The 57671-nt window shown below is 63.4% G+C and carries 46 protein-coding genes (2 of these 46 cut by a window edge); 39 read left to right on the plus strand and 7 right to left on the minus strand.

The genetic code is table 11. From position 1 onward, the window contains the following. The 14 genes from asnB (IVB46_RS22415) to IVB46_RS22480 all read left to right on the plus strand — a co-directional run. A protein-coding gene (gene asnB, locus IVB46_RS22415; protein ID WP_247308922.1) for an asparagine synthase (glutamine-hydrolyzing) crosses the window boundary here: on the plus strand, positions 1–1293 show its 3' portion. Its footprint begins 738 nt before the window's first position; only the last 1293 of its 2031 coding nucleotides appear in the window; its start codon lies off the left edge, out of view; its stop codon occupies positions 1291–1293. Further along, positions 1290–2852, plus strand: a complete 1563-nt coding sequence (locus IVB46_RS22420) for an AMP-binding protein (protein WP_247308921.1) — start codon at positions 1290–1292, stop codon at positions 2850–2852. The genes asnB (IVB46_RS22415) and IVB46_RS22420 overlap by 4 nt, the downstream gene beginning before the upstream one ends. Before the next feature lie 50 nt (positions 2853–2902). Further along, the gene (locus IVB46_RS22425) at positions 2903–3181 is read left to right on the plus strand and encodes an acyl carrier protein (RefSeq protein WP_014496395.1); all 279 of its coding nucleotides are present in this window, start codon (positions 2903–2905) and stop codon (positions 3179–3181) included. 341 nt (positions 3182–3522) lie between these two features. Continuing rightward, a complete protein-coding gene (locus IVB46_RS22430) occupies positions 3523–4239 on the plus strand; it encodes a sugar phosphate nucleotidyltransferase (protein WP_063986521.1) in 717 nt (238 codons plus the stop codon). A 45-nt stretch (positions 4240–4284) separates the two neighbouring features. Next, positions 4285–5424: a DegT/DnrJ/EryC1/StrS family aminotransferase gene (locus IVB46_RS22435; RefSeq protein ID WP_085401009.1), complete on the plus strand. Its 1140-nt coding sequence runs from the start codon at positions 4285–4287 to the stop codon at positions 5422–5424. Then, the gene (locus IVB46_RS22440; protein WP_247308918.1) at positions 5421–6158 is read left to right on the plus strand and encodes a sugar transferase; all 738 of its coding nucleotides are present in this window, start codon (positions 5421–5423) and stop codon (positions 6156–6158) included. Before IVB46_RS22435 ends, IVB46_RS22440 begins: the two co-directional genes overlap by 4 nt. 12 nt (positions 6159–6170) lie before the next feature. After that, the gene (locus IVB46_RS22445; RefSeq protein ID WP_247308916.1) at positions 6171–7211 is read left to right on the plus strand and encodes an NAD(P)-dependent oxidoreductase; all 1041 of its coding nucleotides are present in this window, start codon (positions 6171–6173) and stop codon (positions 7209–7211) included. A gap of 65 nt (positions 7212–7276) precedes the next feature. Continuing rightward, positions 7277–8548, plus strand: coding sequence for a polysaccharide biosynthesis/export family protein (locus IVB46_RS22450; RefSeq protein WP_247308914.1), 1272 nt, complete (start codon positions 7277–7279; stop codon positions 8546–8548). Between the two features lie 289 nt (positions 8549–8837). Further along, positions 8838–9500 (plus strand): helix-turn-helix transcriptional regulator, encoded by a 663-nt coding sequence (locus IVB46_RS22455; protein ID WP_144030703.1) that lies wholly within the window; start codon positions 8838–8840, stop codon positions 9498–9500. A 239-nt stretch (positions 9501–9739) separates the two neighbouring features. Beyond that, entirely contained in the window at positions 9740–10963 is a 1224-nt protein-coding gene (locus IVB46_RS22460; protein ID WP_247308912.1) for a glycosyltransferase, read from the plus strand. After that, positions 10960–12216 (plus strand): O-antigen ligase family protein, encoded by a 1257-nt coding sequence (locus IVB46_RS22465; protein ID WP_247308909.1) that lies wholly within the window; start codon positions 10960–10962, stop codon positions 12214–12216. The genes IVB46_RS22460 and IVB46_RS22465 overlap by 4 nt, the downstream gene beginning before the upstream one ends. A gap of 3 nt (positions 12217–12219) precedes the next feature. Continuing rightward, positions 12220–14208, plus strand: coding sequence for an asparagine synthase (glutamine-hydrolyzing) (asnB, locus tag IVB46_RS22470; RefSeq protein ID WP_247308907.1), 1989 nt, complete (start codon positions 12220–12222; stop codon positions 14206–14208). An 11-nt stretch (positions 14209–14219) separates the two neighbouring features. Further along, entirely contained in the window at positions 14220–16097 is a 1878-nt protein-coding gene (locus IVB46_RS22475) for a hypothetical protein (RefSeq protein WP_247308906.1), read from the plus strand. 138 nt (positions 16098–16235) lie between these two features. Beyond that, positions 16236–18968 (plus strand): non-ribosomal peptide synthetase, encoded by a 2733-nt coding sequence (locus IVB46_RS22480; protein ID WP_247308905.1) that lies wholly within the window; start codon positions 16236–16238, stop codon positions 18966–18968. A 128-nt stretch (positions 18969–19096) separates the two neighbouring features. On the opposite strand, the gene IVB46_RS22485 is transcribed toward IVB46_RS22480, so the two are convergent. Next, positions 19097–19633 (minus strand): DsrE family protein, encoded by a 537-nt coding sequence (locus tag IVB46_RS22485; RefSeq protein ID WP_085400996.1) that lies wholly within the window; start codon positions 19631–19633, stop codon positions 19097–19099. 213 nt (positions 19634–19846) lie between these two features. Between IVB46_RS22485 and IVB46_RS22490 the strand changes: the two genes are divergently transcribed. The 4 genes from IVB46_RS22490 to IVB46_RS22505 all read left to right on the plus strand — a co-directional run bounded on the left by IVB46_RS22490 (position 19847) and on the right by IVB46_RS22505 (position 24705). After that, on the plus strand, positions 19847–22270 hold the full coding sequence (locus tag IVB46_RS22490) for a hypothetical protein (RefSeq protein WP_247308904.1): 2424 nt from the start codon (positions 19847–19849) through the stop codon (positions 22268–22270). A gap of 47 nt (positions 22271–22317) precedes the next feature. Continuing rightward, the gene (locus IVB46_RS22495; protein ID WP_071915362.1) at positions 22318–23340 is read left to right on the plus strand and encodes a TAXI family TRAP transporter solute-binding subunit; all 1023 of its coding nucleotides are present in this window, start codon (positions 22318–22320) and stop codon (positions 23338–23340) included. A 119-nt stretch (positions 23341–23459) separates the two neighbouring features. After that, complete coding sequence (locus tag IVB46_RS22500) at positions 23460–23957, plus strand: hypothetical protein (RefSeq protein ID WP_247308899.1); 498 nt, start codon at positions 23460–23462, stop codon at positions 23955–23957. A 61-nt stretch (positions 23958–24018) separates the two neighbouring features. Then, positions 24019–24705, plus strand: coding sequence for a HemK/PrmC family methyltransferase (locus tag IVB46_RS22505; protein ID WP_071915364.1), 687 nt, complete (start codon positions 24019–24021; stop codon positions 24703–24705). 102 nt (positions 24706–24807) lie between these two features. Here IVB46_RS22505 and IVB46_RS22510 read toward each other — a convergent pair whose 3' ends face one another. From IVB46_RS22510 to IVB46_RS22520, 3 genes are all read right to left on the minus strand, one after another. Further along, positions 24808–26211, minus strand: coding sequence for an HlyD family type I secretion periplasmic adaptor subunit (locus IVB46_RS22510; RefSeq protein ID WP_247343506.1), 1404 nt, complete (start codon positions 26209–26211; stop codon positions 24808–24810). Positions 26212–26345: 134 nt separating this feature from the next. After that, entirely contained in the window at positions 26346–28187 is a 1842-nt protein-coding gene (locus IVB46_RS22515) for a type I secretion system permease/ATPase (RefSeq protein WP_247308897.1), read from the minus strand. A gap of 207 nt (positions 28188–28394) precedes the next feature. Continuing rightward, positions 28395–29765, minus strand: a complete 1371-nt coding sequence (locus IVB46_RS22520) for a calcium-binding protein (protein ID WP_175618100.1) — start codon at positions 29763–29765, stop codon at positions 28395–28397. Between the two features lie 1031 nt (positions 29766–30796). Between IVB46_RS22520 and IVB46_RS22525 the strand changes: the two genes are divergently transcribed. Beyond that, the gene (locus tag IVB46_RS22525; protein WP_063984337.1) at positions 30797–31348 is read left to right on the plus strand and encodes a hypothetical protein; all 552 of its coding nucleotides are present in this window, start codon (positions 30797–30799) and stop codon (positions 31346–31348) included. Between the two features lie 205 nt (positions 31349–31553). On the opposite strand, the gene IVB46_RS22530 is transcribed toward IVB46_RS22525, so the two are convergent. Then, entirely contained in the window at positions 31554–33827 is a 2274-nt protein-coding gene (locus IVB46_RS22530) for an MHYT domain-containing protein (protein ID WP_247343567.1), read from the minus strand. Positions 33828–34279: 452 nt separating this feature from the next. Here IVB46_RS22530 and IVB46_RS22535 point away from each other — a divergent pair, with 452 nt between their 5' ends. The 20 genes from IVB46_RS22535 (at position 34280) to IVB46_RS22630 (ending at position 56435) form a co-directional block, all read left to right on the plus strand. Then, on the plus strand, positions 34280–35530 hold the full coding sequence (locus IVB46_RS22535; protein ID WP_071915369.1) for an ABC transporter substrate-binding protein: 1251 nt from the start codon (positions 34280–34282) through the stop codon (positions 35528–35530). A gap of 136 nt (positions 35531–35666) precedes the next feature. Beyond that, positions 35667–36494 (plus strand): AraC family transcriptional regulator, encoded by an 828-nt coding sequence (locus IVB46_RS22540; protein ID WP_071915370.1) that lies wholly within the window; start codon positions 35667–35669, stop codon positions 36492–36494. A gap of 239 nt (positions 36495–36733) precedes the next feature. Next, the gene (locus tag IVB46_RS22545; protein ID WP_247308893.1) at positions 36734–37744 is read left to right on the plus strand and encodes a branched-chain amino acid ABC transporter permease; all 1011 of its coding nucleotides are present in this window, start codon (positions 36734–36736) and stop codon (positions 37742–37744) included. Between the two features lies 1 nt (position 37745). Beyond that, positions 37746–38855: a branched-chain amino acid ABC transporter permease gene (locus IVB46_RS22550; protein ID WP_247343509.1), complete on the plus strand. Its 1110-nt coding sequence runs from the start codon at positions 37746–37748 to the stop codon at positions 38853–38855. Continuing rightward, positions 38848–39630 (plus strand): ABC transporter ATP-binding protein, encoded by a 783-nt coding sequence (locus IVB46_RS22555; RefSeq protein WP_028147232.1) that lies wholly within the window; start codon positions 38848–38850, stop codon positions 39628–39630. Before IVB46_RS22550 ends, IVB46_RS22555 begins: the two co-directional genes overlap by 8 nt. Continuing rightward, complete coding sequence (locus tag IVB46_RS22560) at positions 39623–41839, plus strand: ABC transporter permease (RefSeq protein ID WP_247308891.1); 2217 nt, start codon at positions 39623–39625, stop codon at positions 41837–41839. The genes IVB46_RS22555 and IVB46_RS22560 overlap by 8 nt, the downstream gene beginning before the upstream one ends. A 3-nt stretch (positions 41840–41842) precedes the next feature. Then, positions 41843–42676: a phosphoenolpyruvate hydrolase family protein gene (locus IVB46_RS22565; protein ID WP_063984343.1), complete on the plus strand. Its 834-nt coding sequence runs from the start codon at positions 41843–41845 to the stop codon at positions 42674–42676. A 25-nt stretch (positions 42677–42701) separates the two neighbouring features. After that, entirely contained in the window at positions 42702–45614 is a 2913-nt protein-coding gene (locus IVB46_RS22570) for a flotillin domain-containing protein (protein WP_247308889.1), read from the plus strand. Between the two features lie 9 nt (positions 45615–45623). Then, positions 45624–46061 carry an SRPBCC family protein gene (locus IVB46_RS22575; protein ID WP_014496426.1) on the plus strand — a complete coding sequence of 146 codons (438 nt, stop codon included), beginning with the start codon at positions 45624–45626 and terminating at the stop codon, positions 46059–46061. Positions 46062–46066: 5 nt separating this feature from the next. Beyond that, positions 46067–46510: an SRPBCC family protein gene (locus IVB46_RS22580; protein ID WP_247308888.1), complete on the plus strand. Its 444-nt coding sequence runs from the start codon at positions 46067–46069 to the stop codon at positions 46508–46510. A 2-nt stretch (positions 46511–46512) separates the two neighbouring features. After that, the gene (locus IVB46_RS22585) at positions 46513–47331 is read left to right on the plus strand and encodes an FAD binding domain-containing protein (RefSeq protein ID WP_247308886.1); all 819 of its coding nucleotides are present in this window, start codon (positions 46513–46515) and stop codon (positions 47329–47331) included. Positions 47332–47337: 6 nt separating this feature from the next. After that, positions 47338–47814, plus strand: coding sequence for a (2Fe-2S)-binding protein (locus IVB46_RS22590; protein ID WP_247308884.1), 477 nt, complete (start codon positions 47338–47340; stop codon positions 47812–47814). Positions 47815–47825: 11 nt separating this feature from the next. After that, a complete protein-coding gene (locus IVB46_RS22595; RefSeq protein WP_247308881.1) occupies positions 47826–49418 on the plus strand; it encodes a molybdopterin cofactor-binding domain-containing protein in 1593 nt (530 codons plus the stop codon). Then, entirely contained in the window at positions 49418–50440 is a 1023-nt protein-coding gene (locus IVB46_RS22600; RefSeq protein ID WP_014496431.1) for a molybdopterin cofactor-binding domain-containing protein, read from the plus strand. The genes IVB46_RS22595 and IVB46_RS22600 overlap by 1 nt, the downstream gene beginning before the upstream one ends. An 8-nt stretch (positions 50441–50448) precedes the next feature. Further along, a complete protein-coding gene (locus IVB46_RS22605) occupies positions 50449–51330 on the plus strand; it encodes a MoxR family ATPase (RefSeq protein WP_247308879.1) in 882 nt (293 codons plus the stop codon). Beyond that, positions 51327–52448 carry a VWA domain-containing protein gene (locus IVB46_RS22610; RefSeq protein ID WP_247308877.1) on the plus strand — a complete coding sequence of 374 codons (1122 nt, stop codon included), beginning with the start codon at positions 51327–51329 and terminating at the stop codon, positions 52446–52448. The genes IVB46_RS22605 and IVB46_RS22610 overlap by 4 nt, the downstream gene beginning before the upstream one ends. Next, positions 52445–53329, plus strand: a complete 885-nt coding sequence (locus IVB46_RS22615; protein WP_247308874.1) for an amidohydrolase family protein — start codon at positions 52445–52447, stop codon at positions 53327–53329. Before IVB46_RS22610 ends, IVB46_RS22615 begins: the two co-directional genes overlap by 4 nt. 30 nt (positions 53330–53359) lie before the next feature. Further along, positions 53360–54208 carry an N-acyl homoserine lactonase family protein gene (locus IVB46_RS22620; protein ID WP_028147221.1) on the plus strand — a complete coding sequence of 283 codons (849 nt, stop codon included), beginning with the start codon at positions 53360–53362 and terminating at the stop codon, positions 54206–54208. A 22-nt stretch (positions 54209–54230) separates the two neighbouring features. After that, the gene (locus tag IVB46_RS22625; protein WP_247308872.1) at positions 54231–55805 is read left to right on the plus strand and encodes an isochorismatase family protein; all 1575 of its coding nucleotides are present in this window, start codon (positions 54231–54233) and stop codon (positions 55803–55805) included. 3 nt (positions 55806–55808) lie between these two features. Further along, positions 55809–56435 carry an NAD(P)H-dependent oxidoreductase gene (locus tag IVB46_RS22630; protein WP_039157148.1) on the plus strand — a complete coding sequence of 209 codons (627 nt, stop codon included), beginning with the start codon at positions 55809–55811 and terminating at the stop codon, positions 56433–56435. Positions 56436–56506: 71 nt separating this feature from the next. Here IVB46_RS22630 and IVB46_RS22635 read toward each other — a convergent pair whose 3' ends face one another. Then, positions 56507–57556, minus strand: a complete 1050-nt coding sequence (locus tag IVB46_RS22635; protein WP_247308871.1) for a LacI family DNA-binding transcriptional regulator — start codon at positions 57554–57556, stop codon at positions 56507–56509. Then, positions 57553–57671 carry the end of a ThuA domain-containing protein gene (locus tag IVB46_RS22640; protein WP_014496439.1) on the minus strand. 526 nt of this gene lie beyond the right edge of the window, so the window shows 119 of its 645 coding nt (coding positions 527–645); its start codon lies off the right edge, out of view — the gene reads right to left on this strand; its stop codon occupies positions 57553–57555. The genes IVB46_RS22635 and IVB46_RS22640 overlap by 4 nt, the downstream gene beginning before the upstream one ends.

Below are 57671 nucleotides of genomic sequence, written 5' to 3' on the forward strand. Positions count from 1 at the left end.
ATCGATGCTGTGCGTAGCGCATTGGAGGCGGCTACGGCGCTCCGAATGGTGCGGTCCGACGTCCCCGTGGGAAGCTATCTCTCCGGTGGTCTCGACAGTTCGCTTGTTGCGGCATTGGGAAGCCGGTTTGCAGGCAGGCGCTTCCAGACGTTTTCCGTGCGCTTTGCCGACGCTGAGTATGACGAGACCTCCTATCAACGCCTAATGGCACGCACGATTGCGAGCGAGCACCACGAGCTCATGGTCTCGCGGCAGGATATCGCCGAGGTATTTCCCAAGGTCATCTATCACACTGAGCGGCCAATCCTGCGGACCGCCCCTGCACCGCTGTTCCTGCTCTCGAAGCTCGTACGCGAGCGCGGCATCAAGGTCGTGCTGACCGGCGAAGGCGCAGATGAAATGTTCGCCGGCTATGATGTGTTTCGCGAAGGCAAGATCCGCCGTTTCTGGGGCCGCCAGCCGGCCTCAACGCGGCGCGCCGCCCTCCTGAGCCGGCTCTATCCCTACATCTCGCGATCGCCGGTCCACATGCAGGCCATCGCGCTGAAGTTCTTCGGACACGGCATTGCTGCCCCGGATGCGCCCGGCTTCGCTCATTCTCCGCGTTGGCGCAGCACGAGCGCGATCAAGCGCCTGTTCTCCGCAGACATGCGCGCTGCGACTTCGCAAGCCGACCCGGTGACCGAACTGCTCGATCGTCTGCCACCGGATTTTTCCCGCTGGACGCCGCTCGCACAAGATCAGTACCTCGAGACCAAGACGCTCCTGGCCGGCTACCTGCTCTCCTCGCAGGGAGACCGGATGCTGATGGCGCACTCGGTCGAGGGACGCTTTCCATTCCTTGACGACGACGTCGTCGAGCTCGCGAACTCCCTTCCCGACGCCTGCAAGCTTCGCATCCTCGACGAGAAGCACGTCCTTAAGCGTGTAACACAGTCGCAGGTTCCACCAGAGATCGTCACACGCAAGAAGCAGCCCTACCGGACCCCCAATGCGCTCTGCTTCGTCGACAGGGATGCCCCCCCTTATGTCGACGAAGCGCTCTCAGGCGCAAGCGTCCGCGCCGCCAACATCTTCGACCCGGTGGCGGTCGAACGGCTGCGCACCAAGTGCCAAGCCCATGCACTCGCCGGCAATGGCGACCTGTCCAACTTCGACAACATGGCGCTCGTCGGCGTCTTGTCCACTCAGCTCCTGTTCCAGCAATTCGTCGCGGACCGGCCGGAAGCACCGCACCGCCTCGAGCTCAGCGTGGACGTCGACCACCAGGACGTACCGGGAGTTTACGCATGATCAACGATCCCGTGCCGCTCCTGCACGATTACCTGATCAACTCGGCCCATCAAAACGGCGCGAAGGTCGCGCTCGTATGCGACGGTCATCGGGTCACCTACGACCAGCTCGAGGCGTGGTCGAATGCGGTCGCGCACCACCTGGTCGAGGCCGGCGTCGAGCGCGGCGATCGTGTGATGATCTTTGCCGACAACACCGTCGAGGCAGCCGTCAGTTTCTGGGCCGTCCTCAAGGCCAACGCGATCGTATGCCTCATCAACCCTCTCACGAAACCCGACAAGCTCGGCTATCTCCTCAATGACTGCCAGCCGACTGCGCTCATTACGCAAACGCGCCTTTACGCCACGTTCCGCGAACCTGCACGACATTGCCCGTCCTTGCGCCGCGTGATCGTGTCCGGCCCAATCGACGACGCCGATTTGAACGCACTGCCGCATGCCGTGCGATGGAGCACTGTAACGGCCACCGAGCACGCCGCAGCACCAACGCGCCGCTGCATCGATATCGATCTCGCCGCCATTGTCTACACCTCGGGCTCGACCGGCGAGCCCAAAGGGGTGATGCTGACGCACCGGAACATGATGACGGCGTGTACGTCGGTTTCGTCGTATCTGGACGTCCGTGACGATGAGGTCATCCTCAACGCTCTGCCACTCGCCTTCGACTACGGCCTGTATCAGATGATCATGGCCGTACGCGCCGGGGCGCGCCTTGTTCTCGAGCGCTCGTTTGCTTTCCCCGCCGAGACGCTCCGGCGTATTGCAGAAGAGAGAGTGACGGGTTTTCCCGGCGTGCCGACGATGTTCTCGACTCTGCTGCAGCTAGAGTCGTTGAAGAGTTACGATCTATCCAGCATTCGCTACGTGACAAGCACCGGTGCCGCACTGCCGGTCCGGCACCTGGCGCAGCTGAGACACACGTTCCCCGGCGCCCGCATCTACTCCATGTACGGTCTTACCGAATGCAAACGCTGCACCTACCTGCCGCCGGAGGATCTCGATCGGAAGCCGTCGAGCGTAGGAATTGCCATCCCGAATACCGAAATGTGGATCGTCGACGAGCGTGATCAACGGGTCGGCCCCGGCATCGCCGGCCAGCTGGTGATCCGCGGTGCGACCGTCATGAAGGGCTATTGGCGAAAGCCCGAAGCTACTGCGAAGAAACTCAAGCCCGGACCGCTTCCCGGCGAGCAGGTGCTTTACACCGGCGACTTCTGCCAGATGGACGCCGACGGATATCTGTACTTCGTCAGCCGGAGCGACGAGGTCATCAAATCTCGCGGCGAGAAGGTCGCGCCCAAGGAGGTGGAGAGCGCTTTGCTGGACATTCCCGGCATAAGGGAAGCGGCAGTCGTCGGCGTTCCCGATGATCTGCTCGGCCACGCGATCAAGGCATTCGTGGTCATCGACCAGGTGCGGCCGATCGACGCCAAGCAGATCCAGCGCGAATGTCACAAGCGCCTCGAGAGTTTCATGGTCCCCAAGTACGTCGTTATCGTGCCGGAACTGGCCCGCACGGATACGGGCAAGATCAACAAGAGAGAGCTCATCACGGGATAGCTTGTGGACGACCAATCGACGCACCCGCTTTCATATGGAGCACCAACGCAATGACACTGGTCTTGGCACCCGACCGCTGCAAGGAGCAGATCCGCGCCTTTCTGACATCGAATTTCTACATCAGCGACATCGCGGCGCTGAACGACGACGCTTCCCTGCTCGACCAGGGGATCATCGATTCGACCGGAGTGCTCGAGGTGGTCGGGTTCATCGAGACGACCTTCGGCATCGCCGTCGACGACAATGAGATCCTGCCCGAGAATCTCGATTCAATTCGGGGCATGGCACGCTACATCGCCAGCAAGGTTAACTTGGCCGCCGATACCTGACCGACCGGCGCGTCCGGCAAGCAGAGGAAACGAGCTGTCCTGTGACTCGATCGCAGCTTGGCGCCCCGGGGCTTCACCCGGCCGCCGAGTGCGGCGTTTTTTCGCCCTTCGCGAACCCTTCCGCATGAGCCCCTTGGTCAAGGCGAATCCCGTGTCTTCCGGAGAGGCACGCCTCGACTGCACGACTGCGTGGACTACCCGCCGGCATTCCTCTGCCGTCCGATTCCAACGCTCTCATGCAAACGAACGAAGACGCAGGCATGGTTTGCTCCTACCTTTTTCCGTGAGAAGCATATCTCGTTTTTTTTGATGCGTATTTTTTTGAGTACATGGAGGTTCAGATGAAAGCGGTAGTTCAGTGCGGCGGCAGAGGAACTCGACTTCGTCCACATACGTCCATTTTGCCAAAACCCCTCATGCCAATCGGCGCCCGTCCCGTCCTCGAGCTCGTTCTCAAATGGTTGAGACGGAACGGGATCGGAGAGGTCTTCGTCACCACCGGTTATCTGGGCCATCTGATCCGCAGCGTCTGTGGTGACGGCAGCCAGTGGAACATGCAGATCACGTATACGCAGGAGCTCGAGCCGCTCGGCACGATCGGCCCGCTGTCATTGCTGCGAGAACAGCTCAACGAGCCGTTCCTGGTCCTCAACGGTGACGTCCTGACAGACCTGAACCTGAACCAGCTGATCCACAATCACCGAAAATCCGACGCCAACATCACCATCGGAACCTCCGTTCGGAGCACGAAGATGGACTTCGGTGTGATTGATGAAATCGATGGACGCGTGACCGGATTTCGCGAGAAGCCGGAGCTGACGAACCTCGTCAGCATGGGAATCTACTGCATGAATCCGGTCGTCCTCGAGCGCATTCCGTCGGGCGTCCCCTTCGGATTCGACGACCTGATGTTCCAGATGCTCGAGGAAGAAGCCCGCGTCAACGTCTTCAAGCACACTGGCCTGTGGCTCGACATTGGCCGGGTCGAGGACTTCCTGAAAGCCCAGGACATTGCGTGGGACGAGCAATCGACTGCATTCGCAACTGCGGCTGCGTGACGCAGCGTCACCCTTCGCATGGGGAATGAACGGGAAGAGGAACACATGCTGTTGGTATCAGAACCGGCCCTGGGAATTGACGAAAAGGAAGCTCTTGTTGCCGCGATCGATAGCGGCTGGATCACCATGGGGGATCGCGTACGGGAGTTCGAGCAGACGTTTGCACGCATGCATGGCGCCGAGGACTCAATTGCAGTCGGATCATGCACGGCCGCACTTCACCTCATCCTGCATGCGCTCGGAGTCGGCCCCGGCGATGAAGTCCTCGTTCCATCTCTCACGTTCGTTGCCACGGCCAATGCCGTGCTCTACGTCGGAGCGCGGCCCGTGTTCGTCGATGTCCAATCCGGGGCAATTCCCCTGATGTCCGCGGCCGACGCGCTCCGCAAATGCACCTCGCGGACGAAAGCGGTGATCCTCATGCATTTTGGGGGCTACCTCGCTGATCGAGAGGAGTGGCAGGCCTTCGCTCGCAGCAAGGGTCTGCTCCTGATCGAAGACGCCGCGCATGCGCCCGGCGTCAAGGGGGTCGGCACGTTTGGCGATGCAGCCGCGTTCTCCTTCTACGGCAACAAGAACATGACGACTGCTGAAGGCGGCGCAATCATAACGCGTCACCGGATCTTGAACGACATGATCAAGCGCGCCAGGTCGCATGGCATGACCACCAACACGCGCCAGCGCCTCGTCAGCCGCAGCCCCGAATACGACGTGACGCTTCTTGGATTCAACTACCGCATGGACGAGTTGCGCGCCGCGGTCGGCCTGGTGCAGCTGCGTAAGTTGGCAGGTTGGAACGACGCCAGGCGGCATCTGTCGCTGCACTATCGGCGGCGGCTCGCCGAGCGTTGCCCTTCGGTCCTGGTGCCATTCAACGCGTCGTGGGTATCGGCCCACCATCTCATGCCGGTCGTTCTCCCCGCGGCAAGCGCGCGGCAACCCCTGATCGAGCAGCTCAGCAAGCGCGGCGTTCAGACGACCATTCACTATCCCCCGGTGCATCGGTTGACGTTCTACCAGGATCAGTATCCGGGCATCAGCCTACCCAACACTGAGGATTTTTGCGGACGTGAGCTCACCTTGCCGCTCCATCCCGCGATGACTCCCGCCGACGTCGATCACGTGGCAGACAGCCTCGCAGATGGACTTCGGGTAACCTGTCCCGCGGAGGTCGAACAGGCATGAGCGAAACGGTCAATGCGGGATGCGCTGGGCCGGCAGCTCCGGCCGTGCGTTTGCGGCGCGTCATCGATGTCCTCGGTGCCGGGACGGCCATATTCGTCTCGCTGCCGATCCTGTTGGTCATTGCGCTTGCAGTCTGGATCGAAGGCGGGCGACCGATACTGTATTCGCAACTCCGTCTCGGGCTGAACGGGGCGCCGTTCCGCATGTACAAGTTCCGGAAGTTCAGAGCCGATTGCGACGATCGCGGAAGTCCGCTCACGATGGTGAACGACAACCGCATGACGACGATCGGCGGGCTGCTGGCTGCATTCAAGCTGGATGAGCTACCGCAGCTCTGGAACATCCTGCGCGGTGACATGTCTTTCGTCGGCCCGCGACCCGAGACCCTCGTATTTGCCGACTGTTTCAGGAATGGTTTCGAAAAGATCCTGGAACACCGGCCAGGCCTCGTCGGACCGTGCCAGGTTCTCTTCCGGCATGAAAATGAGCTGTTCCCGCCGGACGGCAATGTGGCAGATTTCTATCGGGAGGTTCTGTTTCCCGCCAAGGCGAAGATCGACCTGGCATATTATTCCAATCGAACCATCACGTCCGATCTCCGGTGGATCGTTCAGGCCGGCTGGATCGCCGTGGGGGAGCCGCTTCTCAACCGCATGCGAGGACCCCGACCGGAGAGCCAGAGCGGCATAGCGCCAACTGGCGGGTCTGTCGGTGCGAACCTATTTCAAAAGTAGACGGGTGATCAAATGGCGACTGAAAAGCGAACTGTGCTTCTGGTAGGTGGTGCTGGTTACGTGGGCTCAGTGATCACGGGCCATCTTCTGAGAAAGGGTTGGCACGTCCGTTGCCTGGATCAGCTCATCTACAAGAACGAGAGCTGTGCCTGGCCTTATCTGAGCGTTCCGCAATACGAGTTCATGCAAGGCGATATTCGCGATCCCCGTTTCGCCAATCAAGCATTGAAGGGGGTGGATGACGTCGTTATCCTCGCCGGGCTCGTCGGCGATCCGATCACGAGCAAGTACCCCGATGAAAGTCACGCCATCAATCGCAATGGCGTCGCGTCCTTCATCGACGCGATGCAACACCATCCGGTCGATCGGCTGATCTTCGTGTCCACCTGCTCGAACTATGGGCTAGTGGAAGTAGACACGGCCGTCGACGAGAATTACCCGCTCGCACCACTCTCCCTTTACGCCAAGCACAAGGTGGAGATGGAGCAGAAGATCCTGGGTCTCAAGGGAAAGGCTGGATTCCATCCAACGGTTCTCCGCTTTGCGACGGCCTTTGGTCTTTCCTCGCGAATGCGCTTCGATCTCACGGTGAACGAATTTGTGCGTGAACTCCACCTGGGAAAAGAACTGCTGGTATTCGATCCCAAGACTTGGCGTCCTTACTGCCATGTTCGTGATTTTGCCCGCGCGATCGAGGAAGTGCTCCGCGCACCGACCAGCAAGGTCGCCTTCGAAGTCTTCAATGTGGGCTGCGAGGAAAACAACTTCACCAAGCTGATGGTCGTTGAGGAGATCATGCGGCACATTCCGCGATCGAAGGTGACCTATCAGGAGCGCGGCGCCGATCCCCGAAATTACCGCGTGAATTTCGACAAGATCCGTCGGGTATTGAATTTCACGCCCGAGATCAGCGTTCAGCAAGGGATCAGCGAAATCCTCGCTGCCTTGAGCCAGGGCTTGTTCGACCACGTCGAGGAGCAGAGGCACTTCTTCGGAAACTACGAGATCTTCCTTCCGACCGCCCTCATCCCGGATTTGAAGAGAGCCGGCTGAAGGATCCGATATCGGTGTCCCTAAATCGCGAGCGGCGAAGGCTCGGTTGCATCGGGAGTTCGTCCATGAAGTGCAAGAAGAAAAGCAGTCCATCTTCCACCCTCCTGCTGGGTTCATGCGCAGCGGTTCTGTTTTTCGCGACAAGCGGGCTATCCCTTGCCGCGCCATACAAGCTCGGACCGGGTGATACCATCGAGATTTCGATCGGTGGCCTCCCCGATCAACGCAACCGCACGCAGATCCAGATCGACGGCACCATCCCGCTTCCGGGCGGAGGGACGGTTGAAGTTGCCGGCCTGACCCCGGCGCAGATGCAGAACCGCATCGAGACGCTGCTGCAGGCACGGATACTGCGTCAACGCCTGACCGACGGACGCGACCAGGCATTCGTGGTCAAGCCCGGCGACGTCATAGCAAGCGTCGTGGAATATCGGCCGGTCTATGTTTCCGGCGATGTGCTCACGCCCGGACAGCAGACGTATCGGGCTTCAATGACCGTGCGCCAGGCCGTGGCAGTGGCCGGCGGCTTCAGCCTGTTGCGGTCGCGTGGCATGCAGCCCGGCGCCACCGACCCTGCGGATCTTGTGCGGGACTACCAGTCCCTCGCCACCGAATACACCAAGGAATACTTCCATATCGTCCGAACCGGCGCGGAGCTTGATGGCCGCGACACGTTCGACGCCACGCCTCCAAGCGACATTTCGCTGCCCGCGGGTGTGATCGGTTCGGTCGTTCAAGCCGAGAAGGACTCTCTGAAGACCTCACAAAGCGACTACCGCACGGAACAACGCTTCCTGGACGACGCCGTAAAGCAAACGGACGCGCAGTTCGCTACGCTCAAGAAGCAACAGGAAGGTGAAGAGAAGGGCGTGCAGGCCGACGAAGAGGAGCTCGAACGGGTCATGAAGGCGTTCGGCTCCGGATTGCTTGCAAGTCCTCGTGTCAGCGAAAGCCGGCGCGCGCTGTTGCTGTCCTCGACCCGACGCCTGCAGACCAGCGTCGAACTTATGCGGCTCCAGCGTCAGCGTGAGGACTTCCTGCGGCAAGCGGGACGTGTGACCAGCCAGCGCACGATCAATCTGCTCAGGGAGCAGAAAGACTCGAACGTTCGATTGGCGGACTTGCGCGTGAGAATGCAGGCGCTCAGTCAAAAACTGCAGCCCATCGGCGGCTCGGGTGCCATCCCCGTCAATTCAGGCGAGCTCAATCCCGACGTGGTCGTCGTGCGGCGGCTCGGTCAACAGTGGGACAGGATAACCGCATCCGTCGACTTCGACGTGGAGCCAGGCGATGTGATCGAAGTCACATTGCGCCCTGCGCCGGCCTTCTCGAACTGAGCACGAACAGAGGTACTCCCTTAAGAGTAAGCAGGGCGCTCCTTCCGGAGTAGCTTCCGCATACCTCCATGGCTGCTCCCGCGAGGCTTAAACCCGCCTTGCTACCCCTTCAACCCGCGTTGCTACCTCTTCGTTGATCACAACCGGGTCGATGCCCGGAAGATCGGCAACTTTCACCCCCTCCGACGGCCGCGGGGTTACCCCCCATTCAACGTTGCCAGGCGTGGCAGAAGTTGGGAATCTTTGTGGCACGTTCACTCCATCGGGTCAGCGCGGCCGGGGGAATAAAATGTTGAACTTAAGCCAAGCATTGCCAAGGTCTACCATTGCTCTACAGCGTCATTCTTCTGAATCGATATTCAATATTTCCAGTCCCGTTTCATCTGCTCACTCTGACGCCCAGAACCCCAAGCAGGACGGCTTGCGCGGGGTGCTCGCGCGGATCGGCTGCGGACAGGTCTTGCTCAGACGCGGCAAGGTTATCGAGCTCAGTCCGGCCGGCCGTGCAATATTGGAACGCGAAGCGCGCGTGGATGCGAGCCACGAAACGCTCTATGGCGCCGTCAAGCAACTGGTCCACCGCGCCGGCGCACAGTTTCCGGCAGGCTCGACTTCCTGGTTGGCAACATCCACCAAGGAAGGATTTACCGCGCTGATCAACCAGGTCGCGAATGCGTGGTCCGACGAGACCATCGCATTGATCCTGCTGGATCTCGACGCGCATCCGGAGCCTTCGCCGCGGACGCTGCAGCGATTGTTTGGATTCACCGCTGCCGAAACCCAGCTTGCTCTCGAGTTGGCGCGAGGCAACAACCTGATCGACATTGCTCGTTCGCGACGATTGAGTCGAACGACAGTACGCTCCCAGTTGGCTTCCCTGTTTGTCAAAACACAGACACGCCGGCAAGCAGACCTGATCGCGTTGTTGGGCCGCCTCGCCGTCCTGCCCTAGCGTGGACGCGGAATACGGTGTCGCGTTGTCTCGACTGGTCGGAGATCGACGTGCTTCGCGGCGCGTTCAGCAAACATGCACTCGCGCCGCGTCGTCTTTTCAGCCCTGTTCGAGCACGTCCGCCAACCGCTCACTTCCGCTGTCATGCGAATGAATGAAGACAGGCCGCGGCCACGTCCTAACCTGATCCTGTCAAACTTTCGCCGGGAAAACCGGGGGCCTCCGCAAAGATTAACATCTTGGCGGAATTGCTTAAAGGGCTGGAAGGAACCAACATGGCGCTGCACTTGCTTTGCGTAGGAGGCGAGGATCACGCTTTGCGTATCCCGTTCCTGGCGGCTCTGCAGAACCGCGGCCTGCGCGTGAGCGCGGCCGGCACTGGTGCAGCATCTGCATTCGCGAAGACCGGAATCCCGTATCATCAATATCAGTTCGACAGATTTGGCGTCGGCTTTGCCGATCGCGCGGCCATGGGTCAACTGGCGCGGCTCGTGAAGAGCGCTCGGCCCGACGTGATCCAGACGTTTGATACCAAGCCCAATCTGTTTGCGCCGCTGGCGCTTCGCGGCTCCGTACCGGTTGTGCGCACGATCAACGGAATGGGATGGGTATTCTCATCGACAGAACTGAGAGCCTTGGCCTTCCGCCCCGTCTATCTGGCGATGCAACGCCTGGCTGCTTGCTGGACCGCGGCGACGGTTTTCCAGAACAAGGCCGACAGCAGCTTCTTTCAACGACACCGCCTGCTCGGAAAGAGCTCATCTGTCATCATCGGAAGCTCGGGGATCGATGTCGGCGCTTTCGAAGCGGCGCAAGCGCGAACGGCCTCGCCTGCCGCGCTGCGCGCCGAACTCGGGCTCGGCGATGCCGAGATCGTCCTGACAGTGAGCCGATTAACCGTCCAAAAAGGAATCACAACGCTCCTCGAAGCGGCGAAGCTCGTGCATGAAGTCCGCCCGAACGTCCGCTTTCTGCTCGTCGGTCCGCGCGAAAGCGAGGGTCCATTCGCCGTAGGTCAGGAGCTGATCGAGGCGCACGCACCATATGTGATTGCGACCGGCGCCAGATCGGATATTCCCGCGCTTCTGGGTATCGCCGACCTCTTTGCCTTTCCGACTGAGTATCGTGAAGGCATTCCCCGTGTTCTTTTGGAAGCCGGATTGGCTGGCGTGCCAATCGTCGCCTCCCGCATGCCGGGGTGCGACGACGTGGTCCGCGAGGACTGGAACGGCAAACTTGTAGCGCCGCGCGACCCGCGCGCGCTCGCGGCCTCAATTCTCGACCTTCTTCAGGATTCCGCGCGTGCAAAGACGATGGGTCAACGCTCGATCAACGTGGTGCGCAAGGAGTTCGACCTCAACGTCGTCGCCGATCGCTATGCCGAGCTTTACACGCAGCTGCTTCCCCGCAGCTATTCCAGTGGCTGGCGGCCGGCGGCGCACAGCAGCAGTGAAATACAATGATCGGCAGTGCCCTTCTTGCGCTTGGCCTCGTGCTTGGGACAGCCTCGCAGCTGCGTCTTCCCAGCTTCCCCCTGGGCATCGGGGAAGCCTGCCTCGTCCTCTGGCTCGGTCTCGCATCCCTGCATCTCTTGGTCAGTTCAAGAATTTACAACCCCCAAGCCCTGCTCTGGCTCGTTGCATTCTGGGGCTGCTTTGTCTTGATTCAGAGTTTCGGGGGCTTCCTTGCATTGCTGCGCCCGGAGATCGTCGACCCAGAGCTCGTCGTGCACGACATCTTCGCATATCTCCTCGTGGCGGCCCTCACTTGCCTGGTGGCTGCAACGTTGAGACCCGAGGATACCCTACGCCAGTCGCTATGGTTCCTGATCGGATTCTGGATCGTCGCCGTGGCGGTGCAACTTGCATTGGGCTGGGGCTACCTCAGCATCGCGTCGGTCGATCCATGGTATTGGGACAGGTTTCGCGGGTGGTCGGAGAATCCAAACCAGCTCGCAATCTACTGTGCGGTTTTGACACCACTCTCGCTTCACATGGCTCTGACGGCCAAGCGGTTTGGCCGGATCGTCGCAGTGTTTAGCTGCATCGTAACATTCATCGTCGGCCGGCTGACGAAGAGCGATACCTTTCTTATCTCGATGTCGCTGTCGATACCGCTGCTCATTGCGCTGCGCTTGCGAAGCTGGCTGACATCCCCCGAACATCGATGGAGTTTGCGTTTCGCAGCTGCAGCGATCGTCGTTGTCGCCATAATTCCCCTTTCGCTCTCACTGCTCCCCTACGGGATGGCAACGGCGAATGATGTCGAGGGGCTGGCCGCCGGCATGATGAAGGATCGTGGCGGTGAGGCAACGAAGGCAACCGCCAATCTGCGGCTAAGTCTTTGGCAAGACGCCTTGCATGCCGGACTGGAGTCCGGGTCGCTTGGCCTTGGGCCCGGGCCACATCTAGAGAAGCCAAGCGGAATCACGGACAAGGGCGTAGCACTCCCGGTGGAAGCTCACAGCACCCTCCTGGACGTGTTCACCCAAGGTGGACTGCCTGGCGTGATCGCCATTGTCAGCCTGCTTGTCGGCACGTTTGCGCTCCTGCTTCGCGCACGGCTCGACGCCTTGGCTGTCCTGATCTTTGCACTCGCCGTCTTCAGCATCAGCCATTTCATTCTGCGGCACCCGACCGTGTGGTTTGCCGTCACGCTGGGCCTCATCCTGGGCTCGGATCCGCGCTCATTGGCGCAAGCGCGAGTTGGAAGTTAAGCAATGTGTGGAATTACAGGAATACTTCAGACGCCGCATGCTTCTCGATCCGCCGACCTGGCGGCGATCGGGCCGATGACGGCTCGCCTGCGCCACCGCGGTCCTGATGCGGACGGGTTCTGGAGCGATCGTGACGCCGGCGTTGCGTTCGGGCATCGCAGGCTATCCATCATCGATCTCTCCGATGCGGGCCGGCAGCCAATGCTTTCGAGCGACGGCCGCTTCGTCATTACGTTCAACGGCGAGATCTACAACTACAAGCCATTGCGGCAAGAGCTCGAGGGCGCAGGCAAGCGCTTCACCGGCAATAGTGATACGGAGGTCTTGCTGGCCCTGATCGAGAAATGGGGCCTGGAGAAGGCTCTCCAGCGCTGCAATGGTATGTTCGCAATCGGCCTGTGGGATCGCCGGAACCGCACGCTGCACCTGGCCCGCGATCGAATGGGGAAAAAGCCGCTCTACGTCGCGCGGACGTCGAATGCGGTCGTGTTCGCGTCTGAGTTGAAGGCCATCGCGGCATTCCCCGACTTTCACCAGGAGATCGACCCGGGCGCGGTTGCGGAGTTCCTAACCCGCGGATGGTTGCCGGAAGACCAGTGCATATGGCGAGGCGTCTTCAAGATTCCACCCGGGGGCGCCCTATCGATCCGTGCCGAGGACCTCTCGGTCTGCCGGGATGCCGCAGCTCTACAAGAACGCGCACGCTCCTGGTGGTCGTTGGCCGATGTCGCGCAAGCGGGCCGCGCAGCGCTCGCCACTGCGGATGACCAGCAGCTCGTCTCCCAGGCTTGCGATCTGCTCAAGGCCGCGGTCGCCGACCGAATGGTTGCCGACGTTCCGGTCGGGCTGTTCCTGTCGGGCGGAATAGACAGTTCGACCGTCGTGGCCCTGATGCAGGCCCAATCGGCGCGCCCGGTACGGACCTTCACGATTGGATTCGGTGAGCGCGCCTTTGATGAAACGGCTAATGCTGCGGCCGTGGCGCAGCACCTCGGCACCAGCCATACCGAGCTACGTCTCACCTCCGCGGACGCCAGAGCGGTCATCCCCGAACTTCCAACCATCTGGGACGAGCCGTTTGCCGATGAATCGCAGATCCCGACACTGCTTCTATCTCGACTTGCACGGCAGGACGTCACCGTTGCGCTTTCGGGCGACGGGGGTGACGAGTGCTTCGGAGGGTATTCCAGGCACGTACTTTCCGCCCGCTTAGCGCCTCTGCTGAACTCCAACCGATCGATCCGGACCATGGCCGCGGGCGGTGTGGCGCTGCTCGGGCGCGGCATGCGCGAAAGCGTCGTCGAAACACTTCGTCTTCCAGGTTGGTTGCAGCGGATGACGCACGGCGACCGGATCAACCGCCTGGCAGACCTTATTGGCAGCAACGACGTCGGCGAGATGTACCGTCGGTCGACGCGGCTCTCCGAACTGCAGTTGACGCGAACCCAGGCAGGCTCGGAGCCGGACTCGATCCCGCCGCTCAACGATCTGCTGTCTGATTTTATCGTTCGGGATATGCTTGGATATCTCCCGAGCGATATTCTCGTGAAGCTCGATCGCGCGAGCATGGCCACGAGCCTGGAGGCACGCTGCCCGCTTCTGGATCATCGCGTTGTCGAGTTCAGCTGGGCGCTGCCGAATTCGGCGAAGGTGCGTCATGGTCAGGGAAAATGGCTCCTGCGCCAGGTCCTTGGCCGCTACCTGCCGCGCCACCTCTTCGAGCGACCGAAACAGGGCTTTGACGTGCCGATCGGCTCCTGGCTGAAGGGACCTCTTCGTTCGTGGGCGTCGGACCTTCTTTCGGAGTCGCGTCTTCGCAACCAGCATCTCCTGGATGTTTCCCGCGTGCAGGAGTGCTGGCTTCAACATCTTAGCGGTCGCCGCGATTTCTCACGACCGCTGTGGGCTGTCTTGATGCTGCAGTCCTGGCTCGACTCAGCAGTTGCCTCCGGGCCTTCGCGAACAGCAGGCGTGATGGAACCGGCGCAGTAAAGGAGCAGGCGATGGAAGCGTTCACAAATAAACGGATTCTGCCGGTGACTGTCCTGACCCAGGGCCGGTCAAAGGGCGACGAGTCACCTCCCGATGACGCCATCGCGGCATTCAAGCATGTCTTCGAGAGCATCAGGCGATACAAGCTCTTCATCGTCAAAATGATCGGCGCGGGCGCGCTGCTCGCGGTGCTCGGTAGTATTTTCATGTCGCCCACCTATCTCGCAACGGCACAGCTTGTCGTGAGCGCTCGAAGCGGAGCGGCCGACAATGCCGGTGCATCCGGAAATTCCTCGCCGACTGGCGGTTCGGACGACCCGACGATCGATACGCACGTAACGGTCATGTCATCCGATGCGTATCTGCGGCGGCTCCTGCCGGCACTGAGGATGCTCGACAACCCGGCCAACGAGAACGGTTCGGTGCTCCGCACTGCCTTGTCAAAGATAAAGGGGTTCCTCTCCTTCCGGAAAGACCCGAGCGACGGCGCGGCGGTGGCAGCATTGAAAGGGCGCCTGAAGGTCAGCCAGGAGCGCCGGTCCAGAGTTATCAGCGTAATTGCCAGCGACCCCAATCCACAACGGGCCGCAGACGTCGCAAACCTGGTCACCCGATCCTACGCTGACGAGCTTGTCCGGCAAAAGCGGGCTGTGGAGCTCCAGGCTCTGGACGCCATCGCAGCACAATCGGCGAATGTTCAGCGCGAACTTTCGACGGCGAAGGCGGAATGGGACGCCAGTCACTCAGGTCAGATCTCGTCATCACCGGCAGCCGCACAGGCCGCCGCCGCGTTGGAGTGGAAAATAACCACGCTGGCGCAGCAATATGAAACACTGATACGAAAGCGGCAGGATCTCACCACGAAGGGCGTGGTCGCCGAGCCAGACGTGACCGTCATCGCGGATGCCTCACCACCCGACTTTCCGAGCTCGTTGAACCCGTTCCTCCTTGTTCCACCGATCACGATTATCTTCGCGCTCCTGGCATGTCTCGTCGCGATCATCCTGAAGCACTTCGATCGAAGTCTGCACACCGAGGCGGAAGCTGCAGAGGCATTGGACATCCCGTGCGTCGGGTTGATCCCCTCGATCCCGCCGGAGCTGAGCATCTCGCCGCAGCGGTTCGTAGAGCAATCGGCTGTCTCGCATAACAGGGCCGTTCGCTCGACCGTCGTATCCCTCATGGCCGCCGATCCGGTCTCGCCACAGACGCCGCATGTCATCCTGGTGACATCCAGCTTGCACGGTGAAGGCAAGAGCGCGATCGCCTGGAGTTTCGGCTTTTGTGCGGCGCAACTCGGACAGCGCGTTCTGTTCCTGGATTTCTCTCAATTGCCCCGGCGCGTCGGCGGTGAGGCTGCAGATCTGTTCAAGCTGTTGGCGCACGACGGAGCGGCCGCCAAGGCCGTCCAGCACATCCCGGAGCTCGGACTCGACTACATATCGTCGAGATTGTCCGAGGGCAGTCGCCTGGGGCCGTTGGCGGGTCCGAAAGTCGCCTCGCTGTTCGAGCACTTCAGGAACACCTACGATCTCGTCGTCATCAACGCACCATCGCTGGATGATGCGCCGGAAGTGCGCCTCCTCGCCTCCTGGGCGGATCACGTTCTGCTTGCCGTCCGCGCCGGAAGTACGAGCCGCGACGTCGTGCGAAGCACTTTGACCCGGTTTGCCGGGACGTCGGATCTCGATTCTCGTGTCAAGCTCTGGTGTGTCCTGACGCACGGAGTACCGTCCGAGCTCGCGCCCTCGGATCTGGAGCCGTCATCAACATCGACTTTGATGCATTACTATCGCCGCTTCAAAACAACGGCGGTACGGTGGACAAGCATCGAACCTGCAATCAATGTTTCCGACCACGCTGCATCTGGCCTGAGACCACGGCAATGATCCCGAGGCGGCCTGGGTTAATCACCCGGGTCTTTCGATATGGCAGCCAGCCGATCGACCAGACGGTGGCTGCGAAACCGGCATCCTTCGTTTGAAGTATGCGTACCCAGGCCTGATTAAGTACGTTGGGACAGCAAAATGACGGGTACGGTGATGCGGCTTCAGATATCTGGCGATCCGTCGGGTGATCCATGTGACGCCCTTGACGCGCACCTGCCCTCGACCGTTCAGCAAGCTCCAGCGACGCCGAGCTGGCTGAGCCCCGTGGGAGTCCCTCTCGATCTGAACGGTCCGGTCGATCGATCATTCGATCCCCTGGAAGCCGGCTTTGCGTGCGTCCCCGCCATCGAACACCTGATTGCGGTGACGGCGAAGTTCGCCGACAGGGTCGCAATCAGCGACGGCAATCATAGCTTCACCTACGCGCAGCTGTTGTCCCGCGTCTTGACCTTGGCCCAGGCGATCAGCGCGTTGATCCCGGAGCAGGAAGCCGTCGGATGGCTATTGCGCAGCTCGGCCTGGCAGCCGATCGCCATGCTGGCCTGCATGGCGGCCGGACGAGTCCTCGTCCCACTCAATCCCCGCGATCCAGTTCAGCGGCTCACGGCTATCGCCGCGGCCGCCCGGATTTCCGTGCTGATCGGGCAAGACGGCGACAGCTCCGCCGGGTGGATCCAACAGCACGGCCTGCGCTGGCTCGACGTCGCCGGCGCCAGCGACCCTTCCGCGGCAACTTCAACACTCCCCCAGGTTTCGGTCGATGCGCCTGCCGTAGTGCTCTATACTTCCGGCAGCACCGGAACTCCGAAGGGGGTCGTCAACAGCCAACGCAACCTGCTCCAGCGCGTCCAGCAATATGTGGACGCCTGCCACATAAGTGCGGCAGACGTCTTCATGCCTCTGAGCGGCCCCACCACGATCGCCGGTTGCCGGGAGATGCTGTCGGCTTTGTTGACGGGGGCAAAACTGCACATCGTCGACGTCGAGGCGCTCGGATTGCGCGGTGTTCTTCGCCAGATCACCACGCAACAGGTAACGATCACATACGTTGTACCAGCCCTGGTGCGTGCACTGATCAACGCAAGCCGGCCAGGCGATCTCGACTCGCTTCGCATGATCCGCATCGGCGGGGAGAAGGTCCTGTGGACCGATATCGCGCTCGTTCGGCGAGCGATACCACCGGGTTGCTTCATCCAGGTCAGCTATCTGTCGACGGAAACCACCGGCACTCAGTGGTTTCTTCCCAAGCAATGGCGAGAGGACGGCGTCAGCGTTCCTGTTGGCTACCTGCTTCCCGGCATATCGTACGCCGTGGTCGACGAAAATGGGAAGCCCGTCCCGCACGGTGAAGTCGGCGAACTGGTGATCAAGAGCAGGTACGTCATGCTCGGATACTGGGAAGACGGACGGCTTTCTCCGGCATCGCCCTCCCCGGATGACCCAAAGTCTCGCATCTATCAGACCGGCGACCTCGTCACCGTGGATACGCACGGACTGATGCGGATCGTTGGACGGAAGGGACGCCAGCTCAAGATCAATGGCCAGCGTGTCGAGCCGGCCGAGCTCGAGAGTGCGTTGCGCAAGCTCACCTATGTGAAGGACGCTGTCGCCGTCGTGACGGACGCGAACGAGCTGGTCCTGTTTGCATCACCGGCCGATCCACCAAAAGCGCACTTCCGGACCGACGTTCGCAACAGCATCCGGCAGGCTGTTCCTGCGGCTTTGCATCCGACCAGGCTGCACGAGATACTGGAGATTCCGCGCCTTCCAGGAGGTAAGATCGATCACGCCAAGCTGAAGCAGCTCGATCTCGAGAGCAAAACGACCTCGCCCGCGCCCGTGCCGACGATGCAAGGAATGGCCGAGGCCAACAGGATCGTGCAGCAGGTGTGGAGCAGCATCCTCGGCGTGCCGGAAGCTGCCGGACGCTGGGATGAGGCCGGCGGCGATTCCCTAAAGCTCCTGCGCTGCGTCATGGATATCGAAGACCTCATCGGCCGCGAAGTCAGCATGGAAGCGTTCACGGTCGATATGAGTGCTGAAGACATGATCCGGGCTATCGCGACGGTGGAGCCACCGGTGCGGCAGCGTCTAAACGACCAGATTCTCCCAGGTCTTGTCATACTGCCCGGCTCCATGGGCTATGGCCCGAGCATGGCCGCATTTGGCGCTCAGCTCGGCAAGGTGGCGCGGGTGATTCCGATTCGTTATCCAGATCTGAGCTGGAGCCTCGCGGGGCGCGATTCCGTGCAGGAGATGGCCGCGATGGCCGTCGAACAGATCAATGCAGCCCAACCACGCGGCGACGTCCGAATGATCGGCTATTCCCTGGGCGGCGGCGTCGCCTTCGAAGTCGCAAGCCGGTTGATCGAACAAGGTCGTGCCGTTAAATTCCTGGGCATCCTCGACACCAATGTCGGCCCTCGCAGAGCAAATCACCGAGAAGCCCTCTCTCGCACGCTACAGCGGATTCGATCCCATCGAGTGACGATCTACCGCATGTTCTGTCGCTCGGTGGCGAAGTTCGCCGCTCGCTTGGGCCAGGAGGCTCGATTCTGCAGGCTCATCGACACCATTACATGGCCTCGCCTGGCAAACACGCGCTTCATGCTCAAGCTCGAGCTCGAGGAGATTCTCCGGATGCGCGCGTTCGGACGCTGGGTCGAGAATGCCAAGCCTCGTCTAGCCATCAAGGGAACTGTCTTTGCCTGCCATCGGCCTGGCGTGACGCCGCGCCTCGGATGGGACTCCCTGTTTGAAGAACTGGACGTGATTCCGATCGCCGGCGGACATCTTGATCTGGTGGTCGAGCCCCACCTCTCGATCAATCGACCCGTCATCGAGCGCGCGATCGGGGCGTCCTGCTCCTGATCCACAACACAATGCTTTTTGAGGGGTCGGTCCTGCCCACCACAGGACAGCACGGGGAGATCACGCGGGTTCGGCTCAAACCTGGCTCGAACCCGCCGTCTCGCGCTTGGGAGTGCCGCGTACGATCATCAGGGCCGCAGGTAGCTCCAGCCTTGCTCCTGAAGCTCCATCAGGCGAACAACCCCGGATTTGGTGACCTTCGCTTGCGTGATGAGAGGCACTTCTTTGCCCTCATTCTTGGTCATGTTCTCTCGTGTATTTCCGCAGGCCGAGAACGTAAGCTCGGGCGTTGTCTCGCTCATCATTTTGATGCGCCCCTTCACAGGCGAGGTATCGTCTCGCAGCATGTGCAGTCCTGGCCCGTAAGCGACGACTTCGACTTCGACTTTTTGACTGAGGTCGCCGTAGTGCTGAACGACGTTGCTGACGTTGTTGAGAGCGAGATTCATGACGGCCGGATCGTTGACGTCGACATGGATGACAAGTCGATGCGGCGGCTGCTTCCGAGGTGTCGCAACACCCATCTTGGCATTTGCGTTCCTGGCGGTAGTGCCGGGATTCTTGGTGGAGAGGGTGGATTGCGCAGAACCGCGGGTTTCGATGCCGCTAATGAGAACCAGTCCGACAGCCGCCACGCCGGCAAAAACGGCAAATGATCTGCTCATGACTGTGCTTCCTGCGTGTGTGATGAAGCGTGCACGTCGCAAGCTATTTAAGCGCAACCGTGGGGGCAAGCAGCTTTGGCCAAAGCCCCGCCCGATCTACTTAATTCCCATTGTCGGCGCACTACTCCGTTTTGGCTACCGCAACTGCGACATCGACATCGCGTCGATGAAAGCGCCGTCATAAACGACATGCCATGATCGCTACCAAGCATCATGATCCCTACCAAGCTACCAAGCATCATGGTCCCTACCAAGCAGTTGGGCGTCGCAATGGGGGTACACGGATTCGACTTGCCGAAAGGAACAGCCGTCGCGCTGAGCAAAGCTGCGCGCCGGCCCAGGCACCGGCAATTTGCGTTCCGCGAACTCGGATTGTTCGACATCGCTGACGGCTCGCGCGCATGCGACAGAGCCGGCCGGCTCATGGTGGTTCTGATCACCTGCTTTCTGCCGGTTCTGACTGGAACTGCCGATGCCAAATCCCAGGACGACGGCGACCGGGGTGCCTCCTACATCACACCGGCGATGCTCGATCTGTGCAGATGTACGCGCGGACCAGAGCAGATCGACGGGATTAAACAAAGGCTGAAGCTCGTCCAACGCGCGGACGAGGCGCGACCCGCCGCGACACAGCCCGTTGGAAGCAGGCCCGCCGCGACCGGACCGCGCGGAGCGAGGACCGCGACCGAGCAGCCCCGCGCGGCTGCCGATGCCCCTGCGCAGGACATGACGTCTACGCCGCCCCCGGTGTCAAATGCGGCTCAAGCAGCTTCCGAGACGGAGCGGCTCAACCAGAACCTGTTGCTGGATCAGGAGCGGCAACGAGCGAACAAGCTTGCGCGCGAATTGGCTGCGGCTCGAGTGGAGCTCGACGCGGCGCGGCAGACCCAGACGCACACTGTCCGCGCCATGGAGATTGGTATTCAGCAAACGCAGGCGCTCGAACAGGAGCGGGAAAAGACCGATCATCTGTCACGTGAGATCTCCTTCCTGAAGGCGGAGCTCGACGTCGCAAGGGTTGCGGCTTCAAAGGCTATGCAGGCGCCCGAACCCGAACCGAAGCAGGAGCGTCCAGTCGACCGACGGAATGGGGCCAAACGCTTTGCCCTCCAGCTTGCCTCGCTTCGCTCGGAGCTTGAGGCTTCGCGCAGCGCAGCATCCGAAGCCACGAAGTCTGCCGCGGCGGAGGCCGCACAAAGGCAGGCTCTCGAGCGCGAACTAAAGCAGGAGCAGGACAAGACAGAAGCCCTGATCAGCGAACTCGGCCCCCTTCGGATCGCGGCCTCCGAGACCGCGAAGGTCGGCGCTGCAGATGTCGATCAACAGTTAACGCTGACGCGCGAGCTCGAGAAGCAGCGGGGCAGAGCTGAGAGCGCGGACCGTCAGCTGCAGTCCCTTCAGGCTGAACTCCGTGCAGCGCAAACCGCGAGCTCTGAGTTGGGTGCGGCCCGAGCTGCAGACGCCGAGCAAAAACTGGCACTGAAACGAGAGGTCGAGAAGCAGCGGGACAGAGCTGAGAACGCGGACCGCCAGCTGCAGCCCCTTCAGGCTGAACTCCGCGCAGCGAAAACCGCGAGCTCTGAGTTGGCTGCGGCCCGAGCTGCAGACGCCGAGCAAAAACTGGCACTGAAACGAGAGGTCGAGAAGCAGCGAGACAGAGCTGAGAACGCGGACCGCCAGCTGCAGCCCCTTCAGGCTGAACTCCGCACAGCGAAAACCGCGAGCTCTGAGTTGGCTGCGGCCCGAGCTGCAGACGCCGAGCAAAAACTGGCACTGAAACGAGAGGTCGAGAAGCAGCGCGACCGAGCTGAAAGCGCGGACCGCCAGCTGCAGCCCCTTCAGGCTGAACTCCGTACAGCGCAAACCGCGAGCTCCGAGTTGGCTGCGGCCCGAGCTGCAGACGCCGAGCAAAAACTGGCACTGAAACGCGAGGTCGAACAGCAGCGCGGTCGCGCGGACGCTCTCGCGCGCGAGGCGGCGTCGCTGAAGGATCAACGCGACCTGGCGCGGGCTGAAACGTCGGAGGCTGCACGAACCGCCGAGGCCACCGCAAAGGCCGCAGCCAAGCGCGAAAAGGAGCAACCGGGCAGCGGCGCAGCAACGCTCCCAACGTTCGCATCCGTCCGGGATCATCTGGCCGCATGGAATGCCTCCGCGGTTGTGGCGGCGCCATCGCGTGACCCCACCGGCCGCGCACCGAGCCAGGGCAGCCTCCGGCCCGCCGCTTCGCCTCCGCCCGCACAGTCAGCCTCCGCCCCGACGCCACCAAGCGCGCAGATCACAAAGGGGGCTGCCCTGCCCGGTGCCGACTCCAAGGCCATGGCTTCGGTGGAGCGACAGGCCGCCGCGAGCGGAGTACCGCGCCCGCTTGCGAACGAGGAGCGACTGCTCGCGCGCGCCAGCGCATTGTTGCGGCAGTCCGACATCAACGGTGCCCGCGGCTTGCTGGAATACGTGCTTGGACATGGCAGCGCGCAAGCAGCCTTTATGCTGGCCGAAACTTACGATCCTCACGTACTGCAATCTTGGGACGCTCGCGGCGTCGCCGGCGATTCCGCGAAGGCGCGCGAGCTGTATGAACGAGCCCAGGCCGGCGGCATTCGAGATGCAGAAGGACGGATCAAGGGGCTCAAATAGCTGCTGGAGCGAGCCCCGGAAGCCAGACCAGAGAATGGAGAAGCCCCATGTCATTGAGTAAGCTCGCGTTCACGGTCGCATTGGCACTGGTCGGCCTGCAGCTTGCTGCCAATGCCCAATCTCGCTCGCCGCGCGACCCGCCGGCGCCGACCGCGCCGCGGAATGCCGATACGGCCGCAAAGGAACGTATCAATGCATGGACGGTGGGACTCGCCGGAGGACTTATCGAGGGCGCACCGCTTCGGCTCGCCGCAGAGATCGCACGCGTCGCCAACGAGGAGGACAAGCTTCACGTCATTCCGATCGTGACGACCGGTGCGACCGAGAACGTCAATTCGCTGCTCTATCTCAAGGGCGTTGATGCCGCGATCATCAACATGGATGCCCTTGACGAGTACAAGGCGCAGGTTCCGTCGATCGAAAAGCGCATCGTCTATGTTCTCAACCTCTTTCCGGCCGAGCTGCACGTCTTCGTGCGTCCCGAGATCAAGTCGCTCGACGACCTCAAGGGAAAGAAGGTCAATTTCAACACCCAGGGTACGGCAGCCGCATATTCTGGTCCGCTGATCTTCAGCCGGCTGGGACTGAACGTCGAAAAGATGTTCATTCCCCACCAGGTCGCATTGCAGCAGATGAAGAGCGGCGAAATCGCAGCGGTCGTCTTCATCACATCAAAGCCGGTCGACGCCTTCTTGAAAGGACGTTGGGATGATGGCTTCAAGTTCCTGCCGATCGAATACGACCCCAGATTTGAAGACTATTATCTTCCGTCGTCCCTCGATTCAAAGGACTATCCAAACCTCGTGCCGGCGGGCAAGCGGGTCGCGACCATTGCCGTCCCGACGATTCTTGCGGCCTACAACTGGCAGCCGCAGACCGATCGCTATCGGCGCATGGTGCGCTTTGTTGACCACCTGTTCGGACGGCTCGACCGGCTGCAATCCGCTGGCTTCGATACAAAATGGAAGGACGTGAATCTCCGCGCCAGCGTCCCCACTCTGGCCCGGTTTGGTCCGGCGCAGGAATGGCTCGATCGTTCGCCCAGCGCGACAGTCGGACTATCGCGATGAAGCGAACCGGTACCCTTGCGGCCGTCTTTCTCGTGGGTACCGGTCATCTAAGCTGCGCGCAAGCCGGCGACACGCCGGATCGTTCGAGGGCATGTGCGCAGTTTCAGGGAATGGAGCACATGACATGCGTCGACGAGCAGATTGGGGAAGCACCTGATCAGTCCTTCCAAGCTCCGCCGCCAAGTCCGAACTGGATCTTGAGTGAAACGACATCACCGGTGGACCACAAGCCGCAGATCGCCGCCCGGACCACCGCACGAGCCGGCGCGAAGGATGGGCCCTCGTCGCTCGCCATTCATTGTCGCGCCAATCGGACCGAGGTGTTGCTTTCCGCGGCGAGTTCCTGGACCAAAACTCCAGGCACCGACATGAGGGTCGTATTCCAGATCAATGATCAACCGCCTGTCGATCAGCGCTGGAGGGTTGTTGATGGCGGACGAAGTCTCGCCTTTCCGGGCGACGCCGCCCGCTTCATGAGCTCCATGCCAGGGGTGGGCCGGCTTCTGACCAAAGTGTATGCTGGAACGGCTGTGCCCTACGAGGAAACATTTGAACTGACGGGTCTGGACGCCGTTCGCCGGCGATTTGCAAAGGTCTGCACCTGGCCGCCCAGCTGAATAGCCGCAAGTCGGACTGCACGGCTGACAGGGAAGACGTCACGCGAGAGGTGTGAATGCGATGAGCGAGACGATCAATGTAACCGAGGCTTACGAGCGTGGACGTACCCAATTCATGGGAATCGAACTGCAGGTTGCTCCCGGCGCGCTAGTGCCCCGGCCGGAGACGGAGTTGCTTGGCAGGACCGCGGTTGAAGCACTGCGCCGAGCACACCTCCCCTCGCCGCGGATCGTCGACATGTGCTGCGGCGCCGGCAATCTTGCATGCGCGATCGCGCTCAATATTCCCGACGCTCGCGTCTGGGCGAGCGATCTGACTGACGGATGTGTCGAGCTCGCGCGACGCAATGCCGCGAGCCAGGGCGCCGAGACCCGCATCACCGTGCTCCAGGGCGATCTGTTCGAAGCTCTCGCAGGCCTGCAACTCGAGCAAACCATCGATATGATCGTCTGCAACCCACCCTATATCTCGGAATCCCGGCTCAAAGGCGATCGCGCCTCTCTACTCATGAACGAGCCGCGCGAGGCATTCGCCGCCGGGCCCTACGGACTGAGCATCCATATGCGCGTTACAAAAGACGCACCTCGCTACTTGCGGCCGGGAGGACTGCTGTTGTTCGAGGTGGGCCGCGACCAGGATCGACAGGTGGCAACCCTGCTCGAACGCAACGACGCTTACGAGAATGTCAGCGTGGTCTTGGACGACGCGGGCGCCGGTCGCGTCGTCATGGCGTACGCGAAGGGATAGCCGGGTTCGAGCACTTCCTCCACAATGATCGTTGGCATTGCAGCGTAGCACCCTGAACCCAGCGGCCCTCGCACGGGCCGGCCAGCGACAGCCTACACGTTCTCAGCTCTCCCGCATCCCGCGCCGGATCGCGTCCGTGATCGGCTGGGTCAGATAAGCAAGAATTGTGCGTTCTCCGGTTGCGATCAGGACGTCGGCCATCATGCCCGGCTTGAGCTTCTCGCGGACTTTGTCGGGGAATTGCGTCACCTGGACCGAGACTTTCACCTCGTAATAGGGCTGATGGGTGACATCGTCGCGCGTGGCGTCGGCCGAGATCGAAAGAACCTCGCCGACAGCGATCGGGGTGGAGCGCGCCTTGAACGAGGGAAGCCGCACCTCGGTCGGAAGGCCGAGCTGGACGTGGTTGATATCAAGTGCCGACACCCTTGCGGCCACCACGAGAACATCGTTGTCCGGCACGATCTCCATCAGCACGTCGCCCGCCTTGATCACGGCACCGATCGTGTGAACCTTGAGGTTCACGAGCCGCCCCGATCGCGGTGCGCGCACTTCCATCCGGGCCAGGACATCGACCGCGACGCGCAGCTTCTCACGCGCATCGGCAAGCTGGGCGCGCGTATCGGCGAGCCTGCCGGTCGCTTCCTCCAGCACCTTCTGCCCGACCTGATCGATCTGGAGCCGCGACTCGTCGATGATGCGGCCATAGCGAGCGATATCCGCTTCAAATGCGCCGATCTTGCCCTCGAGTTCGGCTCTGGAGCGCTCCAGCGTGGCGACGCGTGCGAACGCAACGATGCCCTGATCAACGAGCGGCTTGAGCTTGGTGTATTCCTGACTGACACTGTCGAACTGCGCGCGCGCGCCCTTGTTCTGCGCGGTATTCCCCTGGATCTGCCGCTGCGCCTGCGCGATACGTTCCTCGAGGATCGAGATCTCGATCTTTCGCGCAGCGCGACGTTCATCGAAGCGCCGCTTCTGGTCGCCCATTGCGCGTATCGCGTTCGGATCGGACGTCTTCTGGAGCAGCTCGGTCGGAAACGTGATGCTGTCCTTGCCTTCGGCTTCCGCCTGCAGGCGCGCCTCCTCGGCAACCGCCGAGTACACCGCCGAGCGAGCGATCTCTTCCTTGGCCCGCTCCTGGGTCGGATCGAGCCGCAACAGGACCTGACCTTCCGCGACATGAGAATCGCCTGTGACCAACAGGTTCTGGACGATGCCACCCTCGAGATGCTGCACCACCTTACGGTCGCTCTCGACAACGACGGAGCCGGGGGCCACCACGGCACCGTCGATCGATGCGAGGGCGGTCCAGCCGCCAAATACGCCGAAGGTCAGGAAGACGACCAGGAAGCCTCGCCGCGCGGGGGTCTGCCAATCGCCCGACGGATCCTCATCGTTGCCCATTGCCCCCCGGGGCCACAAGGTCGGCAGTTTCGCCTTGGCAAGATCGACCAGCTTGGCAAGATCTACCAGCTTGGCAAGATCGACCAGCGACCTTGTCATGGTCTCCGTCTTCGCAAGGAGTTTGCTCGGAGGTAGCGGCTCCTGCGCCACTTTATCTGCTTTGTTGAACTGCTTCAAAAGCTCCGCCAGTTCGTCGTGAAGAGCGTCCGGTCCCCGCCGCAATAGATTATCCATTATTGCCTCGTCGCGTGCGCCTGACGCACTTGATTTGAAAGCTGTGCCGGACGGTGAGCGCCATCGGCACGATGGTTGCCGTCAGCGTGGTGTTGACGATCGGCGCGATGATGTTCGGCGGGCTCGCGCACGTCACGCCGCATCGGCGCAACCGTTTTGCCGAGCAGCGCAGGCAACATCTCCTCGCGCGTGCCGATTTGCCCGAGCCGTCCCTCGTGCATGAACACGATCTTGTCGACCGCGGCGAGCAGGTTCGGGCGGTGATTGATGATGACGATCGTCACCTTGCTCTGCCTCAGTCGCTGGATCGCATCGGCGAGCGCGCGATCGCCGTCGCCATCGAGATTTGCGTTCGGCTCGTCGAGCACCACCAGCACCGGCTTGCCGAACAGTGCGCGCGCGAGCCCGATGCGCTGCCGCTGACCGCCCGAAAGACCTGCGCCGTTATCCCCGATCACGGTGTCATAGCCCTTGGGAAGACGCTGGATCATCATGTGCGCCGACGCCAGCTGCGCTGCCTCGACGACCGCCTCGTCGGAGGCGTCGTCGCGGAAACGTGCAATGTTGTCACGCACGGTACCGGCGAACAGTTCGACGTCCTGCGGAAGGTAGCCGAGGTTCTGTCCAAGGAAATTGGGATCGAAATGCCTGACGTCGTTGCCGTCGATGCGCACGCAGCCGTGCACCAGCGGCCAGGCGCCGACCAGGGCCCGCGCCAACGACGATTTTCCGGAGCCGGACTGGCCGACCACGGCGACGACTTCGCCAGGAGCCAGCCGGAACGAGACGTCGGCGATGGCCGGCAGTTGCGATCCGGGGACGAGTACCGTCGCCGCCTCGACGGAGATTTCGCCGACCAGGGCCGGCAGCCGTGTCGGCTGTCGCTCAGTCGCGCGGTTCGCAAGCGCGCGATCCAGCCGGGCATATGATGTGCGCGCGGCAACCAGCGCCTTCCATTGCGACACTGCCGCCTCGACGGGCGCGAGCGCGCGCCCCATGATCAGCGAAGCGGCGAACAGAACGCCACCCGAAATCTCTTGCTGGATCGCGAGATAAGCGCCCACTCCCATGATGGCCACTTGAATTGCCATGCGCAGGAATTTGGAGATGGCGAGCAAGGTCCCGCCCCGTTCTCCGGCCGTCGCGCTTTCCAGCAACGCCTGACCATGAGTTACAGCCCAGGCGGCGCGGATCGCGGGTCCCATTCCAAGCGCGCGGATCGCTTCTGCGTTGCGCAGCGAGGACGTCAACCGGTCCAGTGCGTGAAGGTTCTTCGATGCGGCTGCATTCAACGGCGCCTTCGTGACACGCTCGTTGAGGAAGGCGAGCGTCAGGATGATGATCGCGCCGATCAGGGCGACCAGGCCGATCAGCGGATGAAGCAGGAAACACATCGCGAGGAAGATCGGCGTCCACGGCACGTCCATCAGCGACGTGATGACGCCGCCCGACAGCACCTCACGCAAGGTGTCGACATCGCGCAGCAGCTGAACATGATGCGAGCTGCTCGTGCTCAGCGCCTGTCCGAGCGCGGTCTCGAACGTCTCGCCCGAGACGAACCGATCGAAGCGCAATCCAGTCTGCACGAGAACCCGGCTGCGAAAATGCTCGAGCGTCGCGTAGCTGATGAAGAGAACGAGCGCGATGAGCGAGAGCAGCAGCAGCGTCATCCCGTTTCGGCTCGTGAGCACCCGATCGTAGATCTGCATGGTGTAGATCGGCGACACGAACACCAGCAGATTGATGAAGATGGATAGTCCACCCGCCGCGAGCAGGCCGGGACGTATCCGACGGAAGACATCCGCGAGCGCAGACTGTTTTGCCGAAGCGTGCATGTGCATATCCGGGCCGCCCTTCGCCGGGCGGCGGTAAACGGTTGAAAAATTGCATGCGATCGAGCGTCAAGACGCCCGCATTTCAACATTCCGCCGTGCGCGGAATGGTACCCCGCCTCTCGACCGCCCCGGTGATCGCGAGGAACTCCCCAGAGTGGACATGCGCGCAGCGCACCGCGCGCATGTCCTTGTCGATGTAGACGACCTACGAGCTTACGAGTGCCACCCGTGATGATCGTTGTTGTGGTGAGACATCCAATCAGCCAGATGCGCTACGAACGAGCCTGTGTCCGGCGTATCCGTCTGCCCAGAATCGGCATCCGCAGTCGTGTTCGACGTCGCAGTGTGACCCCGCCACCAGGAATGATCTCCGGATGCGGACGACGTGCTGGCATTATTGAGCCACTGCGAGAAATCGAGCCCACCACCGTTGTGGTTGTGCCCGCCACCGCCGTTGCCCGCCTGCCAGGACGAACCGCCCGACCAGCCGCCGCCGTGGTGATGACCACCCCAGCCGCCAGTATCGGTCGAACCGCCGGTCGACGGATCCGTCGTTCCGTCCGAGCCCGACACGGGAGGGGTGCCTCCGGTGCTACCGCCAGCATCGGCAACCGGCGGCGTGGAGCCGTCCGTGCCGGTGCTACCGCCACCGTCCGCAACCGGCGGCGTGTTGCCGCCCGTGCCGGTGCTACCGCCAGCGTTGTCAACCGGCGGCGTGCTGCCGTCCGTGCCGGTGCTACCGCCAGCGTCCACCGGCGGCGGCGTGTCGGTCACCGGATCGGTAACGGGATCGGTAACAGGCGGAGCGGTCGCGCCCCCCGTGCCATGGCTCGTATTGTGCGCAAGGAACACCTGCTGCAGTGCCGGCAAATTCTCGAGCGCAGTGTCGCCATTCTGCGATCCCCACGCGTAAGCATAGTCAAAGGCCGGATTGGGAACGAGGTCCGCCCAATGATCGATCATTGCCTGCTCTTGCGCGGCAGTCGGCACAGCGACCTTGCTGCCGGTTTCGGTGGACCAGCCGCCGCCGCCGAACGCCTGATAAACCGGAACGATGGAGTCGAGCGGGATTCCGGCTTGCTCAGCGGCAGAGACGTACTTGTCGATCGTGCTGAGGTCGACGTTCGGACGGTCCGTCCACACCGGATACCAATCGAGACCGAAGTAGTCGATGTGGGTGTTCGCCTGGTTGTAGCTGTTCATGTAGTTCGGATCGTCCGATGATCCAGTGTTCATCAGGACGGTGAACGTCTTGGCCCCGGGATCGTGCTGATGAATCCAGTCGGATTCAGCCTTCAGATCCGCGGGGTCGGCTTGCGGTCCCCACTGACCGGTCAGATCAGGCTCATCCACAAGGTAGAAGCCGAACACTTTCGGATTGTTGAGGAACGGCGTCACCTGGTCGATAAAGTCCTGAGTCACGCCGTGGTACTGATCGAGCCAGACCAGACCCTGCACACCGTCGGGCAGTGCATTCACCTGGTCGACATACTGGACATCTGCGAGATTAAAGCCAGCTTCAGCTGGTGCGAAGTTACCTTGCGAGTCCAGACCCCCGCCCGCAGCGTAGTGTAATGTTGCCAATGATATTCCCCTGTCAGTGTTGAAAGCCCCCAGTGACCTGTAGGTCTGAGCGCCCGACAACCGATCGTGCGTCCCACCGAGGTGAACGTATGTTTACGTTTGAGGCAGGAATCTCCGTTCCATTGGGCGTAACCAAGGGATTATTGTGCTGAAAGTTTGCACAACAACGCGCCAACGCTGATCGCCGGATCTGCGGGAAAACTTGTTTTGAAAGACGATTCAACGATATGCGGCCAATCGAGGCCGAGAAGATCAATGTTGAATCTGGCACAACGCCCACGAAATTGTTCAATGCCGGTAGCAGGCAGCAAACCGGATTGATGTCCGTGGATTACCTCCGATGACGGATGTTCTCATCGAAGCGTTTCCGTTGTTCAGTAAAGGGCGTGGCGCAAATAGAGAGAAAATCCAAGCGGATCAGCGCTCCTGCGAGCCGGTATTTTAGCACCGAAGGCGAGCTCGTTTGCGGGGGCAGTTGCGAACCGCGGAAGTATCAGGCGCTGGGTTGCCTTGCCGCTCTTTAGCACCGTGGCTGGAGAGCTCTTTTTGATAGCGCGCGCGAATCGAATTTGTCCCAGCCGTTCGCTGTGCCGCGCGCTTGCGAATTTTCGAGTAGAATCAGCTCATTTGCTGCCGAGGACGTCATGTCAGGATCGGCCCAAACGAACCTCAAGTTTCCGCCGGGTTCACGAATTCAGGTAAAGCCGGCAGCCGGTCCTCGCTTATCTGGAAAGACCGGGACCGTGGTTGGGGCCGGATACTATCCGAAGAGCCTCCGCGTCATTCTGGACGGATCGAAGGGACCAATTACTCTTCACGTGGACTACGTGACCATGATCGACACGTGAAGCGGGCGCAGCGTTCACGGCCCCACTTGCGGCAGAAGGCGCTCTTCAACGACACGTTTTGAGTTACTCCAGAAGTATAGCCGGCCCCTGATCCAGCATTGGGCCGCTCTTTTGACCCATTTCAGCCAATCTTTGTTAGTTGCTCGTTGCTCGGGGCAGGAACCATCAATCCCGGAGCCTGCGATGTTCAAGCAAGTTATTTCTGCGTGCTGCCTCGTTGTGATCACCTCGCTCAATTCCGATGCACGCCCCTATCGCATGCAGCACGCCTCTGAATGCAACGTCACCATGCCATGCGACTTCTCGAACTACGCGCAAATCCCGAACCAGCGAAGAGAAGTGCGAGACTCATTGCAGATACACCGAACCAAGCAACTCTCCGTCGTCGCCAATACAAATATTGCGGCGTCTGATAGTCCCGTCAGCACTCGGATCGTTGGCGGCCGCCCCGCGGGCTGCCCCTCCTCATTCTGCGGTTGTGCCGCAGCCCTGCGCCTGTTTGGTCGCATCGTTCCGGAATTGAATCTCGCGGCAAACTGGCTGAGATTTCCGCGTACGTCGCCGGCACCAGGAATGGTCGCGGCAAGACGCGGGCACGTTTTCGTCCTCGAGCAGCACATCGGGGGCGACGTCTGGATGGCGTACGACGGCAACTCAGGTGGACGCGCAACGAGAATACACGCGCGTTCTTTGAGGGGGTACACGGTTGTGAATCCGCGCGCGACGCTGACTTGAATTTAACCCTTTATCGAATCGGCAACACGGTTGCCAAGCACCGGCATTCTTTCACCGGGACAGCGGCAATCTCTCGTCGCTGAGGCGCCGTTATTCTCTCCGGTCGAAACACGATCTAATGGCTCAACGCAATCATATTGGTTGGTCGGGGAGCTGGAGGCAAATGTGCTGGCGGCACCGATCGGCGGCCGTCAGCCCGACACCGTCAGGCGACGACAGAAGATCTCGCGCGCTCCCGCTCTCGCATCGCTCCCTGGATAGCCTTCTCAAGGGCAGCCTGATCGAACGGCTTCGACAGGCGGTGCAGATTGGAACGCGCGTCAATGGGAAGCTCCGCATACCCGGTGCTCAGGAGGATGACCATACCGGGACGCTCCACGACCACGGCTTCAGCAAGCTGCAGGCCGGTCATGACCGGCATCGCATAGTCGGTGACGACGAGTTCGATGGTCTGCGTGCGGCGGAGGAGATCCAATGCCTCTTCGCCCGAGCGTGCCTCGACCACCGCATGCCCGAGATCCTCCAGCATTGCCGCCGTATTCTCCAGCACGAGAGGGTCGTCGTCGACCAGAAGCACGGAAAGCCGGCGGTCGGCCCGAAGCATGGGTGCCGGGGACTCCGCGCGCGGCGCTGGCACCGCGGCCTCCTCCTCGGCTACCGGCAGCCAGATCTCGGCCGTCGTGCCCACTCCAAGGCGGCTCTTCAGGACGAGCCTGCCGCCGGACTGCTCGGCGAGGCCGTGAACCATCGATAGTCCGAGCCCGGTGCCTTTGCCGATACCCTTCGTCGTAAAGAACGGCTCCTGAGCGTGCTTCAGCGTTTCCTCGTCCATGCCGCAGCCCGTGTCGCTCACCGAGAACGCCACGTAGCGGGGAGCGCCAGCTTCGTGCTGCTCGTCTCTGGCGGAGATGGTTATCAGGCCACCGGCCGGCATCGCATCACGCGCGTTTACGGCGAGATTGAGGATGGCCAGTTCGAGCTGGTTGGCGTCAATCTTTACGTTTGGCAGGTCCAGCGGAAAGAGTGTGTCGATACGGACGCCTGCCTCGAATTTCAGCAGTGACGCCATGCCCCGCACCAGTGCGGCGATATCGACGACAGCCGGCTTGAGATCCTGTTTGCGAGCGAAGGCGAGCAAGCGCTGGGTTAGCAGTGCGCCCCGCTGCGCGCCTTGCATCGCGTTGTCCACGAGACGCTGTATCTTCGGATCGTCTGTTTGCAGGCGTTTTTTCAGAAGCTCGAGGCTGCCGAGAACGGCGGCGAGCAGGTTGTTGAAATCGTGGGCGACGCCGCCGGTAAGTTGACCGATGGTCTCCATTTTCTGCGACAGCGTCAGCGCTTCGCGTGCCCGATCCAGCGCTTCCTGTGCCCGCCTTCTCTCGCTGATGTCGCGCACGATCTTGGCAAACCCAGTGATCAAGCCGCTTTCGTTCCGTACCGCGACCAGGGTTGCCTCTGCCCAGAAACGGCTGCCATCCCGGCGCACGCGCCAGGCTTCCACTGCTGACTTGCCGTACCGCTCCGCCTCAAGGAGAGCACGTGCTGGCGCCCCGGACGCGCGGTCTTCGTCGGTATGAAGGATCGCGTAGCTGGTCCCTACGATGTCGTCGCCGTAACCCATCAGCCGGCGCGCCCCGAGATTCCAGTTTCCGACGGACCCATTCGGCTCGATCATGAACATGGCGTGATCGGCGATGCCCTCCACCAGGAGCCGAAAGCGTTCTTCACTTCGCCTCAGCGCGCTGGCCTCGCGTTGGGCGCGCTCCGCCGAGGCCCGATCGTAGACGGCAGCGGCAATCCCAATGCTCAGGATCAGGATGGTGGCGCCGGCGAGCAGAAATGCCAGCGGCGCCCGACCCACGAAATGTCCAGCGTGTCCCGCCATGGTGTTCGCAGGCTCGAACGAGGCACCTTCCATAGCCGCGTAATGCATGCCGGAGATCGCGAGACCCATGACAAGTCCTGCGAACAGTCGCTGCGTCGCATTCGTCTTGCGAAAGGCAAGCCAGAGCGCCACGACCGAAGCGCACATCGCGATCACGACCGAGAGCACGACCCACCGAGGATCGTACGCGACGGATGCCGCCATTCTCATCGCGCCCATGCCCGTATAGTGCATGCCGGATATGCCAAGCCCCATCGCCAGGCCGGACACCAGGAGCGCCTGCGGGCGTCTTCCGACCACGGCAAAGGCCGCGGCCGCGACAACAATGGGGACGACAAGCGATAGAAAGGTGAGGAATGGATCGTAGGAGATCTCGACCCCGGGCAGCCTGAAGGCCAGCATGCCGACGAAATGCATGGACCAAATGCCGCCGCCCATGGCGGTGGCCGCGGCAGCAAGCCAAGCCGGACGAGCCCGCCCGGACGCGGCACGCATCCGGGTCGCGAGGTCGAGCGCTGTGTAGGAGGCGAGCGCGGCGATCAGGATCGACAGCGCCACAAGAACGGGATCGTGAGAGGCCGTATGGTGATTCATTTCCACCAGATGGTAATGGAAATCCGGGGCAAATTCACCCTAGGTTGAATAGCGGCGCCGGGATCGAGGCCCGGCCGGCCGCGATCCGTGGCACCCTGTCGGCAAATTCAAGCTGGATCCAGCCGTCGGGGGGCTGTTTCCACCCTACCTTCCCTTGGGGATTTTGAACCGGACCAGGCCTGTGCTGGATCAGGCTCCGTGCACGGATCAACCGGAGGGGATCGTGCCGCTCACGCACCGCCCTGCAAATTGGGCAAGCCGGCCGCCTATTGCACCGCGAAGCCAATTGCGCCGCAACATTCAAAATGAGACTGCCCGTCAAGCCGCACGATGCGCCCATACGTGCACTGCATCCGACTTCGGTTAGCCTTCGTTCAACAGCCGGGCGCCTTTCGGGAGCCACGGCGCCGCGCCAATTCAGCGAAAAATTTGGCCATAGAGGGAGGAATGAAATGTTGAAATGCAGTGTGGGACTGATCGCGCTAAGCACCCTTTTCCTTTCAGGCGCGGCAATCGCCCAGGAAAAGATCAAGGTCGGCGTCACGGCAACGCTGGAAGGCACCTACACGGTGCTAGGCGAGGACGGCATGCGCGGCCACCAGACGGCGCTCAATGTGCTTGGCAAGAAGGTCGGCGACAAAGAGCTTGAATTCATCGTTGCTTCGACCGACGCGACGCCGGATTCCGCGGTGCGCGCTGTACGCAAGCTGATCGAGCAGGACAAGGTGCAGATCCTGCTGTCGCCGCTCTCCGGTGACGAGGGCATTGCGGTCAAGAACTTCGCCAAGACCCATCCCGAGTTGACCTTCATCAATGCGGCATCCGGCGCGCAAGAAACCACCTATGTCGATCCCGCCCCGAACTTCTTCCGCTACAACATGGACGGCGCGCAGTGGCAGGTCGGCCTCGGCAAATACGCCTATGAGGACAAGAAGTATCGCAAGATCGCGACCGTCGGCGAAGACTATTCCTTCATCTATACCCAGGTATTCGGCCTCGTGCTCGAATTCTGCGGCGCCGGCGGCCAGGTCACGAACCGGCAATGGGTGCCGCTCGGCACCAAGGATTTTGCCTCCGTCATCGCGGCGCTGCCCGACGATGTCGATGCAATCTATCTCGGCCTCGGCGGTGCGGATGCCGTCAACTTCCTGAACCAATACCAGCAGGCCGGCGGCAAGGCGCATCTGATGGGCGGCTCCATCATGATCGACCAGACCATCCTGTCCTCGAAGGGCAACGCCAAGAATGCGCTGGTCGGCACCATCGCGGCGAGCGGCCAGGCCGACACCTGGGAGGATCCAGGCTGGCAGAAGTTCGTGAAGGCATATCAGGACGCGTTTCCGCCCAACAAGCGCTTCCCGAGCCCGTCGCTTCTTGCGACCAACTATTACGGCTCGACCATGGCGCTGATCCTCGCGCTGCGCGAGGTCAATGGCGATCTTTCCAACAACCAGGCCAAGTACAAGGAGGCGCTGGCCAAGATCGAGATCGACGCACCGAACGGCAAGATCAAGCTTGACGCCAACCGCCAGGCGATCGGCACCAACTTCGTCACCGAGGTCGTCGATGACGGCAAGGGTGCGCTGTTCAGTAAAGTCGTGAAGGTGATCCCGAACGTGAACCAGACGCTCGGCTACGATCCGGCGGTGTTCGCCAAGATCGGACTGCCGAGCCGTACGGTCCCGGAATGTAAGAAGTACTGACGCATTTACCGGTCCTCGTTTCGCATGCTCTCCGGCAACCGGGAGCGATTTGCAGGCGCGATATCTTGCGCTCTTGCAATCTCGCCCCGGTTGTTGAACGCTGACTGAAAAGACAAGAACATTCAGGAGGGAAGGCATGAGCCGGGCGCTTGCCGTCTTTCACGGCCGGTTCGGTCGGGCGACGGTCTATCAGTTGAACCGCCCCTTCAACGTGCACGCACATCGCGAAGGTCATCTGATCTTCCATGTTGGCGGCCAGTCCGCATGCATCGACGTCTGTAACGGGCACTACGACCTTACGGAAAGCTCCATCGTTGCGGTCAATCCTTGGGAGCCTCACAATTTCCTGCCGTCAGATCTCGACGGTGGCGCGATCTTCTTCGTGCTCTACGTCAATCCGGAGTGGTTCGCCCCCGATGCGCCCGGCGCCGACCGCCTGCGTTTCGGCCGCACCCAGTTCAAGCGCACGGTCGCACTCGACAAGCACATCAGACGAACCGCAGCGCTTGTGTGCGGCGCACCGTCGCTCTCCAGCCTCGATGCCGAGCTGCGGCGGCTGATCGACATCTGCTACGACGAAAGCTGGCAGCAGGCCGAGATCGCGCGCGACGCGCGCACGGCCGGCGCCGTCACCGACTTCCGCGTGCGCAAATGCATCAAGCTGATGTCGGAAAGTCCGGGCGCCGAAATGGAGCTCGACACGATCGCGCGCGAATCCGGCCTATCGCGACCGCATTTCTACCGGCTATTCCGCACCCAGACCGGCGTCACGCCGCATCTCTACCTCAACACCCTGATCATGGAACAGGCGCTGGAAGCCCTTGTCGCCGGCGAAGCACCGATCGCCGACATCGGCTTCGACCTCGGCTTCTCCTCGCAAAGCGGCTTCACACGCTTCTTCACCGCCAATGTCGGGATGGCGCCGACCGATTACCGCCGCGCCGCCAAGGTTTTGCGGGCCTGACCGCGCGCGAAAAGATACTGACGATCAAACGCTCCCCTTGTGCCCTCGCTAAGATGGTCGGAACGCGATCCCGAAAAGAGGATCGCAAGTCCGGGAGGACGCACGTCCATGGCGAGGTACGCAGCCTACGCAAGGCTGTTCGACCAGCGTTCAAAACATGAGGCAGGGCGAGGTCGAAGCGGCCTGATCGCGCCCTCTTCCCGTTTGCGGGGGCGCGAGGCGGGGATGAGGCAGTTGACATGACGCGCTTCGTCGAACGTCATCCGGCCTGGGCCCTGATCGTGATCGTCGCGATCGCGCTCGCACTGTGGCTGACCTTGGCGGTGTGGCCGCCCGGACTTGAAGAGGCGATCGGCCGCAAGCGGGTCTTCCTGAACGCCGTGTTCAACGGCATCACGCTCGGCGGCCTCTACTTCCTTGTCGCCAGCGGTTTCACCCTGATCTTCGGCCTGATGCGCAACGTCAACCTCGCGCACGGCTCGCTGTATTTGTTCGGCGGCTATGTCGGCTACGCCATCAGCGCCTCGACCGGCTCCTGGCTCCTCAGCTTCATCGTCGCCTTCATCCTGACGGCGCTGGTCGGCGTCCTGCTTCAGCTCATCGTCTTCCGCCGCATGGAGGGCCAGGACTTGCGGCAGACCATGGTGACGATCGGTCTCTCGATCGTTTTCGCCGATCTCATGCTGTGGGCTTGCGGCGGCGACTTCTATCAGATCCAGACACCGAACTGGCTGATCGGCCCGATCGAGCTGCCGCTGGTCACTGCGGTGAAATCCTCGGGCGAACCGGTCTATCTCCGCTATCCCCTGGTCCGGCTGGTGATCTTCGCCGCGTCCGTCGTGATCGGCCTGGCGATGTGGCTCGGGCTCAACCGCACACGCATCGGCATGATCATCCGCGCCGGTGTCGACGATCGCGACATCCTGGCCGCGACCGGAGTGCGGATCCAGCTCGTCTTCGTGCTGGTCTTTGCGCTCGGTGCCGGGCTTGCCGGCATCGCCGGCGTCGTCGGCGGCACCTTCCAGTCTCTCTCGCCCGGCGAAGACATTCGCTTCCTGCTTGCCTCGCTCGTCGTCGTCATCGTCGGCGGCATGGGCTCGATCCCCGGTGCCGCGCTCGGCGCGCTCATCATCGGCCTCGCCGAACAGCTTGGTTCGGTCTACATCCCGACCTACGCCATCGTCGTGACCTTCCTGATCATGGTGCTGGTACTGGCAGTCCGGCCGCAAGGCCTGTTGGCGAGGCGCTGAGATGTCGCTCGCCCACGACGCCCGCGTCACCGTTCGTCCTGCCGCAGCGGCGCAGCGCCCCACGTTGCGCGGATGGCCGGAGATCAACAATCCTGCAGCCTGGATCGTCGCGGCCATTCTCCTGATCATGCCGCTGATCGCCAACGGCTTCTTCCTGATCGAGATCTTTGCGACCACGCTGATCCTCGGCATCATGGCGCTGAGCCTGATGTTCCTCGCCGGCTACGGCGGCATGGTCAGCCTGATGCAGCTCACCATCGCAGGCTTCTCCGCCTATATGGTCGCGGTGTTCGGCGTCAGCGGCAACGCCAATATCAGCCTGGGCTGGCCATGGTGGCTCGCGGTCCCGATGGCGCTCGCACTCGCGACCCTGTTCGGCACGCTTGGCGGCGCGCTGGCGGTGCGCACCGAGGGCATCTACACCATCATGATCACGCTCGCGATCGGCGCGGCGTTCTATTACTTCACCAATCAGAACTGGGCGATCTTCAACGGCCATACCGGCATCAACACCGTCGCCACGCCGCATTTCTGGGGCGTCAACTGGCGCGCCGACATTCCCTTCTATTATATCGTGCTCGCGGTTGCCGCGCTGTGCTACTTCGCCGTTGAATACATCTCCCGCGCACCATTCGGCCTGGCACTGCAAGGTGTGCGCGACAATCCCCGCCGCATGGCGGCGCTCGGCTTCAACGTCAATGCGCACCGCGTCGCCGCCTACGCCTTCGCGTCCTTTGTCGCGGCGCTGGCCGGCGTTCTCCAGGTCTGGAACTACCGGCAGATCTCGCCGGGATCCGTGAGCGTCGGCGCCTGCATCGACATCCTCATCATCGCCGTGGTCGGCGGCATCACGCGTCCCATCGGTCCGTTCATCGGCGCACTGATCTTCTTGCTGCTACGCACCTTCGCGCTCGACTTCCTGGTCAAGCTCGGGCTCGACGGCAACCGCTTCCGGCTGCTGATCGGCCTCGGTTTCCTCGCCATCGTCTTCTGGTCCTCGGACGGCGTGATCGGGCTCTGGCAGAGCTGGCGACAGCGCCAGCGATCCGGCGCGGCCCGTTCAAGCGAACGTCACGGCCGAGGATCTGGTCAAGGATCCGGTCATGGATAGCGTCGCGCAACGCCTCTCAGCCGTCGGCGCCGGCGCGGCGCTGGAGCTTCGCGGCGTGACGCGCCTGTTCGGCGCGCTGGCTGCGCTCACCGACGTCACCATTACCGTGCGCCCCGGCGAGCGGCGCGCCGTGCTCGGCTCGAACGGTGCCGGAAAAACCACCCTGTTCAACTGCATCACCGGCGATTTCCCGCCCTCCTCCGGCACCATCCGTTTCTTCGGCGAGGACGTCACCCACTTCCCGCCCTACGAGCGCATCCGCCGCGGCCTGCGCCGGACCTACCAGATCTCAGCGCTCTTTCCTGGTCTCACCGTCCAGGACAACGTCTACCTCGCCTGCCGCGGCGTCTCGCGCGGGCGCTTCTCGTTCCTCCGCCCCGGACAGAACGACGCGCTGATGAGCGCGGCCGATAATCTCGTGCAGGCCGTCCATCTCACAGGCGTGAAGGACCAGCGCGTCGCCGAGCTTGCGCATGGCCAGCAGCGCCAGCTCGAGATCGCACTGGCACTCGCCGGCGCGCCGCGCTTCGTGTTGTTCGACGAGCCGGCCGCGGGCCTATCTCCGACCGAGCGTGCCGAGCTGGTCGAGATCCTGACCTCGCTGCCGGCGCATATCGGCTACATCATCATCGAGCACGACATGGACGTAGCGCTACGCGTCGTCGAGAGCGTCACGATGATGCACAACGGGCGCATCTTCAAGGAAGGCCTGCCGCAGGAGATCGAGTCCGATCCCGAGGTGCAGGAGCTTTACCTCGGAGGCGGCCATGAATGAGGTCCGCCGCTCGGCCGCCGCCGCCCTCGAAGTCCGCGGCCTCGACGTCTACTACGGGCATTCGCATGCGCTGCAGGGCGTGGACCTGACGCTCGAAGCCGGCGTATTCTCGGTGGTCGGTCGCAACGGCATGGGCAAGACCACGCTGTGCAAGGCGATCATGGGGCTGGTGCCGGTCAGCGGCGGCTCGATCCGCTTCCGCGGCGACGACGTCACCCGGCGGCCGCCCGCCCACATAGCCCGGCTCGGCGTCGGCTACGTGCCGCAGGGCCGGCGGCTGTGGCGCTCGCTCAGCGTCGACGAGCATCTGCAACTTGCCGCGGGCCTGCGGCGCGGGGCGTGGACGGTCGAGCGCATCTACGAGACCTTTCCGCGATTGGCCGAGCGCAAGGATCATGGCGGCGGCCAGCTCTCCGGCGGCGAGCAGCAGATGCTGGCGATCTCCCGCGCGCTGCTCACCAATCCGCAGCTCCTGATCATGGACGAGCCGACCGAGGGGCTTGCGCCCGTCATCGTCGCCCAGGTCGAGGAGATGCTGGTACGGCTTGGCGAGGACGGCGACATGTCCGTGCTCGTGATCGAGCAGAACATCGGTGTGGCCACGGCCGTGTCGCGCAACGTCGCGATCATGGTCAACGGCCGCATCAACCGCATCATCGATTCCGCGCGCCTTGCCGCGGACCGGGAGTTGCAGCAGCGCCTGCTCGGCGTCGGCCTCCACGCCGAGCTCGAGCCCGCCGTCGACATGCCGGCGGCAGGCACCGGGGCGAAGGCCGCACCGCAGCCGTCCCGTCCAGGCGGCCCGATCCGTATCTACATCTCCAACCCAACACCGCCCACCCGATGGTCACAGCCGGTCCCGATCGCCCGCATCGAGGCCGCCGCCCGCACGCTCTCGACACAGGTGGCGCGTCTCGACGAGACCGCCCGGCGCCGGCGCGAGCCGGTCGCGGCGCAAACGCAGGGACCCCCGGTCGTGCTCGTCGTCGGCACGCTCGACACCAAGGGCACGGAGCTTCGCTTCATCCGCGACATCATCGCCGGGAGCGGCCTGCGCACGCGACTGGTCGATGTCTCCACCAGCGGCAGGCAAGCAACCAGCGACGTGTCCGCCCAGGAGATTGCCTTGAACCATGGGCGCGGCGGATCGGCTGTGTTCGGACCCGACCGCGGCGCCGCCGTCACCGCGATGGCCGAGGCCTTCGCCAGCTGGCTGCGACGCCAGAGCAATATTGCCGGCGTGATTTCGGCGGGCGGCTCGGGCGCAGCGTCACTGGTCGCGCCGGGGATGCGGACCCTCCCCGTCGGGGTGCCCAAGCTGATCATCTCCTCCGTCGCCTCCGGCGACGTCGGACCCTATGTCGGCCCCGCCGACATCACCATGATGCATTCGGTCACCGACGTGCAGGGCCTCAACTCGATCTCGCGTGCCGTGCTCGCCAATGGCGCCCATGCGCTGGCCGGCATGGTCAGGGCGCGCCTCGATCAGCACGCGCGGAAGGATCACGGCGATGGCGGATTGCCGTCGGTCGGCATCACCATGTTCGGCGTCACCACGCCGGCGGTGCAGAAGATCGCGGCCGACCTGCGCGAGGATTTCGAGTGCCTCGTCTTCCACGCCACCGGCGTCGGCGGCCGCTCAATGGAGAAGCTCGTCGATTCCGGGCAGATCGCCGGCGTCATCGATCTCACCACCACGGAAATCTGCGATCTCCTGATGGGTGGCGTGTTCCCGGCAACCGACGACCGCTTCGGCGCCATCACCCGCAGCCGCCTGCCTTACGTCGGCTCGGTAGGCGCGCTCGACATGGTCAATTTCGGCGCCCCGGACACCATTCCGGAGCGCTACCGCGGCCGCAAATTCCACGTCCACAACCCCCAGGTCACCCTGATGCGGACCACGGCGGAGGAAAACGAACGCATGGGCCGCTGGATCGCCGATCGGCTCAACCAGATGGACGGCCCGGTGCGCTTCTTCCTGCCCGAGGGCGGCGTCTCCGCGCTCGACGCACGAGGACAGCCATTCTGGGATCCCGATGCCGATGCGGCGCTGTTCCGCGCGCTGGAGCGGAACGTGCGGCAGACCGCCAACCGTCAGCTCATCCGCGTCCCCAAGAACATCAACGATCCCGAGTTCGCCTCCACCATTGTCAGCGCGTTCCGGACCTTGTTCGGCCGCACCGGGGCGCGCCGGAGACTAGCGAGGTGACCGATGGCCCGGTTTGAACGCGCAGAACTGTTGAAACGCTTCCGCGACATGGCAAAGCGCGGCGAGCCCATCATCGGCGGCGGCGCCGGCACCGGCCTGTCGGCCAAGTGCGAGGAAGCCGGTGGCGTCGATCTCATCGTCATCTACAATTCCGGCCGCTATCGCATGGCCGGCCGCGGCTCGCTCGCAGGATTGATGGCTTATGGCGACGCCAACGCCATCGTGCTGGAGATGGCCGGCGAAGTGCTGCCCGTCGTGACCAAAACGCCAGTGCTCGCTGGCGTCAATGGCACGGATCCGTTCCGCGACATGGACGTTTTCCTGGACCAGTTGAAGGCGCTCGGTTTCGCCGGCGTGCAGAACTTTCCGACCGTCGGCCTGATCGACGGCGTGTTCCGCGCCAATCTCGAAGAGACCGGCATGTCCTACGCGCTCGAGATCGACATGATCGCCAAGGCGCGCGAGAAGGACCTGCTGACGACGCCCTACGTCTTTACCGAGAAGGAAGCCGCCGCGATGGCGATCGCGGGCGCGGATATCATCGTCTGTCACCTCGGCCTGACGACCGGGGGCACCATCGGCGCGCAGACCGCGCCCAAACTCAAGGATTGCCCGGCGCGTATCGACACCTGGGCCTCCGCCGCGCTCAGTGTCAATCCGGACATTCTGGTGCTCGCCCACGGCGGACCGATCGCCGATCCGGACGACGCCGATTTCATCATGAAGAACACCCGCTACTGCCACGGCTTTTACGGCGCCTCATCGATGGAGCGGCTGCCGGTCGAGCGGGCGCTGACGGATCAGGTACGCAAATTCAAGGCGATCGGCGCGCGATAACGCCGGAAGGTCGAGGGAGGGAAATATGTCAGGGACTCTGGTCGGTGAATTGATCCTCTGGCTGATCGTCGCCATCGTGGTGATCGTGGTCGGCGTCTACATCGTGAACTGGCTCTACCATCGCTCGTCCAAGGAGACCTCATTCGTCCGGACCGGCCTGCTCGGCGAGCGCGTCGTGATCAACGGCGGCGCGTTCGTGCTGCCCTTCATCCACGACTACACGCCGGTCAACATGAACGTGCAGCCGATGGGCATCGTGCGCTCCCGGCAGGACGCCGTGATCACCCGGGACCGCATGCGCGTCGACATCGAGGCCGACTTCTATGTCCGCGTTCAGGCGACCCGCGAAGCCGTGTCCATCGCCGCCGCGACGCTCGGCCGCCGCACCATGGAGCCCGAGAAGCTCCACGCCCTCCTCGCCGGCAAATTCATCTCCGCGATCCGTTCGATTGCCTCGGAGATGACCCTGGAGCAGATGCACGAGCAGCGCGGCGAGTATGTCGCCCGCGTCAAGGCGAACGCGGCTGAGGCCCTCGCTCAGAACGGACTCGAGCTGGAATCCGTCGCGATCACCGATCTCGACCAGACCGATCTCGAATTCTTCAACCCTTCGAACCGCTTCGACGCCGAAGGTCTGACACGCCTGATGGAGGACATCGAAGCCAAGCGCAAGCTGCGCAACGACATCGAGCAGGATTCGATGATCAAGATCCGCTCCCGTAATCTTGAGGCCGAGCGACAGGCCCTCGAGATCGAGCGTGAAAGCGAGACGGCGCGCCTCGAGCAGGAGCGTGACATCGAGATGCGCCGCGCCCTGCAACGCACCGAGGTCGCGCGTGAGCGGGCCCTGCGCGAGACCGAGGCCGAGCAGGCGCAGATTTCCGCGCGGGAGACCATCGAGAAGGCACGCATCGCCAACGACCAGGCGATCGCGGAAGCCCGTATCGCCTCGGAGCGCGAGACCCGCCAGCGGGAGATCGAGCGCACCCGCACCATCGAGGAGAAGGAACTGCTCGCCCGCGAGGAGGTCGAGAAGACCCGGATCGCCAACCAGCGCTCGATCGACACCAGCCGCATCGCCTCCGAGCGCGAGGTGCGCCAGCATGAAATCGAGCGGATGCGCACTATCGAGGAGGCCGAGATCGCCGCCCGCGAGGCGATCGAGAAGGCGCGTATCCAGCAGGACCGGGTGGTGACCGACGCCCGTATTGCCAATGAAGAAGAGACACGGCGCCGTGAGATCGAGCGGACCCGCGCCGTCGACGAAGCCGAGATCGCCGCCCGCGAAGCGACCGAAAAGGCCCGCATCGCCCAGACCCTGATTGTCAATGTCGAGCGCATCGCGTCAGACGAGCGCACCCGCGCGCTTGAGATCCAGCAGGTGCGCACGATCCAGGAAGCCGAGATCGAGGCCCAGCGCGCGGTCGAGGCCGCGCGCATCGCCCGCGAGCGGACGCTTGCCGCCGAGCGCATCGCCGCCGAGCAGAACACGCGGCAACTGGAGATCGAGCGCAACCAGGCCCTCGATGTCGCCGGCATCAGCGCGCGCGAAGCCACCGAAGCCTCCCGCATCGCTCAGGAGGAGCGAGTTCGTTCTCTCGAGATCGCCCGCAACCGCGCCGTCGAGGAAGCCGACATCGCCTCGCGGGAAGCGATCGAGGCGGCGCGCATCGCGCAGGAGAAGGCCATCGCGGCCGAGCGGATCCAGGCCGACAGGGAGACCAAGGCGCTGGAGATCGAGCGGACCGCCGCAGTCGAGGCGGCTGACCTCAAGCGGCGCGACGTGATCGAGCGCCAGCGCATCGGCGTCGATCTCGCGCTGGAGTCCGAGCGGATCAATTCGTCCAAGAAGCGCGAAGTGCTCAATATCGAGCAGAAGAAGGCAATCGAGATCGCGGACGAGGACCGCGTCATCGCGCTCTCCACCAAGCGCTCGGAACGCATCGACGCCGACCGCCAGGTCAAGCAGGCCGAGATCGTCGCACGCAAGGACGTCGAGACCACTGACGTCTCGCGCGAGCAGGCGCTGGAGGCGGCGCGGATCGAACGGCGCCGCTCGATCGAGCAGCTCGAGGTCGCCCGCGTCCAGTCGCTCCAGGAAGCCGAGATTGCCGCGCGCGAGGAGGTCGAGCGCGCCCGCATTGCCTCCGATCGCGGCCTGGATGAAGCCCGCATCGGCCGTGAGCGCGAGCTGCGGAAGCTCGAAGTCAATCGCGAGAAGGAGGTCGAGACCGTTCTGATGGAGAAGGCGATCGCGATCCACCTGAAGTCGCTGGAAGAATCCGCCGCCCGGGCCTCGGCCGAGGAAGCGCGGATACATGCGACGGAGGCCACCGAGCGCGTCATCACCGCACGTGAAAATGAGATCGCCAGGCGTCGCAAGAGCGTGGAAATCGTGATCGCCGAGAAGAAGGCCGAGGAGACCCGAATTGGAGCCGAAGCCGAGCGCGTGCGCGCGGCCGTCGAGGCCGAGGCGCAGCGGCTGCTCAACGAGGCCGAGAACGTGCTGACCGACCAGGCTCGCTACTCGCTGTTCCGCAGAAAGCTGCTCGACCGCATCGAAGGCATCGTGCGCGAGAGCGTCAAGCCGATGGAGAAGATCGAGGGCATCCGCATCCTCCAGGTCGACGGCCTCAACGGCAACGGCCATGGCGGCAATGGCGGCCGCAGCGCCACCGACGAGGTGATCGATTCGGCGCTACGCTACCGCGTGCAGGCGCCGCTCATCGATTCGCTTCTGGCGGATATCGGCGTCGAGGGCGGCAGCCTCGCCAAGATGCCGGGCCTGATCCGCGAGGCCCGCGACATGCAGGGCATCAAGGAGTCCGCCCGCAAGGGCGGCGGTGGAGGCGGAGGCGGCGATAAGCCGGCTGCAGCTCCCTCGCCTTCCACCGAGGGCGAGCCGCCCGCGGAGCGCAGCCCCCGGAAGAAGAGCTGAGGTCGCATCATGGCCCGCGTCTATGTCTCAACCGTCGTCAATGCGCGCAACGATCGCGTCTGGGCGCGGGTGCGCGACTTCAACGGCATGCCGAACTGGCATCCCGCGATCGCGGAAAGCCGGATCGAGGGCGGCGAGCCCTCGGACAAGATCGGCTGTGTCAGGGATTTTCGCCTGCGCAACGGCGACCGCATCCGCGAGAAGCTGCTCGGCCTTTCCGACTACGACATGTTCTGCACCTATTCGATCCTGGAATCCCCCATGGGCGTCGAGAATTACGTCGCGACGTTGCGGCTGACGCCGGTCACCGACGGCGACCAGACCTTCATGGAGTGGACCGCCGAGTTCGACTGCGCACCCGAACGGGAAGCGGAGCTCGTCGGCAATATCGGCGGCGGCGTGTTCCAGGGCGGCTTCGACGCCCTCAAGCGCCAGTTCGGAGGGTGAACTCCGTGCCGCACATCGTCAAGAGCACGATCCTGGATACACCCACCGATGCGGTGTGGGACGTGCTGCGCGATTTCAACGGACACGATCGCTGGCATCCGGCGGTCGCGACCTCCACGATCGAGCGCGCGCACTCCCCTGACAAGATCGGCTGTGTCAGGCGCTTCAAGCTGCAGGACGGATCGGAGCTGCGCGAGCAATTGCTGGCGCTCTCCGATCTCGAGCAGACCTTCAGCTACTGCCTGCTCGATACGCCGGTGCCGATGTTCAACTACGTGGCGCATGTCCGCCTGCTGCCGGTGACCGACGGCGATCGCACCTTCTGGCACTGGGAGTCGCGCTTCAGCACCAGGCCGGAGGACCGCGATCGCATCGTCCACATGGTCGCGGAAGACATCTATCAAGCCGGCTTCGAGGCGATCCGCCGGCACCTGAAGGAGGCGGCATAGCAATGGCCGTGACAATCAAGACTTTTGCCAGCACCAGCGAAGCGGCCGGCGCGCTGTCGGCAGATCGCGGCGCACGCTATCTCGGCGGCGGCACGCTGGTGATGCGGGCGCTGAACGAGGGTGACGTCTCCGTCTCGACCGTCATCCGCGCCAGCGACCAGGCCCTGACCCGGATTGACGCGTCGGGCCCGCGTGTGACGCTCGGGGCCGGCATCACCTTCGCAAAAATCCTCGCCGAGCGCGACCTCGGCTTCCTGCACGCCCCTGCCCGCTCGATCGGCGGACCTGCGGTGCGCAACATGGGCACGGTCGGGGGCAACCTGTTCGCGCCAAGTCCCTATGGCGACTTCACGGTGGCGCTGCTTGCGCTCGATGCCACCGTCGCCGTGCAGGGCGGCTTTGGCACGCGCGACATCGCCATCGAAGAGTTCTTGCAGTCGCGCGAGCGGCAGGCCGGCACGCTGGTGCTCTCGGTGTCCTGCGCACGGCCGGCGAGCGCGGACGCCTTCCGCTACCACAAGGTCGCCCGTATCAAGCCAAAGGGCGGCTCCGTCATTACGCTCGCAGCCCATCTGCCGATCAGCGGCGGACGGATCGCCGGGGCACGGATCGCGCTGGGCTCGATGGCGCCGACCCAGATTCGGGCACGCGCCGCCGAGCGTGTGCTCGAGGGACGTTCGCTGGATGCCGCGACCATCGGAGCTGCGGCGTCCGCCGTTACCGAGGGCACCTCACCCTTCGACAATGCGCTCGGCAGCGCCTGGTATCGCCGCGAGATCGCCGGCGTCCACCTGCGCCGTCTCCTCTCGGGTCAGGAATAGCTCGTCATGGCCAAGACCGCCCTGCAATTTCGTCATAACGGCCGCGACGTCGCGATCTTCGTCGATGGCGGCACCAATCTGCTGGTCGCTCTGCGCGAACTGATCGGCGATATGACGCCGAAATTCGGCTGCGGCCAGGGCGGCTGTGGCACCTGCAGTGTGCTGATCGACGGCGAGCTGCACCTGTCCTGCCTGACGCTGGCGGAGACCGTCGCCGGCCGATCGGTGGAGACGCTCGACGGCCTCAAGCAGGGCCCGAACCTGCATCCGCTCCAGCGCGCCTTCGCCGACAGTTTTGCCGCCCAATGCGGCTATTGCACGCCGGGCATGCTGATGGCCGCAAAGGCGCTGCTCGATCGCAATCCGCAGCCTAGCCGCGCCGAGGTCGTCGAGGCGATCTCCGGCAACATCTGCCGCTGCACCGGGTACGAACCCATCATCGATGCCATCCTCGCCGCTTCGGGCGGCCGGGCCAGTGCCTAAAGGATCTTGTCATGCTGGAACTGCGCAAGGACATTTTCGCCGACGAGCGCGACGACAATCTCAATGAGATCGGCAAGGGCACGCAGCGGCAGGACATGCTCGGCCATGTCACGGGCACGTCGAGCTATTTCAACGACCACAAGCTTCAGGGCATGCTGCATCTGAAGGTGGTCCGCTCGACGCAGGCGCACGCGCGGTTGCGCCATATCGACACCACGGAAGCCGAACGCTCGTCCGGCGTACGCCGGATCATCCGCGGCGCCGACGTGCCGCGCAATCTCAACACGCTTCTCAGCCTCATCAACTTCGGCAAGGACGACGAGCCTACGCTGGCGGCGGACAAGGTCCGCTACAAGGGCGAGCCGGTCGTCGCCATCGTCGCGGACAGCGAGCGCGAGGCGTTCGAGGCGATCGCAAAGGTGCGGATCGACTACGAGCCGCTGCCGGTCGTGCTCGACGTCGAGGACGCGCTCAAGGCCGGGGCGCCCGTCGTCAACGAGACCTATCCGAAGAACGCCTTCATCTATCACGACGTCCATGATCACCAGAAGCTGCGCTTCGGCGATGCCGACGCTGCGCTCGCGACCGCCGACCACGTGCTCGAACAGCGCTACCAGATGTCTCCGATCGAGCACGCGCCGACCGAAACCAATGGCGCGATCGCCGCGCCCGACACCAACGGGCGCTACGTCGTCTACACCTCGACGCAGGCGCTGTTCTTCTCGGTCGACACCTGCGCCAAGATCCTGGACCTGCCTTCCAACACCTTTCACTTCATCGGCGGCACGGTCGGCGGCGGCTTTGGCGGCAAGGTGGATACGCTGACCGAGCCACTCGCGATCCTGGGCGCGATGCTGACCGGGCGTCCCGTCCGCTACGTGTTCGGGCGCGAGGAGGAGATGCAATACGGCCCGCCCCGCGGGGCCGAGCGCATCTACATCAAGGACGGCGTGATGCGGGATGGCCGTGTCATCGCGCGAAAAATCCGCGCCTATTTCGACAGCGGCGCCTATACGAGGCTGTCCAGCTACGCCGCCGTGAAATGCGCCGCGCATCTGCCCGGGCCCTACACGATCCCCAATGTCTATGGCGACGTCTATTGCGTCTTCACCAACCGGACGCCCGCGACGGCGATGCGCGGTTTCGGCGTCACCGCGATGGATTTTGCGATCGAGTGCCAGATGGACAAGCTGGCAAACCTCGTCGGCATGGACCCGATGGAGTTCCGGATCCTCAATGCCTATCGCGACGGCGACATGAAGGCGCATCGGCGCGAAGCCAAGAACACCGCGCTGATCGAATGCGTCCAGGTCGCCGCCGAGAAGGCGAAATGGCCGATCCGCGAGGAGTTCAAGCGAGCGTCGTCGCGCAAGGACGGCGGCGGCAGCCGCGCCGTGATCCCGCCGACACCCACGGATTCGCGCAGCCGGCCGGCCGCGCCAGTCCAGCAGCGCACCAGCTATGACCGGCTCCCGCCCACCGTCACCCGCGAACCACCGCGTGAGCCGCCGCCCCCTGCGCCGTCGCCACCTCCACCGCGGCCGGCCGCGCCCTCGCATGGCGCGCCCCGCTTCTCCTCCGTGTTCGGCACCAGGAGGCGCTGATGACCCGGCATCGCGGACGCGGCATGGCGTCGATCAACTATCCCATCGGCATGAATCTCGGCGGCGATCCCAGCCAGGCGTTGGTTCATTCCAATCCGAGCGGCAAGTTCACGGTGGCGCTGTCGTCGATCGACCTCGGCCAGGGCATGAAGTCGGTGACGCGGCAGATCTGCGCGGAGACGCTGGGCGTTCCTGTCGAGGACGTCTATGTCGACACCGCGGATTCCGACACCGGTCCGCATTGCATGGGCTCCTTCGCCTCGCGCGGCACCCATCGCGTCGGCAATGCCGTGATGGCCGCGGCGCGCGAGGCACGCGGCGTGATGATGGAGGCGGCCGCCGAGGAGCTCGAGGTCAACGCCGCCGATCTCGAAACCGACGGACGCGGCAACATCCACGTCAAGGGTGCGCCGCATCGCTCGATCTCGACCAAGGACGTCGCCATCGCCGCCCAGTTCAAGCAGGGCAAGACCATCTCCGGCCGCGGCATATTCCTCGTGCCCCTGTCCAACGTCGACCCCGAAACCGGCGAGATGTCGCCGGCGACCTGCTACGCCCATGCCTGTCTCGTGGCGGAGGTCGAGGTCGACGACGAGACTGGTGAAGTCGCGATGGTCCGCATGGACTCCGCCTATGAGCTCGGCCGCGCGCTCAATCCGCGCCTGGTCGAGCAGCAGCTCGTGGGCGGCGCCTGGATGGGCATCAGCCACGCGCTGTACGAGACCACGGAGCCTCACTATCCCGACCCTGTTCACGGCCCCCGCGACTTCGTCGAATATCTGATGCCCGGCCCGGGTGACATTTGCCCGCACGATATCGCCGTGCTGGAGCGCCCCGCGCCAGATGGCCCGTTCGGCGCCAAAGGACCGGGCGAAATGTGCGCCAATCCCGTGCTGCCGGCTGTCGCGAATGCGATTTTCAACGCCGTCGGCGTACGCATCGACGATCTGCCGATTACGCCGGAAAAGGTGCTGCGCGCGATCAAGACCCAGGGCGGCGCGCGGCCACAGGCGCGACGCTGAGACTGGCCATGGCAGTTCGCAGCAACATCGTTGGCATCGACAGCCCCGAGGCGCTGGAGAAGGCGCTTCGGGCAGCCTATTACCTCGCCGATGAAGGGCTCGCGACCGCAGCCTATCTCGGCCTTGCCCTCGGCAAATCGCTCCTGCTCGAAGGCGCCCCCGGCGTCGGCAAGACCGAGGCCGCGAAAGCCATCGCCGCCGTCCTCGGCCGCCGCCTCATCCGCCTGCAATGCTACGAGGGCATCGACGCCTCGGCCGCGCTCTACGAGTGGAACTATCCACGCCAGATGCTAGCGATCCGCCAGGCCGGCGACGAGAGCATCGACATCTATGGCGAAACGTTTCTGATTGAGCGGCCGATGCTGGCGACGCTCCGCGCGCCCGATTCCACCGTGCTGCTGATCGATGAGATCGATCGCGCCGACCAGGAATTTGAGGCGTTCCTGCTCGAATTTCTCTCGGACTTCCAGATTTCGATCCCCGAACGTGGCACGGTGCGCGCTGCCGAACGTCCTGTGGTCGTGCTGACGTCGAATCGGACGCGCGACCTGCACGAAGCCTTGCGCCGCCGCTGTGTCTATCACTGGATCGACTATCCCACTGAAGAGCGGGAGGCGCGTATCGTGATGCTGCGGGCCTCCAGCGTCGCCGAGGCGACTGCGCGGGCCGTCGTCGCGGCCGTCGGCAAATTGCGCCGCGAGCCGCTCAGCAAGGCACCGGGCATTGCAGAGGCCGTCGACTGGGCTGAAGCGGCGACGCTCCTTCACAAGGGCGGTGCGCGCTGGCCCGACGCCTTCAAGCGCTCGATCGGCGTGGCGCTGAAAGACGAGGAAGACCTGCACTTCATCTCGCCGCGGCTCGACGTCATGCTCGCGGAGGCAACCGCATGAGCATCGAGCCGGAGCTTCCGCGCGCCGCCCGCATCTTCGTCTCCTTCGTCGCGCTGCTGCGCGCCAACGGCTTCGCCGTCGCTCCCGAGCAGACCACCTCCTATCTCGCCGCGATCGAGCTGCTCGGGCCGCGCGACCTCAACGACATCAGGCAATCGGCGCTGGCCACGCTCGCCCCGCCACCCGAGCGCCGCACGACCTTCGACCGGCTGTTCGACCTGCACTTCCGTGGCAGCGAAGCCATCGAACATGTCGATGACGGCGAGGACGACGAGACTGTCCGACTCCAGGAAGAGGGCCGCGGCGAACAGGAACCCCTGTTCTCCGACGAAGCCAACGAATCCGGCCTCGCCGCGACGCGCACCGAGGCGCTAGTGGAGCGCCGCTTCGCCCAGCTCTCCGCCACCGACGCGCTCCGCCGCCTGGCGCGCGAGGCCCCCCGGCGCCTGCCGCAGCGGCGCGGCCACCGGCGCATGCGCGCCCGCCGCGGGCCGTTTGCCGACCTGCGCCGAACCCTGCGCGACAGCGTGCGGAGCGACGGCGAGATCCTGCGGCTCGGGCACCTGAAGCGGCGCCAGCGCCGACGAAAACTCCTGCTGCTGATCGACGTCTCCGGCTCGATGAAGACGCGCACCGAGGAGAACATGAAGCTCGCGCATACGCTGGTGCAGGCCGCGCCCAATGTCGAGGTCTTCACCTTCGGCACGCGGCTGACCCGCGTCACCCGCCCGTTGCGTCTCAAGCGTCGCGAGCAAGCGCTGAACGCGGCGGCGCACCTCGTCAGCGACTGGGATGGCGGCACCCGCATCGGCGACGCGCTGCAAGCCTTCCTCGCGGTGCCGCGGTTCGGCGGTTACGCGCGAGGCGCGGCCGTCATCGTCGTGTCGGACGGGCTGGAGCGCGGCGAAGTCGATGCGTTGCGCGACGCGGTCGCAAAGCTGTCGCGGCGCGCCTGGCGCGTGAGCTGGCTGACGCCGCTCGCGACGGGCCCGGACTTCCGCCCGCAGACCGAGGCGCTGGTGGCCATCCAGCGCTTCGTCGATGATCTCGTGGATGGCGGTTCAAGCGCGTCGATTGTCGCGCACATTCTGACGTTGGGACGGAGGAGAGCGGCGTGAGCGACATTGTCGACGGCCATCATCACATCTGGCGGCAGGCCGACCTGCCCTGGCTGACCGGCCCGATGCAGCCGCGCATCTTTGGACCCTACGAGCCGATCCGTCGCGATTATCCGATCCGGGAATATCTCGACGACCTCGAGGGCACCGGCGTCACCCGTTCGGTCTATGTCCAGACCAACTGGGCCAACGACCGTTTCGAGGATGAAGCCGCCTGGGTCCAGCAGACCGCCGACGAGGACGGCTGGCCGCATGCCATCGTCGCCTACGCCGATTTCGCCGTCGACGACGTGCGCCCGCAGCTCGATCGCCTGAAGCGCTATCCGCTCGTGCGCGGCGTGCGCATGCAGCTGCACTGGCACGACAATCCGCTCTATCGCTTCGCGGCCAAGCCCGATCTCTGCGTCGATCCCATGGTCCGCCGCAACATTGCGCACCTGGCCGACTACGGCTGGAGCTTTGACCTCCAGGTCTTCACGCCGCAGATGCCGGACGCGGCGCAACTCGCCGAGTCCTGCCCAAGGGTGACCTTCATCCTCCAGCATGCCGGCATGCTGGAGGACCTCTCGCCGGCGGGCCGGGCCGCCTGGCGCGCCGGGATGGCCCGGCTCGCGGTCTGTCCGAACGTGGTCTCGAAACTCTCCGGGCTCGGCACCTTCATCCATCGCAACGATCCCGCACACATCGCGGCAGTCCTTACCGATACCGTCGCGATTTTCGGCGCGGAGCGCTGCCTGTTCGGCTCCAATTTTCCGATCGAGAAATTATGGACCAGCTATCGGGAGCTCGTCGACGCCTTTCGTGCGGCGGCCGCGAAGCTGACGCCCCAGCAACAGGACGCAATTTTCAGGACGACGGCGACGCGCGTCTACCGGCTTTGACAGACAAGAACAGAACAGGGAGGGAAACGAATGGCGCTGGAGATCAAGATCCTGGACTATGGCGATATCGAGCTGGAATCGAGCTTTCTGGTCCTCGGCCGCGACTGCGGCCGCACACGCCGCGTCCTCACGCTCGGCTTTTTGATCCTCGGCGGCAAATATCCGGTCGTGGTCGATACCGGTTACCGCTCCAACCAGATCATGGAAACGCTTGGGATGCGCGGCCTGCAATACCACGAGCACATGATCGAGAACCAGCTCGCCCGCCACGGAGTGCGCATGGGCGACGTCCGCTTCGTCTGCCACACCCATCTGCACATCGACCACGCCGGCAAAGACGATCTGTTTCCGATGAACACGACCGTCGTCCTCAACCGGAAAGAACTCGAATATTCCGTCTCCGGCTTGATGCATCCGCAATATCCGGCGCCCGACATCAAGCATCTCATCGACCGACTGCACACCAAGAGTGCGCTGCGCTTCCTCGACCTCGAGATCACAGGTCCTATCGAGCTGATGCCCGGCGTCTATTGCGATGCGGCCAATGCACATACCGAGGGATCGATGAACGTCATCGTCGAGACTGCCGACGGGATCGCGACGATCTGCGGCGACGTGATCTACGACTTCAACGACCAGATCGTCACGCCCTTCAACGAGATCCACGACTGGGAGCCGCGGACGACGGGAAACCACGGCACCAGCAAGCGAGCCGAGAAGGCCTCGATCAAGAAGCTGCTCAGCAATTCGCGCTATCTGCTGCCGGTGCACGACAGGCCGGCCAAGATCGAGGGCGGCATGGTTGTTGGACGGCTGCACGACCAGGTCCCCGGCCCGATCGTGCAGTCGCTGCCCGCGCGCAACTGGTTCCCTGCCTGACGTGAGCTGAGGATATCGACCGATGACGCACGTTACCTTGCGCTCCGAATTCGAGACCCTGATCGACCCCTACGCGCCGGTCGCGCAGGTCGGAACGGGCTTTGACTTCACGGAAGGGCCGATCTGGCATCCGGTCGATCATTATCTCCTGTTCTCGGACATGCCGGGCGACGTGCGGCGGCGCTGGGATGCGCGGCGCGGCGTCGCGGAGGTCAAGCGCCCGTCGAACAAGTGCAATGGCATGACCTATGATGCCGAGCTCAATCTGATCGTCTGCGAGCATGCGACCTCGTCGCTGATCCGTGAGCGGCCGGACGGGCGGCGCGAGGTGCTGGCCTCGCACTTCCAGGGACAGGAGCTCAACAGCCCCAACGACGTCTGCGTGCACTCCTCCGGCGCCATCTATTTCTCCGATCCCTGGTATGGCCGCATGCCGGTCTATGGTGTCGAGCGGCCGCGCCAGCTCGGCTTCCAGGGCGTCTATCGCGTCATGCCGGGCGGCGAGCCGAAGCTCGTGGTGGACCGCAATTTGTTCGACCAGCCGAACGGGCTGTGCTTCTCGCCCGACGAGAAACTGCTCTATGTCAACGACACCGTGCAGGCGCTGATCCGCGTATTCGACGTCAACGGCGACGGCTCGTTGTCGAACGCGCGTGTGTTCGCGAGCAGCATCCGGTCCGAGCTGGAGCCGGGCCTGCCCGACGGCATGAAGTGCGACCAGCATGGCAATGTCTGGGTCACCGCGCCCGGCGGCGTCTGGGTCTATTCACCGCGCGGCGAGCTGCTGGGGAAGGTCCGCGTGCCTGAGCTCGTCGCCAACCTTGCCTGGGGTGGCCCGGATTTCCGCACGCTCTATTTGACGTCGACGCATTCGGTCTATGCGATCCCGACCAAGGCCGGGCCGCGCCACGAGCCCTATATGAGCGGCAAACGCGGCAGCGGCGGCGCAAGCGCCGGCCCCGCGGCTGCGGCGCCCATCCTGGCCGACGGCGAGATGCGGCTCGATCCGAGCCGCTGCGCCATGATCATCCAGGATCTTCAGAACGACGTCATCATGGATGGCGGCGCATTCGCCGAGTCAGGCGCACCGGATCATGCGAAGCAACAGCATGTGGTCGAGAACGTCCGGCGCTTGGCGGAGACAGCTCGCGCGCGCGGCGTCGCCATCATCCACGTCTGGTTCGTGGTCGAACCCGGCGCCCCCGGCGTGACGCTGAACGCACCGCTGTTCGAGGGTCTCGTCGACAGCAAGGCGATGGTACGCGGCAGCTGGGGCGCCGCCCCGGTCTCCGGCCTCGAGCCGCGGCCCGGCGATTTCGTCGTCGAGAAGATGCGGATGAGCGCCTGGGAGGGCACCCGGCTGGAGACGATCCTGAAAGCCACCGGCCGCGACATGATCATCAACACCGGCGCATGGACCAACATGTCGGTCGAGCACACCGCGCGCACTGGCGCCGACAAGGGCTATTTCATGATCGTGCCGGAAGACTGCTGCTCGACCATGAATGCCGACTGGCACTCCGCCTCGATCAACTTTGCCATGCAGAACGTCGCCGTCGTCACCCGGGCGGATGCCGTCATCAGAGCGCTGGGATGAGTGGTGGCAAAGCTTTTGCACCTCTCCTGCTCGCCCCGCGCCGACTCCGAGTCGAGCGCCGGCGCGCGCGTCTTTCTTGACGGGTTTCGGCAGGCCCGTCCGGACTGGGATATCGACGTCGTGGATCTCTGGCGCGAGCGGCTGCCGGAATTCGCAGGTCCCATCGTCGAGGCCAAATATGCGCGGATGAAGGCACAGCCCTTCAACGACGCGCAACGGGACAGCTTTGCGGAGGCCGAGCGGATGGCGCTGCGCTTTTCACTGGCCGATCGGGTGCTGATCTCGACGCCAATGTGGAACTTCAGCATTCCCTACAAGCTCAAGCAATGGTTCGATGTCATCGTCCAGCCCGGGCTCACCTTTCGGTTCGATCCCTCCCTGGGATATCTCCCGCTGCTGAAGGACCGGCCGACCACGGTGATCCTCGCCAGTGGCAGTGATTTCGCCACCGGAATGAACCGCGGGCGCATCGACATGGCAACGCCTTACCTGCGGGAAATTTTGCGCTTTATCGGTATCAGCAATGTCCGTTTCGTGCCGATCGGGCCAACCACCGGACCGCAACAACCCATCGAGGCTGCCCGCGAAAGAGCCCATCAGCACCTCGCAGCAATGGCAGCGAACTTCTGAGCACCGTTGAGGCCGCTGCGTCGCTTCGCGACATCTATCGAAGCAAGCTGCGTATCACCTGCGAACGCGAATCACGGCAGATTGTCCCGCAGAAAAATATCGATGCGGATGCGTTCCTGGTCGGGGCTGATGGGCTCACCCGAACAATGCGCGAGCAGAACTCGCGCAGCAGATCGCGCCTCGTGACCGGGATCCTGGTTGATGATGGCATCGAGCGTGCCACGGACCAGGAAACGCCGCGTGTACTGGGTCAGCTCGTGCGTGATCCAGACCACCTCACGCGCGCGGCCCGAGGTCTCCAGCGCATTGGCGATGCCGCGGTTCCCGGCGCCGCAGCAGTAGATGCCGCGGAGATCGGCGTGGCGCGCCAGCAGCGCGGCCGTGAGCTCCCGCGTGCGCTCGCTGTCGTCGCGACCTTCGATCACCGGCAGCGCGAGCAGGTTCGGATACTCGCTGGACAGGATCTGGTGGAAGCCGAACTGCCGCTCGGTGTGATCGCGCAGCGATAACGATCCCGCGATCACGGCAACCTTCCCTTCGCGGCCGGCGAGGAAACGACCCATCAGCGTTGCCGCAGTTCGCCCCGCGGCCGGGTTGTCGATACCGACATAATGCAGCCGCCGCGAGCTCGGCGCGTCCGACACAAGGGTCACCACGGCGACCCCGCGCGCGGCGAGCTCGTCGATCGCGGCGCGCACCCTGGGATGGTCCAGTGCGATGACGGCGACGCCCTGATAGGCCGGCGACAGGTTTTCCAGCGCACCGGCGAGCACATCCGGATCGAACACGTCGACATGGAGGATATCGATGAAGCCGCGGTGGCCGGCGAGCCAGTCCGCGGTGCGTTGGACCTGCTCGGCCAGGTTGGTCATGAAGCTGTTGCTGCCGCTCGGCAGCACGAAGGCGAAGCGGAACGTCTGCCCGCGGGCGAGCCGCGCGGCCGCGACGTCGCCCCGATAGCCGAGTTTTGCCACCGCAGCCTCGACACGTGCGACGGTCTTGGCGCGCACGCCCTCGCGCCGGTTGACGACGCGGTCGACGGTTGCGAGCGAAACGCCCGCCGCACGCGCGACGTCCTCCAGCGTGGCGCGAACCGCCGGCTGCGTCGCACCGGCTGTCATTCGCGCGCGGCCCACAGCATGCCGCGGGTCATCAACGTTCGGATCTCCGGTACGTCGAGCTCATAAGCGCGGTGGCCGAGCGAGGAGTAGAACACCCTGCCCGCGCCGTATCGCT

Source organism: Bradyrhizobium sp. 61, assembly GCF_023073075.1.
GTDB lineage: Bacteria > Pseudomonadota > Alphaproteobacteria > Rhizobiales > Xanthobacteraceae > Bradyrhizobium > Bradyrhizobium barranii.

Excerpts from the sequence above, each read along its gene's own strand:
- IVB46_RS22500 (WP_247308899.1), top strand. The coding sequence starts at position 23,460 with ATGACATGCGTCGACGAGCAGATTGGGGAAGCACCTGATCAGTCCTTC.
- IVB46_RS22465 (WP_247308909.1), top strand. The coding sequence starts at position 10,960 with ATGATCGGCAGTGCCCTTCTTGCGCTTGGCCTCGTGCTTGGGACAGCC.
- IVB46_RS22570 (WP_247308889.1), top strand. The coding sequence starts at position 42,702 with ATGTCAGGGACTCTGGTCGGTGAATTGATCCTCTGGCTGATCGTCGCC.
- IVB46_RS22595 (WP_247308881.1), top strand. The coding sequence starts at position 47,826 with ATGCTGGAACTGCGCAAGGACATTTTCGCCGACGAGCGCGACGACAAT.
- IVB46_RS22560 (WP_247308891.1), top strand. The coding sequence starts at position 39,623 with ATGAATGAGGTCCGCCGCTCGGCCGCCGCCGCCCTCGAAGTCCGCGGC.
- IVB46_RS22510 (WP_247343506.1), bottom strand. The coding sequence starts at position 26,211 with ATGACAAGGTCGCTGGTCGATCTTGCCAAGCTGGTAGATCTTGCCAAG.
- IVB46_RS22610 (WP_247308877.1), top strand. The coding sequence starts at position 51,327 with ATGAGCATCGAGCCGGAGCTTCCGCGCGCCGCCCGCATCTTCGTCTCC.
- IVB46_RS22435 (WP_085401009.1), top strand. The coding sequence starts at position 4,285 with ATGCTGTTGGTATCAGAACCGGCCCTGGGAATTGACGAAAAGGAAGCT.
- asnB (WP_247308907.1), top strand. The coding sequence starts at position 12,220 with ATGTGTGGAATTACAGGAATACTTCAGACGCCGCATGCTTCTCGATCC.
- IVB46_RS22485 (WP_085400996.1), bottom strand. The coding sequence starts at position 19,633 with ATGAGCAGATCATTTGCCGTTTTTGCCGGCGTGGCGGCTGTCGGACTG.
- IVB46_RS22480 (WP_247308905.1), top strand. The coding sequence starts at position 16,236 with ATGACGGGTACGGTGATGCGGCTTCAGATATCTGGCGATCCGTCGGGT.
- IVB46_RS22420 (WP_247308921.1), top strand. The coding sequence starts at position 1,290 with ATGATCAACGATCCCGTGCCGCTCCTGCACGATTACCTGATCAACTCG.
- IVB46_RS22600 (WP_014496431.1), top strand. The coding sequence starts at position 49,418 with ATGACCCGGCATCGCGGACGCGGCATGGCGTCGATCAACTATCCCATC.
- IVB46_RS22440 (WP_247308918.1), top strand. The coding sequence starts at position 5,421 with ATGAGCGAAACGGTCAATGCGGGATGCGCTGGGCCGGCAGCTCCGGCC.
- IVB46_RS22490 (WP_247308904.1), top strand. The coding sequence starts at position 19,847 with ATGATCCCTACCAAGCTACCAAGCATCATGGTCCCTACCAAGCAGTTG.
- IVB46_RS22565 (WP_063984343.1), top strand. The coding sequence starts at position 41,843 with ATGGCCCGGTTTGAACGCGCAGAACTGTTGAAACGCTTCCGCGACATG.
- IVB46_RS22620 (WP_028147221.1), top strand. The coding sequence starts at position 53,360 with ATGGCGCTGGAGATCAAGATCCTGGACTATGGCGATATCGAGCTGGAA.
- IVB46_RS22585 (WP_247308886.1), top strand. The coding sequence starts at position 46,513 with ATGGCCGTGACAATCAAGACTTTTGCCAGCACCAGCGAAGCGGCCGGC.
- IVB46_RS22540 (WP_071915370.1), top strand. The coding sequence starts at position 35,667 with ATGAGCCGGGCGCTTGCCGTCTTTCACGGCCGGTTCGGTCGGGCGACG.
- IVB46_RS22430 (WP_063986521.1), top strand. The coding sequence starts at position 3,523 with ATGAAAGCGGTAGTTCAGTGCGGCGGCAGAGGAACTCGACTTCGTCCA.
- IVB46_RS22625 (WP_247308872.1), top strand. The coding sequence starts at position 54,231 with ATGACGCACGTTACCTTGCGCTCCGAATTCGAGACCCTGATCGACCCC.
- IVB46_RS22575 (WP_014496426.1), top strand. The coding sequence starts at position 45,624 with ATGGCCCGCGTCTATGTCTCAACCGTCGTCAATGCGCGCAACGATCGC.
- IVB46_RS22550 (WP_247343509.1), top strand. The coding sequence starts at position 37,746 with ATGTCGCTCGCCCACGACGCCCGCGTCACCGTTCGTCCTGCCGCAGCG.
- IVB46_RS22525 (WP_063984337.1), top strand. The coding sequence starts at position 30,797 with ATGTTCAAGCAAGTTATTTCTGCGTGCTGCCTCGTTGTGATCACCTCG.
- IVB46_RS22505 (WP_071915364.1), top strand. The coding sequence starts at position 24,019 with ATGAGCGAGACGATCAATGTAACCGAGGCTTACGAGCGTGGACGTACC.
- IVB46_RS22635 (WP_247308871.1), bottom strand. The coding sequence starts at position 57,556 with ATGACAGCCGGTGCGACGCAGCCGGCGGTTCGCGCCACGCTGGAGGAC.
- IVB46_RS22450 (WP_247308914.1), top strand. The coding sequence starts at position 7,277 with ATGAAGTGCAAGAAGAAAAGCAGTCCATCTTCCACCCTCCTGCTGGGT.
- IVB46_RS22455 (WP_144030703.1), top strand. The coding sequence starts at position 8,838 with ATGTTGAACTTAAGCCAAGCATTGCCAAGGTCTACCATTGCTCTACAG.
- IVB46_RS22495 (WP_071915362.1), top strand. The coding sequence starts at position 22,318 with ATGTCATTGAGTAAGCTCGCGTTCACGGTCGCATTGGCACTGGTCGGC.
- IVB46_RS22590 (WP_247308884.1), top strand. The coding sequence starts at position 47,338 with ATGGCCAAGACCGCCCTGCAATTTCGTCATAACGGCCGCGACGTCGCG.
- IVB46_RS22475 (WP_247308906.1), top strand. The coding sequence starts at position 14,220 with ATGGAAGCGTTCACAAATAAACGGATTCTGCCGGTGACTGTCCTGACC.
- IVB46_RS22425 (WP_014496395.1), top strand. The coding sequence starts at position 2,903 with ATGACACTGGTCTTGGCACCCGACCGCTGCAAGGAGCAGATCCGCGCC.
- IVB46_RS22555 (WP_028147232.1), top strand. The coding sequence starts at position 38,848 with ATGGATAGCGTCGCGCAACGCCTCTCAGCCGTCGGCGCCGGCGCGGCG.
- IVB46_RS22535 (WP_071915369.1), top strand. The coding sequence starts at position 34,280 with ATGTTGAAATGCAGTGTGGGACTGATCGCGCTAAGCACCCTTTTCCTT.
- IVB46_RS22605 (WP_247308879.1), top strand. The coding sequence starts at position 50,449 with ATGGCAGTTCGCAGCAACATCGTTGGCATCGACAGCCCCGAGGCGCTG.
- IVB46_RS22445 (WP_247308916.1), top strand. The coding sequence starts at position 6,171 with ATGGCGACTGAAAAGCGAACTGTGCTTCTGGTAGGTGGTGCTGGTTAC.
- IVB46_RS22545 (WP_247308893.1), top strand. The coding sequence starts at position 36,734 with ATGACGCGCTTCGTCGAACGTCATCCGGCCTGGGCCCTGATCGTGATC.
- IVB46_RS22530 (WP_247343567.1), bottom strand. The coding sequence starts at position 33,827 with ATGAATCACCATACGGCCTCTCACGATCCCGTTCTTGTGGCGCTGTCG.
- IVB46_RS22515 (WP_247308897.1), bottom strand. The coding sequence starts at position 28,187 with ATGCACATGCACGCTTCGGCAAAACAGTCTGCGCTCGCGGATGTCTTC.